42 protein-coding genes and 1 pseudogene (2 of these 43 cut by a window edge) are annotated in these 57,671 nt (G+C 37.5%); 22 read left to right on the top strand and 21 right to left on the bottom strand.

All coding sequences use genetic code 11. The annotated features are described in order from the left end of the window. Both RMB06_RS13275 and RMB06_RS13270 read right to left on the bottom strand, forming a co-directional pair. Nucleotides 1-1,822, bottom strand: partial view of an efflux RND transporter permease subunit gene (locus tag RMB06_RS13275; RefSeq protein ID WP_311079861.1) — the 5' portion only. It extends 1,274 nt beyond the left edge of the window; only the first 1,822 of its 3,096 coding nucleotides appear in the window; its start codon is at nucleotides 1,820-1,822; its stop codon lies beyond the left edge, outside the window. Beyond that, complete coding sequence (locus RMB06_RS13270) at nucleotides 1,819-2,985, bottom strand: efflux RND transporter periplasmic adaptor subunit (RefSeq protein ID WP_311079860.1); 1,167 nt, start codon at nucleotides 2,983-2,985, stop codon at nucleotides 1,819-1,821. The genes RMB06_RS13275 and RMB06_RS13270 overlap by 4 nt, the downstream gene beginning before the upstream one ends. A gap of 143 nt (nucleotides 2,986-3,128) precedes the next feature. On the opposite strand from RMB06_RS13270, the gene adeR reads away from it, so the two are divergent. The 3 genes from adeR (at nucleotide 3,129) to RMB06_RS13255 (ending at nucleotide 5,621) form a co-directional block, all read left to right on the top strand. Further along, nucleotides 3,129-3,860, top strand: coding sequence for an efflux system response regulator transcription factor AdeR (adeR, locus tag RMB06_RS13265; RefSeq protein ID WP_311079858.1), 732 nt, complete (start codon nucleotides 3,129-3,131; stop codon nucleotides 3,858-3,860). Further along, nucleotides 3,850-4,914, top strand: a complete 1,065-nt coding sequence (gene adeS, locus RMB06_RS13260) for a two-component sensor histidine kinase AdeS (RefSeq protein WP_311079856.1) — start codon at nucleotides 3,850-3,852, stop codon at nucleotides 4,912-4,914. Before adeR ends, adeS begins: the two co-directional genes overlap by 11 nt. A gap of 119 nt (nucleotides 4,915-5,033) precedes the next feature. After that, on the top strand, nucleotides 5,034-5,621 hold the full coding sequence (locus RMB06_RS13255) for a uracil-DNA glycosylase family protein (RefSeq protein ID WP_311079855.1): 588 nt from the start codon (nucleotides 5,034-5,036) through the stop codon (nucleotides 5,619-5,621). A gap of 17 nt (nucleotides 5,622-5,638) precedes the next feature. Here the strand turns inward: RMB06_RS13255 and RMB06_RS13250 are convergent, their stop codons facing one another. Continuing rightward, nucleotides 5,639-7,228: a phospholipase D family protein gene (locus RMB06_RS13250; protein ID WP_311079853.1), complete on the bottom strand. Its 1,590-nt coding sequence runs from the start codon at nucleotides 7,226-7,228 to the stop codon at nucleotides 5,639-5,641. 200 nt (nucleotides 7,229-7,428) lie between these two features. Here RMB06_RS13250 and RMB06_RS13245 point away from each other — a divergent pair, with 200 nt between their 5' ends. The 3 genes from RMB06_RS13245 to RMB06_RS13235 all read left to right on the top strand — a co-directional run bounded on the left by RMB06_RS13245 (nucleotide 7,429) and on the right by RMB06_RS13235 (nucleotide 9,642). Further along, nucleotides 7,429-7,863, top strand: a complete 435-nt coding sequence (locus RMB06_RS13245) for a GFA family protein (protein WP_311079851.1) — start codon at nucleotides 7,429-7,431, stop codon at nucleotides 7,861-7,863. 186 nt (nucleotides 7,864-8,049) lie between these two features. Continuing rightward, nucleotides 8,050-8,505 (top strand): hypothetical protein, encoded by a 456-nt coding sequence (locus tag RMB06_RS13240; RefSeq protein WP_002113876.1) that lies wholly within the window; start codon nucleotides 8,050-8,052, stop codon nucleotides 8,503-8,505. Nucleotides 8,506-9,336: 831 nt separating this feature from the next. Further along, nucleotides 9,337-9,642, top strand: a complete 306-nt coding sequence (locus tag RMB06_RS13235; protein WP_311079848.1) for a hypothetical protein — start codon at nucleotides 9,337-9,339, stop codon at nucleotides 9,640-9,642. A 70-nt stretch (nucleotides 9,643-9,712) separates the two neighbouring features. On the opposite strand, the gene RMB06_RS13230 is transcribed toward RMB06_RS13235, so the two are convergent. Next, nucleotides 9,713-10,870, bottom strand: coding sequence for a catalase family protein (locus RMB06_RS13230; RefSeq protein WP_311079845.1), 1,158 nt, complete (start codon nucleotides 10,868-10,870; stop codon nucleotides 9,713-9,715). 183 nt (nucleotides 10,871-11,053) lie between these two features. On the opposite strand from RMB06_RS13230, the gene RMB06_RS13225 reads away from it, so the two are divergent. Both RMB06_RS13225 and RMB06_RS13220 read left to right on the top strand, forming a co-directional pair. After that, on the top strand, nucleotides 11,054-12,925 hold the full coding sequence (locus tag RMB06_RS13225; RefSeq protein ID WP_311079843.1) for a phage capsid protein: 1,872 nt from the start codon (nucleotides 11,054-11,056) through the stop codon (nucleotides 12,923-12,925). 228 nt (nucleotides 12,926-13,153) lie between these two features. Beyond that, complete coding sequence (locus tag RMB06_RS13220) at nucleotides 13,154-14,263, top strand: S-(hydroxymethyl)glutathione dehydrogenase/class III alcohol dehydrogenase (protein ID WP_014206736.1); 1,110 nt, start codon at nucleotides 13,154-13,156, stop codon at nucleotides 14,261-14,263. Between the two features lie 56 nt (nucleotides 14,264-14,319). On the opposite strand, the gene RMB06_RS13215 is transcribed toward RMB06_RS13220, so the two are convergent. The 7 genes from RMB06_RS13215 to RMB06_RS13185 all read right to left on the bottom strand — a co-directional run bounded on the left by RMB06_RS13215 (nucleotide 14,320) and on the right by RMB06_RS13185 (nucleotide 22,587). Beyond that, nucleotides 14,320-15,291, bottom strand: a complete 972-nt coding sequence (locus tag RMB06_RS13215; protein ID WP_213033934.1) for a DUF4882 family protein — start codon at nucleotides 15,289-15,291, stop codon at nucleotides 14,320-14,322. A gap of 112 nt (nucleotides 15,292-15,403) precedes the next feature. Further along, nucleotides 15,404-16,420, bottom strand: a complete 1,017-nt coding sequence (locus tag RMB06_RS13210; protein WP_078220823.1) for a fimbrial protein — start codon at nucleotides 16,418-16,420, stop codon at nucleotides 15,404-15,406. Next, a complete protein-coding gene (locus RMB06_RS13205) occupies nucleotides 16,417-18,978 on the bottom strand; it encodes a fimbria/pilus outer membrane usher protein (protein WP_311079840.1) in 2,562 nt (853 codons plus the stop codon). The genes RMB06_RS13210 and RMB06_RS13205 overlap by 4 nt, the downstream gene beginning before the upstream one ends. A 55-nt stretch (nucleotides 18,979-19,033) precedes the next feature. Next, nucleotides 19,034-19,768 carry a molecular chaperone gene (locus RMB06_RS13200; RefSeq protein ID WP_017398844.1) on the bottom strand — a complete coding sequence of 245 codons (735 nt, stop codon included), beginning with the start codon at nucleotides 19,766-19,768 and terminating at the stop codon, nucleotides 19,034-19,036. A gap of 87 nt (nucleotides 19,769-19,855) precedes the next feature. Further along, nucleotides 19,856-20,389 carry a fimbrial protein gene (locus tag RMB06_RS13195; protein ID WP_002113678.1) on the bottom strand — a complete coding sequence of 178 codons (534 nt, stop codon included), beginning with the start codon at nucleotides 20,387-20,389 and terminating at the stop codon, nucleotides 19,856-19,858. Between the two features lie 479 nt (nucleotides 20,390-20,868). Beyond that, the gene (locus tag RMB06_RS13190; RefSeq protein WP_005069200.1) at nucleotides 20,869-21,159 is read right to left on the bottom strand and encodes a hypothetical protein; all 291 of its coding nucleotides are present in this window, start codon (nucleotides 21,157-21,159) and stop codon (nucleotides 20,869-20,871) included. A gap of 1,140 nt (nucleotides 21,160-22,299) precedes the next feature. Further along, entirely contained in the window at nucleotides 22,300-22,587 is a 288-nt protein-coding gene (locus RMB06_RS13185; RefSeq protein WP_114212736.1) for a hypothetical protein, read from the bottom strand. Nucleotides 22,588-22,673: 86 nt separating this feature from the next. Between RMB06_RS13185 and RMB06_RS13180 the strand changes: the two genes are divergently transcribed. The 7 genes from RMB06_RS13180 (at nucleotide 22,674) to RMB06_RS13150 (ending at nucleotide 27,883) form a co-directional block, all read left to right on the top strand. Further along, on the top strand, nucleotides 22,674-23,897 hold the full coding sequence (locus RMB06_RS13180; protein ID WP_017403087.1) for a phage/plasmid replication protein, II/X family: 1,224 nt from the start codon (nucleotides 22,674-22,676) through the stop codon (nucleotides 23,895-23,897). Between the two features lie 13 nt (nucleotides 23,898-23,910). Further along, a complete protein-coding gene (locus RMB06_RS13175; protein ID WP_017403086.1) occupies nucleotides 23,911-24,192 on the top strand; it encodes a hypothetical protein in 282 nt (93 codons plus the stop codon). Nucleotides 24,193-24,427: 235 nt separating this feature from the next. After that, on the top strand, nucleotides 24,428-24,607 hold the full coding sequence (locus tag RMB06_RS13170; RefSeq protein ID WP_170248589.1) for a hypothetical protein: 180 nt from the start codon (nucleotides 24,428-24,430) through the stop codon (nucleotides 24,605-24,607). Between the two features lie 9 nt (nucleotides 24,608-24,616). Next, a complete protein-coding gene (locus RMB06_RS13165; RefSeq protein WP_170248590.1) occupies nucleotides 24,617-24,844 on the top strand; it encodes a major capsid protein in 228 nt (75 codons plus the stop codon). 104 nt (nucleotides 24,845-24,948) lie between these two features. Next, nucleotides 24,949-26,316, top strand: a complete 1,368-nt coding sequence (locus RMB06_RS13160; protein ID WP_311079839.1) for a virulence factor TspB C-terminal domain-related protein — start codon at nucleotides 24,949-24,951, stop codon at nucleotides 26,314-26,316. A gap of 2 nt (nucleotides 26,317-26,318) precedes the next feature. Then, nucleotides 26,319-26,603, top strand: a complete 285-nt coding sequence (locus RMB06_RS13155) for a DUF2523 family protein (RefSeq protein ID WP_311079838.1) — start codon at nucleotides 26,319-26,321, stop codon at nucleotides 26,601-26,603. Further along, complete coding sequence (locus tag RMB06_RS13150) at nucleotides 26,600-27,883, top strand: zonular occludens toxin domain-containing protein (protein WP_311079836.1); 1,284 nt, start codon at nucleotides 26,600-26,602, stop codon at nucleotides 27,881-27,883. Before RMB06_RS13155 ends, RMB06_RS13150 begins: the two co-directional genes overlap by 4 nt. A gap of 946 nt (nucleotides 27,884-28,829) precedes the next feature. Here the strand turns inward: RMB06_RS13150 and RMB06_RS13145 are convergent. Beyond that, on the bottom strand, nucleotides 28,830-29,117 hold the full coding sequence (locus RMB06_RS13145; protein WP_114212736.1) for a hypothetical protein: 288 nt from the start codon (nucleotides 29,115-29,117) through the stop codon (nucleotides 28,830-28,832). A gap of 86 nt (nucleotides 29,118-29,203) precedes the next feature. Between RMB06_RS13145 and RMB06_RS13140 the strand changes: the two genes are divergently transcribed. Both RMB06_RS13140 and RMB06_RS13135 read left to right on the top strand, forming a co-directional pair. Next, entirely contained in the window at nucleotides 29,204-30,427 is a 1,224-nt protein-coding gene (locus RMB06_RS13140) for a phage/plasmid replication protein, II/X family (RefSeq protein ID WP_017403087.1), read from the top strand. Between the two features lie 13 nt (nucleotides 30,428-30,440). Further along, the gene (locus RMB06_RS13135) at nucleotides 30,441-30,722 is read left to right on the top strand and encodes a hypothetical protein (RefSeq protein WP_017403086.1); all 282 of its coding nucleotides are present in this window, start codon (nucleotides 30,441-30,443) and stop codon (nucleotides 30,720-30,722) included. Between the two features lie 234 nt (nucleotides 30,723-30,956). On the opposite strand, the pseudogene RMB06_RS18275 reads toward RMB06_RS13135, so the two are convergent. The 5 genes and pseudogenes from RMB06_RS18275 to RMB06_RS13110 form a co-directional block, all read right to left on the bottom strand. After that, nucleotides 30,957-31,254: pseudogene (locus RMB06_RS18275) on the bottom strand (hypothetical protein); the annotation flags it as partial. Between the two features lie 217 nt (nucleotides 31,255-31,471). Beyond that, nucleotides 31,472-31,831, bottom strand: coding sequence for an SMI1/KNR4 family protein (locus RMB06_RS13125; RefSeq protein ID WP_151302531.1), 360 nt, complete (start codon nucleotides 31,829-31,831; stop codon nucleotides 31,472-31,474). Nucleotides 31,832-32,266: 435 nt separating this feature from the next. After that, nucleotides 32,267-32,773: a hypothetical protein gene (locus RMB06_RS13120; protein ID WP_311079829.1), complete on the bottom strand. Its 507-nt coding sequence runs from the start codon at nucleotides 32,771-32,773 to the stop codon at nucleotides 32,267-32,269. Between the two features lie 11 nt (nucleotides 32,774-32,784). Continuing rightward, a complete protein-coding gene (locus RMB06_RS13115; protein ID WP_311079827.1) occupies nucleotides 32,785-45,930 on the bottom strand; it encodes a hemagglutinin repeat-containing protein in 13,146 nt (4,381 codons plus the stop codon). Between the two features lie 63 nt (nucleotides 45,931-45,993). Next, a complete protein-coding gene (locus tag RMB06_RS13110; protein ID WP_311079824.1) occupies nucleotides 45,994-47,751 on the bottom strand; it encodes a ShlB/FhaC/HecB family hemolysin secretion/activation protein in 1,758 nt (585 codons plus the stop codon). Between the two features lie 379 nt (nucleotides 47,752-48,130). Here RMB06_RS13110 and adeT1 point away from each other — a divergent pair, with 379 nt between their 5' ends. Beyond that, the gene (gene adeT1, locus RMB06_RS13105; RefSeq protein WP_311079823.1) at nucleotides 48,131-49,126 is read left to right on the top strand and encodes a putative multidrug efflux protein AdeT1; all 996 of its coding nucleotides are present in this window, start codon (nucleotides 48,131-48,133) and stop codon (nucleotides 49,124-49,126) included. Between the two features lie 43 nt (nucleotides 49,127-49,169). On the opposite strand, the gene RMB06_RS13100 is transcribed toward adeT1, so the two are convergent. Next, nucleotides 49,170-50,189 carry an AraC family transcriptional regulator ligand-binding domain-containing protein gene (locus RMB06_RS13100; protein WP_311079821.1) on the bottom strand — a complete coding sequence of 340 codons (1,020 nt, stop codon included), beginning with the start codon at nucleotides 50,187-50,189 and terminating at the stop codon, nucleotides 49,170-49,172. Between the two features lie 191 nt (nucleotides 50,190-50,380). Between RMB06_RS13100 and RMB06_RS13095 the strand changes: the two genes are divergently transcribed. Genes RMB06_RS13095 through RMB06_RS13085 form a run of 3 tightly spaced genes read left to right on the top strand, consistent with a single transcriptional unit; the run spans nucleotide 50,381 to nucleotide 53,074 of the window. Continuing rightward, nucleotides 50,381-51,295 carry an alpha/beta fold hydrolase gene (locus RMB06_RS13095; protein WP_311080712.1) on the top strand — a complete coding sequence of 305 codons (915 nt, stop codon included), beginning with the start codon at nucleotides 50,381-50,383 and terminating at the stop codon, nucleotides 51,293-51,295. A gap of 30 nt (nucleotides 51,296-51,325) precedes the next feature. Further along, nucleotides 51,326-52,186 (top strand): SDR family NAD(P)-dependent oxidoreductase, encoded by an 861-nt coding sequence (locus RMB06_RS13090; RefSeq protein ID WP_311079819.1) that lies wholly within the window; start codon nucleotides 51,326-51,328, stop codon nucleotides 52,184-52,186. Nucleotides 52,187-52,231: 45 nt separating this feature from the next. Next, nucleotides 52,232-53,074, top strand: a complete 843-nt coding sequence (locus RMB06_RS13085) for an SDR family NAD(P)-dependent oxidoreductase (RefSeq protein ID WP_311079817.1) — start codon at nucleotides 52,232-52,234, stop codon at nucleotides 53,072-53,074. A 112-nt stretch (nucleotides 53,075-53,186) separates the two neighbouring features. Here the strand turns inward: RMB06_RS13085 and RMB06_RS13080 are convergent, their stop codons facing one another. The 3 genes from RMB06_RS13080 to RMB06_RS13070 are packed head-to-tail and all read right to left on the bottom strand — an operon-like array spanning nucleotide 53,187 to nucleotide 56,679. Further along, on the bottom strand, nucleotides 53,187-54,494 hold the full coding sequence (locus RMB06_RS13080; protein ID WP_311079815.1) for an MFS transporter: 1,308 nt from the start codon (nucleotides 54,492-54,494) through the stop codon (nucleotides 53,187-53,189). Nucleotides 54,495-54,545: 51 nt separating this feature from the next. Beyond that, a complete protein-coding gene (locus RMB06_RS13075; protein WP_171073760.1) occupies nucleotides 54,546-55,739 on the bottom strand; it encodes a CaiB/BaiF CoA-transferase family protein in 1,194 nt (397 codons plus the stop codon). Between the two features lies 1 nt (nucleotide 55,740). After that, nucleotides 55,741-56,679 carry a hydroxymethylglutaryl-CoA lyase gene (locus RMB06_RS13070; RefSeq protein WP_311079812.1) on the bottom strand — a complete coding sequence of 313 codons (939 nt, stop codon included), beginning with the start codon at nucleotides 56,677-56,679 and terminating at the stop codon, nucleotides 55,741-55,743. Nucleotides 56,680-56,898: 219 nt separating this feature from the next. Between RMB06_RS13070 and RMB06_RS13065 the strand changes: the two genes are divergently transcribed. Further along, nucleotides 56,899-57,671 carry the 5' portion of an SMP-30/gluconolactonase/LRE family protein gene (locus RMB06_RS13065; protein ID WP_032052115.1) on the top strand. It continues 151 nt past the right edge of the window, so only the first 773 of its 924 coding nucleotides appear in the window; the start codon lies at nucleotides 56,899-56,901; its stop codon lies off the right edge, out of view.

The following is a 57,671-nucleotide window of genomic DNA, read 5'->3' as shown; positions in this document are numbered from 1 at the left end:
TTGAAATATTGCTTTTAACATCCGACTGCTCATTTAAATGGTTTTCAAAATCTTTCACAATTTTTGTCGTACGTTCAGCAGTCGCATCTGAAGGTAATTGGAACGACGTTAAAAACCAGCCTTGATCTTCCTCGGGCATAAAAGCAGTTGGCCAATATTTCATACCTGCAAAAGTTAAACCTGTAATCACCACAAAAATAATTAAAGTCGGAATAGTATGTTTAATGACTTTAAGTAAAATCGCTTCATATTTTTTTGTGACTTTATCAAAGCTACGATCAAACCATGCATAAAAACCTTTCTTTTGATGATTTGCAACAACTGGTTTTAATAAGGTTGCACAAAGTGCAGGGGTGAGCGTTAAAGCTAAAAATGCCGAGAATAAAATTGAGACTGACATCGTAATGGTAAATTGGCGGTAAATAATACCGACTGAACCACTTGCTAAGGCCATTGGTAAAAATACGGCTGCTAGTACCAAAGTAATACCAATAATCGGGCTGGTAATCTCTGTCATGGCTTTGGAAGTCGCTTCTTTAGGCGATAGACCTTCGGTTGCCATAATTCGTTCTACATTCTCAACAACTACAATCGCGTCATCGACAATAATCCCGATCGCAAGCACCATGCCGAACATGGTTAACACATTAATTGAGTAACCTGTTAAAAGCATGATGGTAAACGTACCAAGCAGAGCAATTGGAGCAACAATCGCAGGAATTAAGGTATAGCGAACATTATGAAGAAATAAATACATCACAATGAAGACCAAAACCATGGCTTCAATTAATGTATGAACTACCTTTTCTATCGAAATTTTAACAAAAGGAGCAGTATCGTAAGGAATGCTAAATTGCATGCCTTCAGGTAAATTTACTTTTAGCTCTTCGAGTTTCTGTTTTACCGCATCTGCTGTTTTTACTGCATTTGCACCAGGGCTCAACTGAATAGCTGCAGCTGTTGCAGGTTTACCATTTTCTAAAATCGCAAAATTATATGACTGAGCACCCATTTCTACATCGGCTACATCCGACAACTTAATAGTGGCACCACTAATATTGCTCTTTAGACTAATATTTTTGAACTGCTCTACATTTTCAAGCTGTCCTTGAGCGGATAAAGGTATAGTAATTAATTGACCATTAACTAGAGGGCGATCACCAAGTCGTCCTGGTGCAATATCGATATTATTGTTACGAATCGCATTATTTACATCACTAATCGATAGACCATAAGAAACTAATTTATTTGGATCTACCCAAATTCGCATCGCTTTTTCAGCACCGAATGACTGAATTTTTCCGACACCTTCAACACGTTTAAGCTCTTCGACCACATTACGAACCAGATAATCACTCAAATCGACTTCTGAATAACGATGGTTAGGTGAGTTTAAACCAACAAGCATTAAAAAGCCTGAGGAAGATGCCTCTACAGCTAAGCCTTGTTGGCGGACGACTTGGGGTAAGCGTGCTTCAACCGCTTTAATTTTATTTTGTACGTCGACTTGTGCCATATCCACATCGGTACCGGGTTTAAATGTCGCGGTAATTTCAGCGGTTCCTGAAGAATCCGTTGTAGCACTATAGTAGAGTAAGTTTTTTACTCCTGACATTTCCCGTTCAATGAGGGTAATCACACTATCATTAATCGTTTTGGGAGTAGCGCCAGGATAACTTGCTGTAATGTTCACTTCGGGTGGAGCGACACTCGGAAAGCGTGCAATGGGTAGCTTTGGAATACTCAGCACACCAAATAGAATAATAAAAATTGCAATTACCCATGCAAAAACAGGACGGCGAATAAAGAATTGAGACATCATTTAGCATCTCCTTGCTTCACCGTATTTTCTGTTGAAGCCGCTTTCCATGCTGAAATTTCCAGTTTTTGGTTGGGCTGAATACGCTCTATACCTTCAACAACAACTTTGTCGCCTGCTTTCAGCCCTTTATTGATGAGATAAAACTGCTCATATTGTTGCCCTAATTCTATTGAGCGAATATCTGCGCCACCTTTGGCATTCACTACATAAACTTGAGGATCGCCATTCATATTGCGCTGAATAGCTTGTTCTGGCACGAGTAAGGCCTGAGGAACCGAAGCACGCTCAATATTAACGCGGACATACATACCTGGCAGTAATTTTCTTTCAGGATTGGCCACTTCAATACGGATGGTGACATCTCCAGTTTCAGGGTCCACATTAATATCTTCAAACAGCATTTTTGCTGTAACGTTATAAGGCTGTCCCAAACTATTCAAAATCTGTACAGCTTTTTGATTGTTGGCAGATAACTCACCACTTTGTAGAGCTGCTTGTAAGCGCTCATATTCTCCAATAGATTGCTTTACATCGACATAAACGCGGTCAATTTGTTGAATAGTCGCCATAGTATTGCTATCAGCCTGACTAACCAAAGCGCCTTCTGTTACGAATGATTTACCAATACGTCCGGAAATCGGTGCTCGCACTGTCGCATACTGTAAATTAAGATTTTGTCGAGCTAATAATGCTTTCATTTGAGCAACATCTGCAATCGCTTGTCGATATTGCGCTTCGACATTACTTACTTCTTGCTTACTAATCGCATTACTTGGTAAAAGTTGCTGGTAGCGCTCAAGTTGTATTTTTAAGCGGTTTACTTCTGCTTCAGCTTTATTTAAACCCGCTCGATTACTATTTACATCAGCCTCAAATGTTTCTGAGTTTATTTTGTATAGAGGTTGTCCAGCTTTAACTTCACTACCCTGAGCGAATAAAACTTTTTCGATAATACCGCCAACTTGAGGACGAATTTCGGCAGTTCTGAAAGCTTGAACGCGCGCCGGTAGATTTTCACTAAAGTTAATAGACTGCGGTTGAATTGAAATAACGGTAACCTTAGCCGTAGATACTTGTGTTTGATCACTTACTTGTTCATTGCCACAGCCATGTAATACAAGACCGAAAGATAAAACGAATGGAACTAAAAAATGCTTTTGCACTTTTATAACACCTAATGGACTTCTAGATACTGGCATTATTTTTGATGTGTGTGTAACCAAAATCACGAATATGTGGAAAAAGTGTGGAGATCTATCAAAAAATACGCGTATGATAAATCAAATTTTTCCCGCGTCTTATTGCTATGTTCGAGTCAACCTTTACGTTTAATTGTCAGGATAAGCTTATTCTTGTGGTAGAAGATGAGTATGATATTGGCGATATTATTGAACATTATCTTAAGCGTGAAGGTATGCGTGTTGTACGGGCCATGAATGGTAAGCAGGCAATTGAAATACACGCAGCGCAACCTATTGATCTGGTGATTCTCGATATAAAAATGCCGGAACTGAGCGGGTGGGAAGTACTGAATAAAATTCGGCAAAAAGCAGCAACACCAGTCATTATGCTTACGGCTTTAGATCAAGAAATTGATAAAGTCATGGCTTTAAGAATTGGAGCAGACGACTTTGTCGTAAAACCCTTTAACCCAAATGAAGTGGTCGCACGTGTACAAGCAGTACTAAGACGTACTCAACAAAACCAGCAAACTCCCAACCGAAATCTGATTTATAAAAATATTGAGGTGAATACCGAAATTCATACTGCTTACATCCATTCGGGCGATCAAAAACAAACACTCAATTTAACTCTAACTGAGTACAAAATTTTATTACTGATGTTACCGCAACCTCATAAAGTCTTTACTCGTTCAGAGCTCATGAATCAGTGTCTACCAGATCGAGATGCATTAGAACGTACGGTCGATAGCCACGTCAGTAAGCTGCGAAAGAAAATAGAAGATCTGGGTTTACGAAATATGCTCATCAATGTTCGTGGTGTAGGCTACAGGTTGGATCATCCACATGAAAAATAAAACGGGCATTAGTAAACAACTGATTATTGCACTGAGCTTTACCAGCCTAAGTGTTACACTGAGTTCGCTAATTTTAGGTTATGGCACCTACTATGTTGCAATTGAAGTAGGGCTTATATCTCTCGAAAAGCTGAAAGAAAGTGATGAGTTTTTCCACTATCTAGATGGTATATGGTTATTCGCCGTGCTTTTGTTTGGCACAGCATTATCAATTATTTTAGGCATCAAGCTTGCTCAACGCTTTATCGTGCCTATTAATCTATTAGCAGATGCAGCCAAGAAAATTAGTCATGGAGATTTAAGCGCACGAGTTGAAAAACCGGCGCATCATTCTTCTGAAATTGGTGAGCTTATGGATAATTTTAATGATATGGCACAAAAACTAGAGACTTCAGTTGAAAATGCTCATGTCTGGAATGCCGCAATTGCACATGAGTTAAGAACGCCAGTCACCATTTTGCAAGGTAGGTTGCAGGGGATTATTGATGGTGTTTTTGAAGCTGACCCTATTTTATTTAAAAACTTACTGAATCAAGTAGAAGGTCTTTCAAACCTAGTCGAAGATTTACGTACATTGAGTCTTTTTGAAAACCAACAGCTTAGACTTAACCTCGAAATGATTTGTTTTAATGAAACTGCTCATAAAGTCGTGCACATGTTTGAAGAAAAATTAGAAAAAGCTCAGCTTAAAGTCATTTTCGACATTAAAGCGCCAAAAGTTGAGTGTGATCAACGGCGATTTGAACAGATTTTAATTGCTTTACTGGATAACGCTACACGTTATGCAAATCCGGGAAAGTTAATTGTTTCAACGAGACAAGAACAAACTAACTGGATTCTTGAAATAGAAGATGAAGGACCTGGCATTTCAGCTGAGCATCGCAAAGATTTATTTAACCCTTTTTTCAGGTTAGAACAATCAAGAAATAAAGAGTTAGGCGGCACTGGGTTAGGTCTTTCGGTTGTACAAGCTCTTGTCATTGCCCATAAAGGTCAAGTCGATTATTTAAATCAATATTCACATAGTATTTTTAGAATAAGCATTCCCCAATAATGATCGCTTTTGTACAACCTTTAACGCTTTAATTAAGAGAAATTGCATTTCATGACTCGTGATTAACTAAAAAATAGGTTAATTTGTTTATAAAATTTTTAAGTAAATACTGATTTTTTATGATAATTGAGATAGAAACCCATCCACTTGAGCCATTTTTACCTGAAAATGCCCGTTTATTAATGTTAGGCAGTTTTCCACCGCCACGTAATAAATGGAAGATGGATTTTTACTATCCTAATTTCCAAAATGATATGTGGCGTATTTTCGGTTTAATCTTTTTCCAAGACAAAACTTACTTTTTAAGTGAAAGCCAAAAAAATTTTAATGAAGAACGTATTCGAAACTTCTTGATTGAAACTGGTATTGCAATCTTTGATACCGCTTATCAAATTAAGCGGTTGAAAGGGAATGCCGCAGATAAATTTCTTGAAATAGTAACGCCAACAGATCTTGCAGTTTTACTTCAGCAGATTCCTCTATGTCAAACCATTATGACCACAGGCGATAAAGCGACTGATATTTTAATTTCAGTTTTACCAGAACACACCGAAAAACCGCTTATAGGAATGTCTACCTCGACTTACTTTGCAGGACGAAATATTAATTTATACCGTCTACCATCTTCTTCTAGAGCATATCCATTAGCGCTAGAGAAGAAAGCAGAGGCTTATCAAAAATTCTTTAACGAGATTGGCATTTTATAAATAAACTTGAAATGCTGTTACATCATCCATTCAACTGGTAGATATGAAACAGCTTTAATCATGGTACGTTGGAAAAGGCTCGTATCTGGGTCTTTTTCATATTCAACAATCTTTCCATCCGACTGATAATCTAACCAAACAATTTTGCCTTCACTATTTAACTTAAGCTGGTAAGCAACTTGAGGTAAGTGCTGATCGAGCATGACTGAAATTTGCGCTTGTAATTGACTCGACTCAATAACCAGACCGACCTCAGTATTTAAGTAAGTCGAACGCGGATCAAAGTTAAAAGAACCAATAAATACTTTACCGTCTACATCAAAAAACTTGGCATGTAAGCTTGATTTATTTTTACCTTTTGCAGGGATCACACTTCCAGTTACCACTTCATACCAAGTTCTGCGTCTGCGTTCTAAAAAGGGCTTAAACTCAAATAGTTCTACACCACTTTTGAGCATTTCAACTCGATATTGACTATAAAAGGCATGCACAATTGCTACGTCATTTGCAGCAAAAGAGTTGGTTAAAACCCTGACTTTAACACCTTGTACCTTGAGTTGTTTTAAATAGTAAGTGCCTTGTTGGGTAGGAACAAAATAAGCAGAAGCTAATTCAATATGCTGCTTTGGTTCACCCATAATGGCCATAACTTGCCCATAAAGCATCTCTTCTTTAGAAGCTAGTCCTAAGATCTTTTTTGGTGAATCAGCAACAAAATATGCTTTTGACCACTGGATTGGATAGTGCTCTAAAAGTTCTTTTAAATAGCTTTGAGCATCGTAAAGCTTATCTTCAGTTTGAGTATGATTTTCACTTTCATGAATTAAATCATGGTAGTGCTGCCTTAGTGTTTGCAAATGGTGGACAGCACATGTTCCCACCAGCTCAGTAGCATTTTGACTTAAATCACTTTGCCAAAAATCATTAAAGACAGACTGTGCATGTTGTACGGTATGTCCATAAAATAAAATATCTAGATCTGTAAACTGAAACTTACTACTTGCGTCAAAATATTCACTACTAATATTTCGACCGCCTGTTACCGCAATCACACCATCTGCAATAATTAACTTATTATGCATGCGATGGTTTACTTTTTTGAACCGAAAAATATAGTCTAAAATTCTTAAATATCTAAACTTGTATGGATTAAACAATCGAATTTCAAAATTGGGGTGGTGGAGAAGGCTTCTAAGAACTCCATCCAGCTTTACTCCATTTTGATCATCAATAAGTAAGCGGATTTTTACGCCACGATCTGCCGCCGTTAGTAACTCGTGCAGCATTAAGTTTCCAACAAAATCATTGGTCCAAATATAATATTGTAAATCGATTTTTTCTTTTGCATTTCTAATCAGATACATACGAGAAGCAATACTGATAAAGGCATCATCTAATGCCACAAAAGCAGTCAGTCCTTGTTCTGTTTTTTTTGTAGCTTGCTCATCATTCAACCAATTAAAGCTATTCGTCACTATATCATTCTCATCAGGGTCGTATGTACCGTTATACGAAGGTGTATGTGTAAAGCCCCAAGCATTTAATGCCATACTACTATACTGCTGATAAATTTGATTAATCATGTAAGCTTTTAAAGTCGCATCCAAGATAAACACATCTCAGCATTTTTATATTCAATTTATATGTCAAAATTCATATTAAACGTTATAAATACATTCTGCCAAGCCTCAACGCTAGCAATTCCTTATATTTATTGGCACTTCTTAGAAAACATATCAATTAAAAAATATAAAGTTAAATTTAACCCTTTTATGCCTAATGCTATATTCAATATTATTTTTTAAGGATGCTTGAGATGAGTTACTTGGGTTCTTGTCTATGCAATGAAGTCAAATTTTCAGTTACTAAGAAAATAAACACGGTCTATCACTGCCACTGTAGTCTCTGCCGTAAACAAACTGGAACGGGGGCAAATGCAGCAACATTAGTAAATAAGGATAAATTTGAATGGTTATCAGGTTTAGAACTTGTCCGTACCTATAAAAAAGAAACAGGCTTTACATCTTCATTTTGCAGTCAATGTGGCTCACCAGTACCTAACTTGGTAGGCACTACTGATTTTATGTGGATTCCATTAGGCCTGTTAGACCAAGATATTGTTGTGCTAAAAAAGCTTAATTTTTGTATCGTTTCAAAGTCAAATTGGGTAAACACAGTAGATGCAGATGAATCTTACGATGAACTTCCAACTTTAAATAAACTAAACATATTGTTCGATTAGAGAAATTTTAAAATGAGACTTAGTTTGCATTAAATTTAGTTTTTTCGGATGGTTATGCTTGCAGGTTTCACAAAAACACACTAATTACAATTGGCAGTATAACAATTACATTAGAAAACATGATATCTATCATACTTCCTTAAAGGGCTGAGTGAGTAGCTTAATAATAAAAGGGAGAAAATAGAGATGCCACAATATTTAATCATCGCTGAGAATGTATATAAAAAGATTGAGGACAAAAATTTATTTTCAGAAAGCTCGGCAGAAAACTTAAATCAATTAGTTGGTGTAATTCGTAATGAAATTAAAGGCACCAAATTTAAACTTAAATACAATTTTATAGATTTTGAGGAATGCCTAACCAAGCCCTTAGAGGAGTGTGCCATTAAGTTAGACATGAGCCTTATGCCTAAATATAAAAATAAAGACGAATATATACTTTGGCTCGCAGGTTTTATCGAAAGAATTACGACAGGAGGTGAGGCGAAGCTTCCTCCGATCTCAAAATTTATTCCTCCAGACTTTAAGTTTAATTATGAGGAACCACCCAAAGTATCATCTTCTACACAAGATGATGGAGAGATGATCATTAATTATTTCAAATCAGATGCCTTTAATAAAATTATAAGCCAAGAAAAATAAGTACATAAAAAATATAGAAGTGCTCGTCCACTACACTTCTATATCTCGCTGTAAATTCAGCAACCGCCTACTGGGGCGGTTTTTTAATTTTACCCACCTTATTCATAAAAAATATATTGTTATAACTTTTCACAAAAGTTTGCATAAGGCACAGAATCAGTCTCATTGGCCTAAAAACAGATACAACCTTCAATGTTAATTTTAAATTTACTTAACTATCGTTTGGAGATAAGTATGTTCAAAGCTATGTTTTTCTTTGGTGCTGGGGCTGTTTTCGGTTACTGCTGTAAACACAAGGAGGATAAAGCTAAAGAGGAAAACTCATCAAAATAAGCGAACTGCATTCATAAAGAACTTACTAATGAGTTGGTTTTTTATAAGGAGGTGTCTATGCTCCACAACCTTAGACAGCTTTTCTGTATTCATGTTTGGGAATATGACTTTGATATTACTCATGACGAAGTTAAAGAATGCAGAAAATGTGGGAAAATTCATAAAATCAAGAGTTTCCCAAAATTGACTTAAGATGTAAATTTTTAATTTTAGTCTTAAGTGAATATTAAAAATTAAATAGGCTCAAAATTTAAATATTGAGCCTATTTAATATAAAACTTAATTAATTACCGTTAAATGAGATTAAAGAACACCTACCAATTTAATCAGAATAAAATCCCAAATAAATCACATTTTAAATCAATAAAACAGTTATATTGCACATAACTTATCAATTAAAATTAAAAATACAGAAACAATTTAATAAAAATTAAAAACTTATTTTTATAGCTTTCAAATTATACTTATATTTTACAAATAATTAATAAGGAGATAGAAATGCCAAAATACTTACTATTAGCAGAAAGAATTAATAAAAATATTAAGAGTTCTTATTCAAATAATCATTTTAGAAATTTAAATAATCTTATTGTAGAAATAAAAAAAGCTATTGCAGGCACTGAACTAAAGTTTTTATATAACTTTGTGAACTTCGAAGGTGTTGTTATTAGTGTAAAAAATGAACTTCCTATTAAGCTAGATATGAGTTTGATTCCAAAGCATAAAAACGAAGATGACTTTATTTTATGGTTGGCAGATTTCATTGATCGAATCACTATAGATACAAGCAAGGGTGTTCATTAAAGATCGTTATCTCTCTGGCAAGAGAAGACTATTTGTAATCAATTATCTATAACTTTAATGGATAAGGTATTTAAGGTTCTTGTCTAGGAGCTGAATTCATATCATGTCGAACTCTGCTGATGTTTTCATAAATGACTTTACGCATTCGGTTTACTGCGCCTAATGGTTTATGCTCAGGTAGGGCATGCCACGGTGTAAAAGACAGATTCTCACAAAACTTATTTTGTTCTGGTGTGTCAAAGTTCTGCTTGGGAATATGAATAGTTGCTACTTGATAGAAAGGAGCTGCTTTTTCATCCCATTCTGTCATTGAGTCTTCTACCAACATTTGATTTGAAGTTCGTGGTTGAATAAGGAACTCCATACACGCATCATTATTGTGTAAAGTATTCTTTAAAGCTTCTCTTAAAAAATCATGACTAGGATTCTTAGGTAGATTGTTTGGCTGCATTGAACAAGCACGTACTGAATATTTAACTGCTTTTCGATCATTGCCTACTCCTAACTGATAGGGAACCATAGACCAATAACGTGCGTATAATGGATTTGCAATTTGTGAATTACGTGCTCCAAGAGCATTCATTGTTCCCTTAAAACCTAAAGTAAATGGAATGTGAAGTTTTCTGACCATATTATGGCTATTCACGTCATTCATAAAAGAAAGGTATCGTTTAGCATCATTCGCAAAAAAGACTGGATGATTAATCATAATAAAATCTTGAGTTGTTGCTTGCTTTTCACTTTCTAAAATTTTCTGTCCAGACACACCTAAAATTTTTATTGCTATGCCACGTGCATCTTTTTTAATGTCCGCATTAGAGGCATCATTTGAAGCATTAGAAAATCGAATCCATGCTTGATAACTTCGATCTGGAATAAACATCCCTTTAGCAAACTGGACAGGTATATTTTTTGAGACATGAAAATCGGCACGAACACAACCATGCGCCTTAGGGTGTGCATCACGTAAAGCATTTCCAGCCGTATACTGTTCCCGAATTGACTTTTCAATGACTTGAGCTATGTTTTGAGCGAGCAACTCTTCGTTAGGCTGTAACTTTTCTCCTAATACTGGGTCAATCTCTGGATAAGCGTTACTTTCCGAAGAGATCTTTGTGGTCGACGTTGTGTTGGAATATAAAGTTTCTGTACAACCTGATAATACAAATACAAGAGGAGTAAATAAAAACAAACCTTTAAAATTTATAGGCTGTATAAAAGTTGCCATTTATTAACTCCTCAGTGTAAAAATATTTTAGGATAATATTAAGATTTCATGTTTAATTTTATTTTGAACTTTATGAAAAATATAAACTGTAAATAATTTAAACGTCATTGTTACTTATCTGAACAATAAAATAGGAATTATTATTTAATATAAAACCTCTTAATACATTAAGAGAATGTAGACATGATAACTAACTCACAAAATGTACAAAATAATACTAATACATCACCTCGCCCAGTCACTCAGAATACACTTATTGATCGGTTTAGCCCTATTTATTGGAGAATAGACGGCCCGCAAACGATGTCTTTTGCCATTACAAACTATGGAAATGGTTTTGAAGCATCTTTTAGATCACGTATGACAAATGATTTGGTAGGAATTACTTGGGATTCTTATGACACTAAAGATCATAAATTTTTAGCGTATCAAACCAAATATAGCTATGCAGGGGTGGTTTGGGACTTCGATATTGAGTTATCTGCCACGATGCCAGTGCTGAACAATCCAAGTTTAACGCCCACTTTAACGGTGTACTATAATGAAAATGGCGTAAATAAAATTGCATATATTGTCCTATTTAATTACGCAAATAATCCTTCCTCGCGAACGGCGCATATTCGTATTAATTGGGATACAGTAAAAGCAGGCTTCTCTGCTACAGATAGCTTTCCGGTAACCAATATTCAGCGAATTTCATTTTCTGGCTTTACCAGTGACTATAATGGTCAAACCGCTATACCTTTAAGTCAACCAAAAGATGGCTACATTCGCCTCACTAACTCCGTTGTAACTGGAACAAATGCAAAGTTAAATTTGAGCCGCGTAGTTGTGCCACAGCACAATTATGGCATCTGCACCAGCTATGATGACCACTATGACTTAAACCCGCAGCGCCTAGTCAACAATATGGTCGCTTTGGGATACCAAGGTTTCGTTAACCACTATTGTGGAATGTCGCATTATCCAGAAATGACATGGAAAAGCGATATTAATAAATGGCAAATACCTGATACGTTGGTGACAGGCGAGGCGGTCGTTAATTCATGCACTCGTAAATGGCATGAGAAATATGCCCAGGCTTTACATAACGCCAGTTTGCAACCCATTTTTGGGGTCAGCTTTGAAATGTATTCCTTGGGCGCCAATGAATATTGGGCACAGCGTGACTGGAACAGTAATTTAGGTAAAACAGGCTACCAACCACCGAGCTATTTTTTTAGTTTAAGTCATCAGAATGCTTTGGCATATCTACATAAAGTCTTTATTGAGTTCGCAGATACAATGGTAGTGGGTGGATGCGATGTAAATATGCAGATTGGTGAACCTTGGTGGTGGTATAACACTGACACCAATCTACCTTGTGTGTATGACTACCCAACAAAATTGGCTTTTAATGCAGATACAGGATTATATGCACCAGATTTGGGTACAATTTATGAGGCAATGAATAAAACAGGAACGCCTTATGATGAGTTTAAAACATGGCTTAGAAATAAATTAGGACAAACCTGTCAAAATATTCGTACCGTGATCAAAGCAAAATATTCCAGTGCCAAAGTTAGTCCGCTCATTTTCTTTCCTTCCATTCAGTCCCCAATTCAGACTTTAGCCACTTATATTAACTATCCAAGCCAACATTATTCATATCCTAATTTTGATTACATGATGACAGAAGCTTATGATTGGCTATTAGAAGCTCGCTTAGACTTGGCACATCAGGCAGTTTCCCAAATACCTATACAAGGGTTAGGCTATCCTGCCAATAAAGTCATTTATTTATCTGGTTTTGTTCCCGATGCATCTATTGCCTATATTTATGGATTTGATAAAATCAAACCTTATCGAACACCTATTTGGCAACGAATTTTTGGTGACATGAAAAACAATGTTTCTTTAGGTTTAATGAAGCAATTTATCTGGGCATATCCACAAGTTATGTTTGATTCAATTACGATTGATACCACTCAAGCCCCAAATGGCTTCTTTGTTGAAAATACGCTTTATTCTCCAATTAGTGATAACACACCATATCCACCAGATATTTACCTCTAAGTAAAAATAAGCTGCTTATAAGCTAATGATTTGATAAGAAACCTCTTCAAGCAAGAGGTTTTCTTCTTTTTTAAATGTAGGCTTGCTTAGATGTATCTGACTGGCTATGCTGTGATGGATTGTCATGAAAGCCAATTTTAATTTAAGCAAAATTAAGCTCTTGTATTATCAATATATAATCTATTTTGCTCGACTATAAATACCGAATGATTTAAAGGAAACCCAAAGATGAAATCTCGTGCAGCTGTCGCCTTTGCCCCAGGAAAACCTTTAGAAATTGTTGAAGTTGATGTTGCACCACCTCAAGCGGGTGAAGTTTTAATAAAAATTACCCATACAGGGGTATGTCATACCGATGCTTTTACATTATCTGGCGATGACCCAGAAGGTGTTTTTCCTGCTATCTTAGGTCATGAAGGCGCAGGTGTTGTGGTTGAAGTAGGTGAGGGCGTAACAAGCGTTCAACCAGGTGATCACGTGATTCCACTTTACACGGCTGAATGTAAAGAATGCTTATTCTGTAAATCTGGAAAAACCAACTTGTGTGTTGCGGTACGTGCTACTCAAGGTAAAGGTGTAATGCCAGATGGCACCACACGTTTTTCATATAACGGCGAACCAATTTACCACTACATGGGCTGTTCAACCTTTAGTGAATATACCGTAGTTGCAGAAGTCTCTTTGGCTAAAATCAATCCTGAAGCGAATCACGAACAAGTTTGTTTACTTGGATGTGGTGTGACAACTGGTATTGGCGCCGTGCATAACACAGCAAAAGTACAAGAAGGTGATTCTGTTGCTGTATTTGGTCTAGGCGGTATTGGTTTAGCTGTTGTACAAGGCGCACGTCAAGCAAAAGCAGGACGCATTATTGTCGTAGATACCAACCCAGATAAATTTGAACTTGCTAAACAGTTTGGCGCTACAGATTTCTTAAATCCAAAAGATTATGACCAACCTATTCAGCAAGTGATTGTAGAAATGACAGGTTGGGGTGTAGATCATTCATTTGAATGTATTGGTAACGTTAATGTTATGCGCTCGGCTCTAGAGTGTGCACATCGTGGTTGGGGGCAATCTGTTATTATTGGTGTAGCTGGTGCAGGCCAAGAAATCTCGACACGCCCATTCCAGCTAGTGACGGGCCGTAAATGGTTAGGCACCGCGTTTGGTGGAGTAAAAGGTCGTACACAACTTCCTAAAATGGTCGAAGATGCTATGAAAGGTGAGATTCAACTTGAGCCTTTTGTAACACATACCATGCCTTTACAAGATATTAATACTGCTTTTGATTTAATGCATGAAGGTAAATCAATTCGTACTGTCATTCATTTCTAAATGGAATAAAGAAGGGCTGTAATTCAGCCCTTCTTTATGACTTATAGTTTTATATCTTAAATGGCATTACCACACATATCTGTTGTGCCTTGAGGGTAGCTAAACTGTAGCGCATTACGGTCAGTAATCAGTTCATTAGATAATTCTTGTCCAAATAATTGATTAGAGTATATTCCTATACTGCTTGAGACAGAAAAACGTATATTCTCTAGTGGAGCAGGTAAAGTAGATTGATACCCCTGATCAACACCATTTACTATCAAGCCAACCTGCTTAGTATTCTGATTAATATACATCCCTAATCTTTGGTATTCATTTGAATTATTTGTCATGTTTTGACCTTTATAATATGGATTGTTAGGCCCACTATTATCACTAAGTCGATAAGCTACATAATAGTTTAATCTAGCAGGATTCTCACCAAAATCTGGATCATACCCCCCCATATCAAACCAATAGTTGGATCTAATTGTATAACCATTATTTGTTACCCCACTAAATCCAATGCTAGAGGAGTAATAAGTAGAATTTCCAAGTGATGAACTCCCAAGAGTGGATGTTGGAATTTTAAGTTCCATTTCAAATGCAATAATACCTGTGTGAGGTATCGTTAAATCACCAATTTCATTAACCGAATTCAGACTATCTACTTTACTTGTAGCTACATAATCTACGTAGCCATACTGACTTTCTGGCGTAGGTTCTACTTTAAAACCAAATTTTTGACCAGTTATCAATGGGAATATTTTCATAGGAAAATCAGGATGTTCATTATTCCATAGATCGAGATCTTCCTGAGTCACATCAAAATTGTATTGGCACACTGGGGCAGAATTAAGGGAATTTGTTTTTGCCAAAAGTGTTTGAGACGTTAATTTTTCATCCTTTGCAGTTGATGAAAATTTTTTAGATGCTACTTTTTGGCTTGACTCGCTATGCGTTACTGTATTGGTATTATCAGAAGATACTTCATACATGGCCCAGCATAATGTAATTGCACTAACAGCAAATATACCTATTTTTTTCATAAACATTCCTATCTAGTTAAGTATGAAATTCTTAGAAAGTAGTGTTAAAGTAAAATTTATTATTAATATTTAAATATTTGAAATTATTAGGTTTAAAAACTATTGAATATGATTAATCATATTCAATAGTTACAGTAGCCATGGCGCGAACTTTACCAGGTGTAACATTTGCTGCAGTTTGATAGTAACGCGCTGTTAAAGGAACATCATATTGAATGGTTTGATTTGATTTCACAGTTCCCAATTCTAGTTTATTACCTAAGCCAATAACTTGATTTTTATTTTGATAATTCCATATAAGTTGAACCCCAACACCATTTGCTTTAGTTGCATTTGGTTCAAGATTTTTTAAAACTTGGGTATTAGTACCGTCTTGTTGATAATCAAAACTCAAGCTAATGAGGTTTTTCTCTTCATAACCCGTTGGGTTGATACCACCATTACACAGAATATTGAGTTCAAAGGATTGATCTCCTTGAGTTGAACCAACACCTTTAAACCCAGCTTTTGTAACTGTTGGTAGCTGTACCTGCTTATTAATAGCACCACGCCATTCACAAGATGAAGAGGCAATAGTAATCGCATTAGCATTAACCGTACTGGTTAAAAAAGGTCGATCACTTCGGTTTCCGGCATAATAACTACTATAAACACCTGGGACTAAAGTTCCAGATCCAGTATTTTCAGCTGTTTTTACAATTTCTACAACAAAATAGCCTTCCGCAAGACGAAAGTTGTTTGATGGAACACGACGAGTATAAGGGTAATAACCAGAGAAATTTCCAGCATTAAACGCTTCTCGGTAGAGTCGGATACCTATCCCTGGAATATTAGTTGAATAGATGCTATCACCAAGTACGCTAAGTGGATAACTTTGTAATAACTTTGCCGTCAACATATCAGAAAGACTACAGGTATATGTAGTATAAGGATCTGGTCTGATCTCAAAAAGTGATTTAACCAAAACTTTACCTACAGGGTCACTCGGTCGAACTACAACTCGTCCAACTTGCATCGCAACATCAATTGTTCTGAAACCGGGACTAGTCGTACAGGCCGCTTGAGCACCTGTATTAATACAAAAACCTAATACAACTAAAGCACCACTATTTAAGAGTAATTTTTTCATTTGCAGACAGCCTCAGTCATTACCATGCTTTGTTGCTTATTTTGCAACTGATTACTGATGTTGTACTCAACCGAACAACGCTCATTGCTTTCGTCGCCCCATTTCACATATAGACGATCTTGAGCAAGTGGGGTACGTAAGTAAATCATACTACCTTGCGCAACAATACCTACAGCTTCATCTTTTTGATTAAAGACTTGAGCGCCAAACGGTAAACTGTTGCCATCAGCAGTTTTACTATTAATGTAGACTGCATAACCTGTCTTAGTCGCAAAATCCACTTTCGCAATTGCGCCAGCAAAAGGTGCGATACGTTGACTTGTTTCTTCAAGCTCTACTTGGCTCGACATTTCTTGTGGGTCAAGCGTAATATCGTTTAGGCGATAAGGTGTAACATACGGGATAACCGCATAACCAGCTTTATTTACGCTTAAACCAACGGTATTATTAACTTTTGCTCCAGCTGCATCAGGTGCATGTACAAGTACCATTGTTTGGCCTTGCTCAGGTCCAAATAAAATACCATCTGAATGTGCAACCACACTACCACTTAAGCTAACCATTGCTTGTTGGTAAGAGTCAGCAATACTATAAGAGCCGCCAACAGTTGCATAGTTAGTACGGTAACGACCATTAGCATTAAACGTTGGGTTTGCATAGTCTTGATGCGAAACAGAGGCACCATAACTAAAGCGATCACCAACCATCCCACTTGCACCAACAGTACGGCTGTCTTCAGAAGCAGTAACGTTAACGTTGACTGAATTCTTCTTAAAGTTAATTGGGAATGAAAGCGTCATTAAATATTCAGTATCATGCGTCGCATCATTTGAACCGTACTCAACCTTACGGTTAATTGCAGATAAACCATAAGTTAAACCATGGTAGTTATTGCTATAACCAATTTGGTACTGCTTAGTACTTTCGCTACGGTTCCAATAGTCAACCCACGAACCCACTACATAGAAGTTACCCCAACCTTCAGGGAGTCCTTGGTTTAAAGTAATTTGGAATTCACTACGCTGGTGGCCAGCAGCCGCATAAGTGTTTACGCCTTTTTCTTCTAAATCGCGAATAAGTAGAGCATCACGTAATTTATAGAAGTTTTCTGTCGAGTAACGATATGCAGCAAGGGTTAAGTTTGTGTTAGTCGGAGAAATTAACTTACTATAGCTTAAACGGAAACTTTGCCCAGATTGTGATGACTGTTTTTCAAAGTCGGCTTCAGAGTGTGTAACATCTAACGCAACAGCACCAATTGGTGTAGCAAAAGCAGCACCTAACAATACAGCAGCATAATTTTCTGTAGCTTGTATGCCTGTATAACCTGTTAGGTAGTTGTTAATACCTTGTTGGTATTTACCCTGAACTACCCAAGGATTAAGGTCAATATCTTGATCTCGGAACTGACCTACAGTTAAAGAATAACGGTTTACACCTGGACGCAACATTTGTACAACTGAAGCATATGGAACCGAAAATTTTTGTACTTGACCATTTGCTTCAATAATAGAAACTTCAATTTCCCCACCAAAACCAGTAGGGTAAAGGTCATTAATCTCAAAATTACCTGGTGCAACAGTTGTTTGATAGATAAGTTGGCCTTGTTGACGAACTTCAACTTTTGCATTGGTTTTTGCGTTACCACGAATACGCGGGGCGTAACCTAACATACTATTTGGTAGCATTCGGTCATCACTTGAGAAATCGATACCACGATAACCAATAGAGTCAAATACTTCGCCGTTTGTAAAACTATCACCTAGCGTTAAAACACCACGGTATTTAGGGAAGGCTCTTTGTAAGTATGTACTTGTTTCTTGATAATCTGATTTAGATTGATTTTCAGCAGGTGTATCTTGCCATTGCCACTGGCCATTATGACGTAATTGCCAACCAGCAATATTTAAACCAGCTGTAACGCCCATAAATGCGTTTGTTGTTTCGTTTTGATCATTCGACTGATTAAATGTTTTATAAGCACTACCACTATAAGACAGAAAACCAGCATTAATACCGCGATCCCATACGCTTGGGTCGACATAGCCTTGAGCATTTTTTTGCAAAGCAACTTGCGGAATAGAAATATCTACACGTAAACGAGAGGTATCAAATTCATAGAATGCATTTTCAACCCACTCTTCAATTTTATAACAACTATTATTTTCTTTTCGAAGGGCAGTGTGTTTAGACAAAACATCTTGTTTAACGCCATACTCAATCAGGTTTGTTCCTGTGAAACACGTTACTGCATTTTTATTAGGGTCTAATGCTTTAAAGACCATACGACGTTTACCAAACCATTGACCATTTACATATACGTCAACGTTATATTCGCCTGGTAAAACAGGGTTTCCATATTTAAAACGAGAAATATCAACTTTTTGAGCATCCCCAATTAAAAAAGCAGAATCAAATTCAGCCTCTACTGGAGCACTCGTAGTTGTTTCTTCAGCATGCACGAATACAGGCATTGTCATTGTGACAACACCAGAAGCCAAGTAGTAACAAATATGGCGTTTTAATAATTTATAAGATTCTTGCCTTTTTTTTGGCATAGCTAAGTCCGCCTACACATATAGGTGCTTAAATTTATTAAAAAGATAAATCTGATTACTGAAGTTTTATCGGGTGCTCAACGCGACCACCGTAGTCATTGACGTTAATAAAACTCATATCTTGAAGGTTGCCATTCTTAAGCTGAACTGACGCTTCAGAGAAAGGCTTAATCATTAGCCCCTGAGGTAATAAATCAACCTTTTTATCACCTGCCTTTTGGTAAACAGAAGTCATTGTGATATGAAAAGGGGTAGGATTTTTTACCGTTAAATTTTGACCAGATTTAATCCATTGAAGCTTATCTGATGCTAAATTCGCATCTTCTTTAATCGATGAAGGACGATAGAAGAATTTAATACGTGAACGAATTGCAAGTTGTAAGAAATTATCAGGCGTCGTATCTTCACTTTTTGAAGTAGGTCTTGGTGGAATATCTAAAATATTCAACCACAGAACTGTTTCTTGCTTCTGATTTAACTGAGAAGCATTTGGTAAAGCTGTAATACGAAGAGTCTGACTTTTCGTTGCTTCAACACGAGAAATAGGAGGAGCAATCATAAAAGGAACTTTTGATTGGTCCGGTGTACTTTTTGGGTCACCTTCGTCAATCCAAGCTTGGACAAGTGCTGGCTTTGAACCGTTATTGCTAACTTGTAGCGTAACTTCTCTAGCATCTGACGGGTAAATTACACGAGTGCCATGAATTACAATTTCTGCTTGAGTAGCAGGTGCAATAACTGCTGAAGCAAATGCTAAACCTAACAAAAAATTATAACTGTTCAATTTCATTTTCGAGTTCTCAACCAAGAAAGATTCAGGAAAGCGTTACACAAAACAGGGTTTCCATGCGGACATAGAAACCCCGCTATCAATTAATTATTGATAGATAATTGTGTATTGAACAGAAGTAGTTACTTTACCAGCAGTAGAAGCGCCAGTTGCATAGTATTCAGCGTAGTAGTTAAGGTCAGCACCTGCGCCATCAGCTACGTCAACCCATTGAGAGTTAGCTTGAGCACCGTTTGCACCCGCAGCAAGTACTGGGATGAAGTTGTTGTTGCTACCTAAAAGTTGAACGTTAACGTTTTTAGCACCAGTAGCGTCTTGGTTAAGTAAGCGACCAGTATTAAAGTCAACAGTTGCACCTGGTTCGAAGTAAGTAGCTACTTTACCTTGTGAACAGTTAGCTAAGTTGATTTGGAAAGGAGTACGACCAGCAACATCCCCAGCAACAGCTAAAGTTTGTTTAGAAACAGTTGGAAGAGTAACTGTGAAGTCTTTACCAGCAGGGGTAACGATGTCACAAGTTTTGTCTGTAACTAAACCATTAATTGTAATTGTACCATCAGCAGCTTGAGCATTAGCAATCCCTACAACCGAAAGAGCAGCGATCAAAGCAAGTTTTTTCATAGTGTTTTCTCAAAAGTCTGGATAAAAGTTTATTTCCTTACTTTTCCAGTGTTTGACATCTTGAAAAGTAATGCGGCGATCTTAACACTTCTTAAACAAAATGCAAACTAGATCACATTATTTTTTCATAATTTTAATTAAATCACGTTTAGTATTTGAAGTTCAGGCCGACCATCAATAGCCTATATTATTGTTTATGAAAGTTTTTTTATTTTATAAAAAAGAAAAGCTATGAAGAGAAGAAAATTACATAAGAACACGATGTAAATAAAAAAGAATTAAACAAATTATGTGAAAAATAAGCTTAAATTCATAGAATATAATTATATAGAATAAATTATGCATATGTATACAGAAAAAATATACAAATAGTCATTTTTTATGAAAAAAGAGTGACTCATCAATTAATTGATCAAAAAATGCGGTCAATTCGACAAATCACTCTTTCATCAAACTTACTGCAGAAATAAGTTGGGATATTAATGGTAATTAATAAGCACGACTTTGTGGTTAGAACTTATGCTCTCAATGCTTGTGTCCATTTTCTCAGTATGTTGAGCTAATTTAAAAAGACTATCTTTATTTAAATATTCACTATCAAGTTTAATATTTAAATTATTTACCTCAACACATTCTATCTCGCTATGTTCTCTTGAACATGTATCTTCAACAATATTTCCTCTTATCATTATTGTGTTACTCGCATAACAAAATAGTGGGGAAGAGGAAAGCACCATCAAAACAAGAAGTTTAAATATATTATTTTTCATTTTATATACCTATTTATAAAATAGTTTATATATATGTGATACCTTATTTTTAATTTAAAAACAATCATTAAGCTTTAAATAATAAAAAATCATTAATTTATACGTGATATAAATCACATTAAATACTTTAAATAATGTAATAGTTATAATTTCTAAAAATTTATTAATAATAAAACCACTAAAACAATATTAAGTTATTGTTATTTATAAAAATTTATAAAATAATGATTAATAAAAAAACAGACTGCAAATTAAAACAGCATGATATGCATTAAAATATTTAATAAAAATATAATTCATTTTTTAATTTATAATTTATATTTCAAAATTATTACTGAGAAATAAAATATAGATTTCAATAAAAATGTGACTAAATATACATTATTCAACCAATCTGTAATTAAATTTGCTTTATATTGCGGATTGGAGCATATCAGAGTTAATAAATTAGAATTTAGCATAGACTTTAAAGATTTTAGGAAAATGGTCTAGCGAAATATAGTTTTAATTTCTAGGAGCGCTAGGTAGAGAAAAAGCTCAATAAAAATCAAACAAGCGATTATTAGCCAAACCTAATCATAATTTCTATTTAATTAGATTTTATAAATCCTATTTATTATCTATCAATAGCAACGTCAGAAGATGCTAGTGCTGAATTTAATTAGAATAAAAATTCATTCCACATAGCTAAAAGTGCCGCAATAGCTAGAAAGAAATAAGCACTACAAACAAATGAAAGATAGCTACCAAGCTATGGGGCAATATTGAATTATACAACTGTTCGTATAATAGCCGCATTATGTTACTTGCCATGTTCGTTGACTAAAACCCCGCGTTAGCGGGGTTTTTTGTCAATGATGCGACCATATACAACGCACTCGCATGGCATTTAACATCAATGCTCATTATGCGAATTCGATCTTGCAGCGTCGGGGCGCGACCGTCGGCGAGGGCTCGCAGCCGATCGGCGTTGACACGATGATGCAAGGTTGGGAGAGAAGGGCACACTACTATCTAATAGTGTGCCTGACTGCGGAAAGTTTTTTGAAATATGATTTATTCCTGAAATAATTCATATACTTACAAGTTGTTGAGAAAGTTTCGCAACAAGTCGATATTTTGATCATATTTTATTCATTTTTACTTCTTTTCATATTCTTTTTGCCACTCGATTACATCTTCTGGTTTTAGTTCTTTTAAATATTTGGCAATAAGGGCGTTTACGATGTCTGCTTCATCTATTGGGAGTCTAGTTTTTACAATGAAATCAATGTGTGTTTTCTGTATCAATGACACATATTCAGTTTTGACTCTATAAGTCTTTGACATTTCCAGCATCTCTAAGCTCGTTAATTTCTCTATTTTATCATTGTGACAGTGTTGCATTGTCACACGCAACTGTGATACAAATGTGCCATAAAGTTGCATGTGACACTGTCACAATATTTTATCTTGGGGAAGATAATGAATAAAGAACAAGCAATATTAAATAATAAATTTCAGGCTGATTAACTATGCTTGATTTTCTGCGGTTAGCGATTCCAATCATACCTACGCATGTACGTAGCCTTGAGAATAACCACTGGTTTACTGGTGATATTCGTGATTTTGGTATTCCTGCTGCTACTCGTCATGTCGGTAAGTTGGACGATGGTACAACAACGACAGGGGAGCTTTACCATCCTTTTGAAGCTCTTCCTAGTGATTACACCGACATGGCTATGAAGTTTTACACTCATACAATCAATAGAACGCCTTACGTCGAAATTAAAGCGTCTCCTTTGAAGTTGTTACAAGGTCACAATGTGTATGGCTTTGAGTCTATCGAATTAGGCTCTGACCATATGCTTGGCATGTTACTCGAAGCCTTTCCCCAGTTAGCCCCAATTTTGGACTTGGAAAATACTGAGGTCTTACATCTAGATACGACATATTTATTTAGATTGCCTCATCAGAATATGGTTCAACCAACTTTGGATTACATGGCTAACTTGGCTTCGGGTCACCGTAAAGCTAGACAGATTAAATACGAGAATTACATTACTTGGGGTAATGACGGTGCAACCGTTCGTCCTAAGGCTTATGGCAAATTTGAAGAAGTAAAAAGCCAATTACATAAGTTACAGAAGCAAGCAGACAAGGGCTGTATGCGCTCTAAATCGCTTGTTATTGCTATGAACAATGCATTGCCATTTGCTAATGCTGTTTTACGTTTAGAAGCTCGTATTTGTAAAACCTATTTAACCAAGAATGGTTATCCATCTAATTTATTTCAGCTTATTAAGCTGCAACATGAACAGCCAGAATTATTGCTACGCCTCTGGCACGTAGCTTTTGACCCGATCTTAAATACATTGAAGGGTAAACACATGAATTTTTCGAATGATGGAGAAATCCTAGATTTATTTAAGTCCAAATTAGTGACTTATACAAAGACAGGTAAACCTAGTTATACCAAAGCGAATAACGCAATGAAGTTTTATTCATTGATTCGCCAGATCGGCTTGAAAGCTACTAAAGAGCTTTATAACGAACGTACATTTTATGACGCTCTTAAAGCATTGGAATTATGTGAGATTTCTAAAGGTCATTTACAGAATCTTGCTAAGAATCCTAACGGGAAAGTTATTCCATTTGTTCGTTTGTTTGAACTCAAGATGTCTGAGCAAGCTCCACAAGATTACGTTCAACCAGTTTCACAATACACACCCAAACATGGGTTACATCTAGTTGCCTGAGGAGGCTTTGACCATGCAAGTTTCATTTAATAAACGCACAATTTTTCCAACAGTTTACCGTTCTGAGAAAGACGGTAAAGAACGCGCATTTTTATCTACGACAGTTTTGTCTCCAGTTAAATACAACTTAACTGCAATGCCTGGGATGATGCCAGTTGAACAGATTCAGGCAATCCTTGAGGAATGTGCTGACAACGCACAGGAAGTAGAAATCGAATTTACAGAGCAACAAACTAAGTTTGGTGCACAGATGCAGGTGTTTAGCGTGAAGCCTGTACCTAAGAAAACGCAATAGAATCAAAGGCTTATTAGTGAATTATACGATTGTTCGTATAATGTATAATATGTTAAAAATCAATAACTTACGTGTATTTTAACTATGACAGAATATGTTTATACATGCAAGAAGTGCGGTAAAAAGTTTACAAAACACTCTAGTTACTGCATCCACTTTTATAAGTGTAAATAACAGATTTGCTGGCTTTTGGGGGCGGGAACGCAAGCCAGCAATTTATTGGGGAATATAAGAAATGTCGTCATACGTCTGCACCGAATTAGTAAACAACGTATGCCAACAATGGGCGGAGAATCCTAGCATTTTACCGCCTTTAACAATGGGTCAGGGCTTGGCAATTGGCGGTGCAATTTTCACGGTTCTGGCTTTTACACATGGAATCAAAATATTGATTCAATTCGTCAAAAAACAATAGGTGAAAACTATGGAAACTCAAGTTCAACAAACTAACAAACCTTCTACTTTAAAACGCGGTTTAGTTGTAGCTGCCGCAGTTGGGGCAACAGTACCGGCTTTTGCAGAGGGTTTTGATCCTTCAACCATCGTTACGATCATTTCAGGCTTTGTGGCTGGTGTATCTGCTATTGGTCTTGCTGTGTTATCACTTGTGGTAACTGGTAAAGTCTTTAAGTGGGTACGTACAGCAATGTAAAACCATTCTGGTGATCGAGTAGTGAATGATCTCTTATTCATTACTCATCACCATTTTTTTATCTAGAGGTTTTATATGACTTTAGAAACGTTTGGGGCTTACTTATGTATTTTCGTACTTACACTAATAGCTATAAAGCTCTTCTAGTTTGCATCATTTCTTTTTTTCTCACTTTTACACCATCTCTTGTATTTGCTACGACCGTTTCTGCTGAAGGTTGGTCTGTCACTAAACGTATAGTTAACGGTGCAACAACCATTTATGACGGTGCAAAGAATGTCGTTATAAACGGTAAAAACTATACTGCGAAAGGTGTTGCCTCTGTTACTCCAGCAGCATCACAAGTTTCTAAAATGATTGTAAGAACTGGAGCTATATTAGCTGTTGATTTAGCAATTAAATCTTTGATTGGCGCTGTTGATTACGTGATGGATCCTGCGAATAACAGAGTTAGATATTTTGTAACTGGTGATCCAGCGAACCCGCAAGATCCATCCGTCAAATATTATTACTCAGTAAATTCTTTTGGAGTTATTAAGAATTTTTCATCAAATCTTGCTGCTGCAACTGACATTTGTACTAGAAATGCGAAGGGTTATGGTTGGATTTTAGTTTCAACTACACCCGCGACTTTTGCACCTGACGAAGAAGCCTTAAAATCTGCTATATGTGTTATTAAACGTAGTGCTAGTGAACCAAATGAGGCTTTTCAATGGCCTTACAATAGAATTAAAAACCCTGCATATAATCCAAATGCTACTGACCCGACACGTGAAGAAAAATATTTACCTTATGATGCTGTTGCATCTCAAATAATTAGTGACGCTGTTGCAAATAAAACAGAAGGTAAAGCTTATGTTTCATCTGTTGCTGATACCGCACTTGAAGATGAACAAAGACAAATCGTTCCTGCTACTGATATAACTCAACAGCTTAATAATTCGCAGTCTATTCCTACGAGTGGAGCTGCTACTGGTGCGATTGCACCACCCACTACAGTAGACCCAACAACGGGCGAACCTGTTACACCAAAACCTTCTGATTTAACTTTAAATTTTCCTGAGTTCTGTGGTTGGGCACCTTTAGTATGTCAAGCGGCTCAATCTGCTATTAATTTCCCGTCAACCGTTGCGGAATACTGGAAGTCACTTACTGAATATTTAAAAGGTTTTGATACTTGGTTAAATTCATTCGGTAAAGATGACGTAAATTATCCTGAATTGGATGAATATAAGATTCAAGAACCAAATCTTGATATATCAGTACATCAATACTTCGATTCTTCTGCATTTTGCCCTGAAGATCGTCATATCCCTTTATCAATGGGTGGTCAAAGCCTAGATATTATTATTTCTTACTCTGCTTTATGTACTGTCGCACAGCAGTTTAGACCAGCCGTTATTTTGATGTCTTTCTTAGCTGGTGCATTCATCATTACTAATACTGGCCGTCGCGCTGAAACTGGAGATTAATAATGTCTTTAATCTCTCTTTTACAGAAAGTATCAGATATCACTCTTAGTAAAGGTGGGCGTACAGTCTTATCCAGTTTAGGAGTCGGTCTTGTTTTTTCATCCGTTTCTATATCACTTTTTAATTCGTATATCACATACCTCCAGAACTCATATTCAGCTTTAGGGGATGTTGCAGGGATACTTGGTTTAGCAGGTGTTCCTTATGGTTTATCAATCATCATTAGCGCAGTAGTTATAAAAATCACATTAAAAGCTAAAAACGTATCTTTAGGAAAATCATCATGATCTATTTAATTGTGGGTCAACCACGTTCGGGGAAATCTCAATATGCTGTTAAATTGGCTTTTGATATTGATGAAGCTAATAAGAAAATTCAGAAAAAAGTTGATGACGGCAAAGAGCTAACAGAAAAAGAATTAATGGCTTTGCAGGATGGAACTATTGTTCCTGCAATTCGTCCTGTTTATTCAGATATTGAAGAACATGCCAAGCGAAATGATTTCATTCAATTAGCACCAGCCGACTGGCGTGATGTACCTGATGGCTCAATTATTTTTTATGATGAGGTTCATTTTAGAGATGAGTATTTAGATCAAAGTAAATACATGTCTCAAAACCCTATGATTAAAGAGTTATCGACTCATGGTCATAGAAACATTGATATTTACTTAATGACTCAGGATCCACGGAGACTAGAGAAATCTATACGTGCTCTTGTGTTTAAAATGTTCTTAGTTAAACGTCCAGCTAACTTACCACCGTTTGCAAATGTTTATACTTTTGACCGTTGGCTTGGCGATCCGTGGGCAGCATCAAAGAATAAAGATAATGTTCATGATGAACAGTTATTTCATTATAAAAAGAAATATCAAGATGCTTATAAATCCGCATCGGCTCATACATCAATGGTTTTCAAGTTGCAGCGTAAATTTATTGTGGCCATTGTTTCAATTCTTGTCATGATTGGTTTGTCTATTTTCTTATTCAAAATCAGTGGAATGGGTAAGATTGTTAAAGATGCTACTAACGTATCCGGAATGACTGAAAAAACTAAAGTAGATGATAAAAAAATCATGGCTTCCGCAACTGGAAATAGCACTCCAGCTAAGCCTGGAGAGATAACACAAACACAGTTAGATTGCCGTAAAGCTGTCAATGTAGAAAAGCCCGAATGTGTAGAATGGTTTAATAATTTAGATAAAAATAAAGGTTCATTTACTACGGCAGATAATGGCCAAATTAATGTTTCATATAACCCTAATCAACCCTATGAAACTGCTGAAATACAGAAAGCAGCTAGCTATCAAGTTACTGCGCGACCAGTATTTAGCGGTTGTACTAAGGTAGGTAATAAATATCAGGGTTATACCCAGCAGGGAACTAAGCTTAATGTCTCTAAATCGGATTGTGAACGTTTAATTAAGAATAATGACAGGCCGTTTAATTATTTTGTTGAGCAACGACCAGAGCAACCGCAACCACAGCAACCTATACAGAACCCTCAACAATTCGATGATGAGTTTGTTGCAAAGTATCAAGCAGCTAAAGCTGAGGGGTTAATTTGAAATCTTTTTCTCTGATTACCAAAAACCGTCTATATGTTTTACCGTAGAAGTAACCAGAAAAACTCGTTCAGGGGAATTGCGAGTCCCCGAAGCTGTGCGCAGGGGTCGCAAGGCGTAGTCTACGGGTTTTTACGTGACCAAACCTCGAGTTACACACAATGCTCATACTGTGGCCGTACACTCCAGTTTGGCCAGTTGATGAGACATCTAAAAGTGTGGCATGGTTACGGAACAAAAGACTTTACAATAGATTTTTGATTGGCATTTTATTACAAGTGCTCGCTCTACTCGAGTTTAAACCGGGAGTGAAAAAAATGAATAAAATCAACACTTGTGATTTTTTAAGGATTGGCAAAATATGACATTTAAAACTTATGATATTTACAACCCGACAGCTGGTCTAATTGATTTTACATTGGGTGAATTAACGGATATTTATACTTCTATTCTGTTCTCAGGTTGTTCTAACGACAATCAGATATTGAAGAAAATAGAAACCAAATACACCTTTTGCTCTACCTGTAGCAACTTAATTTTAAAAGAAGAATTTGATGAACATTTGGACCAGTGTTTAGAGGACTGAGAGTTCGCATAATAGCCGCATTATGTTACTTGCCATGTTCGTTGACTAAAACCCCGCGTTAGCGGGGTTTTTTGTCAATGATGCGACCATATACAACGCACTCGCATGGCATTTAACATCAATGCTCATTATGCGAATTCGATCTTGCAGCGTCGGGGCGCGACCGTCGGCGAGGGCTCGCAGCCGATCGGCGTTGACACGATGATGCAAGGTTGGGAGAGAAGGGCACACTACTATCTAATAGTGTGCCTGACTGCGGAAAGTTTTTTGAAATATGATTTATTCCTGAAATAATTCATATACTTACAAGTTGTTGAGAAAGTTTCGCAACAAGTCGATATTTTGATCATATTTTATTCATTTTTACTTCTTTTCATATTCTTTTTGCCACTCGATTACATCTTCTGGTTTTAGTTCTTTTAAATATTTGGCAATAAGGGCGTTTACGATGTCTGCTTCATCTATTGGGAGTCTAGTTTTTACAATGAAATCAATGTGTGTTTTCTGTATCAATGACACATATTCAGTTTTGACTCTATAAGTCTTTGACATTTCCAGCATCTCTAAGCTCGTTAATTTCTCTATTTTATCATTGTGACAGTGTTGCATTGTCACACGCAACTGTGATACAAATGTGCCATAAAGTTGCATGTGACACTGTCACAATATTTTATCTTGGGGAAGATAATGAATAAAGAACAAGCAATATTAAATAATAAATTTCAGGCTGATTAACTATGCTTGATTTTCTGCGGTTAGCGATTCCAATCATACCTACGCATGTACGTAGCCTTGAGAATAACCACTGGTTTACTGGTGATATTCGTGATTTTGGTATTCCTGCTGCTACTCGTCATGTCGGTAAGTTGGACGATGGTACAACAACGACAGGGGAGCTTTACCATCCTTTTGAAGCTCTTCCTAGTGATTACACCGACATGGCTATGAAGTTTTACACTCATACAATCAATAGAACGCCTTACGTCGAAATTAAAGCGTCTCCTTTGAAGTTGTTACAAGGTCACAATGTGTATGGCTTTGAGTCTATCGAATTAGGCTCTGACCATATGCTTGGCATGTTACTCGAAGCCTTTCCCCAGTTAGCCCCAATTTTGGACTTGGAAAATACTGAGGTCTTACATCTAGATACGACATATTTATTTAGATTGCCTCATCAGAATATGGTTCAACCAACTTTGGATTACATGGCTAACTTGGCTTCGGGTCACCGTAAAGCTAGACAGATTAAATACGAGAATTACATTACTTGGGGTAATGACGGTGCAACCGTTCGTCCTAAGGCTTATGGCAAATTTGAAGAAGTAAAAAGCCAATTACATAAGTTACAGAAGCAAGCAGACAAGGGCTGTATGCGCTCTAAATCGCTTGTTATTGCTATGAACAATGCATTGCCATTTGCTAATGCTGTTTTACGTTTAGAAGCTCGTATTTGTAAAACCTATTTAACCAAGAATGGTTATCCATCTAATTTATTTCAGCTTATTAAGCTGCAACATGAACAGCCAGAATTATTGCTACGCCTCTGGCACGTAGCTTTTGACCCGATCTTAAATACATTGAAGGGTAAACACATGAATTTTTCGAATGATGGAGAAATCCTAGATTTATTTAAGTCCAAATTAGTGACTTATACAAAGACAGGTAAACCTAGTTATACCAAAGCGAATAACGCAATGAAGTTTTATTCATTGATTCGCCAGATCGGCTTGAAAGCTACTAAAGAGCTTTATAACGAACGTACATTTTATGACGCTCTTAAAGCATTGGAATTATGTGAGATTTCTAAAGGTCATTTACAGAATCTTGCTAAGAATCCTAACGGGAAAGTTATTCCATTTGTTCGTTTGTTTGAACTCAAGATGTCTGAGCAAGCTCCACAAGATTACGTTCAACCAGTTTCACAATACACACCCAAACATGGGTTACATCTAGTTGCCTGAGGAGGCTTTGACCATGCAAGTTTCATTTAATAAACGCACAATTTTTCCAACAGTTTACCGTTCTGAGAAAGACGGTAAAGAACGCGCATTTTTATCTACGACAGTTTTGTCTCCAGTTAAATACAACTTAACTGCAATGCCTGGGATGATGCCAGTTGAACAGATTCAGGCAATCCTTGAGGAATGTGCTGACAACGCACAGGAAGTAGAAATCGAATTTACAGAGCAACAAACTAAGTTTGGTGCACAGATGCAGGTGTTTAGCGTGAAGCCTGTACCTAAGAAAACGCAATAGAATCAAAGGCTTATTAGTGAATTATACGATTGTTCGTATAATGTATATTATGTTAAATAAAAGATTTGGAAACCTGCCATATATAAAGCTCTGCCTCTCTGTGGTGTTGCTATAGCAAGCTTTGACCTTTACTGTAATCCACCACAGTTTGATTAGACTTATGTTCAGTCTTAAGTGTGCATCAGATCTTTATTTTTTGCTTCATAAGAAGTTTAAGCAATTCTCTATGGCTTGTGCTGTTAAATCTCGAATATCTGATTTGATGTTCTCTGCTAATAAATTTGCATCAAACTCACTAGTATCAGGATTAATTGCTGTCTTACTATCGTTGTTAAGCTAGCGTTGCACCCAGAATTGCATGACTTGCTAATTGTGCTGCCTTGTTCTTGTCTTCTTCATGTCCAAACTTCTCGCCAATTACATTGGCTGCAACCTGAATATCAGTTTGTCCACCAAGTGCGCTAGTAATTGCCGTAGTTACTGCATTTAAAGCGCGGCTCTGATCTCCTTGCTTGGTCACCGCTTTTTTATTGGTATTTAAAGATTCATTCTTTAAAACTATATAAGAGTGGATTTGAGTTTTTCCAAGCTGAAAATGGATTGTGGTTAGTTAAACATGTACCGATAGAATTTATTGTTTTTCAGTAGAATGAAAATTATGCTTCCACTCAAAGGTAGAAGCATTTTTCAACAATTAAAAAAATTAAAATCCAATAAGATAAGTTATCTCAATCATATTAATACTATAATTAGATTTCACTAATGACGAACTTTAACCATTCATCAAAATTCTTTTTCTCATAATGATTTTCCCTATTTCCAAGGTCGTACACTAGAACTTTAGGATCACCACTATAATCTGTTGCATCAAAACAAGCTGCCCAGTCACCATCTCTAGCAAATACAATTAAATTTTTACACCCTGTAAGACTAAAATAAATCTCCATAGTTTCATCCAAGGGTTCCACAGCATCATAAAACCACCAAGAGAAGTATGGTATTGAATGTAAAGGTTTTAAATTTTTAGATAATTCCAAATATTTTACAGGATAGTTAAAACCCTGTGGCAGTTCATCTTCACTAAATGGTTTAAAAGTATTTTGAAACATAACAATCTACCTATTTATTTACTCTTTATTACTTTAGGATCAAAAATACTTCCATAAGGAAATTGTATAGACCAATTATCAGGAGATCCCTTCTGGCTAACTTGCTTTTCTACTCTTAACTTAATTGCCTCTCCACAAGCTTTAGGTACAACATTACCTAATTTAAAACGATCTTTTTCTAAGGAAATTAAAGGCGTATTAAAATCCCTAACTTTAGTTTTAACATTTTAATTGTTTTCCAAACCATACTTAAGAATAAATGCAAACTCTTAGAATTAAGAGTTTGCATAAGTAAATATCCGAATCTCACATATTTTCAATATATAAGGCTGACTCAATAAATAATGAAAAGGTATCATTATTTCCCAAAATCATCATTTATAATTTTATTGCAGTTATTTATGTAAAAAAAGGTTAGAAATTCTTGAGTAACAATTAAGCTTCCACCTTATATTTTGGTTTTCCCCATAATTCAGGCATATGAGGAAATTCAACAAATTCCCTATCTATTCTTTCACGGTATTGAGATAAATTGGCGGGAATAAAAGGCTCATGAAACCACTCATCCCATAAAATTAATAAAAAATTAAAAAAATTCTTGTCCCAATTATCCCAACCATCCCAACTGTCCCAATATTCATTGCTAATATTGGGCTTCTGCACATGAGTTGCATCTCCATCCAAATTGTTTAAATCAATATTACCAAGTGGATATTTTTTCTTAGTAATACAATATCTTAAATCTTCCTTATGTTGCAGCATAGATTCTATAGAATGCCATTTATCTATGCTTAGCCATTTATTGATTGCATAGCGAGCATCTTCTACTTTTGAAAAATCCAAACGATAAAATTCATTCTCAAAATTATAAAATTCCACGGTATCAGGATGCCATGCTCCTTCAATTATGCGCTCTATATGTTCTGGGCTAACATCTATCATACCTATTTTCCTTAACGACGTTTTAATGGGTTAGGTTTAGATTGACCTAATTTTAAATTTGGATAGGCTGTAAAAGCTTTCCCTGTTTTAGGGTCGATATTAATGGTTGCAGTATTACTCCAACGATATTCACCTACAGGAATATTATTTCTAACATTTGTTTTAGTATTTCCTGTGAACCCTTCACCAATTGGACGATTAAACTCAATATTTACGCTAATTTGTCCCCGATCATTAGTATATTTACTTGGATTTTGCTTATATAAAGCTTCTGCTTTTCCAATTGCAGTTTGCATATCTGTTGAGTTAAAGAATTTTGAGGCATCAGCAGGTCTACCTTTTCCTCCTGTTTGTGGATTAGTTCCATTCATTGCCCGATCATATTGTTGCTCTAAAGTTGTATAAGCTCCATGTTTACTATCATAATGAGGATTATCAAGTCCACCACTAATATCTGTAGCCTTTTTCTTTCCTATAGCAAAATCAGCTGGAGCATTTGGATTACCATTCAGTACATTATCCAAGTCACCATCACGATAAATATTATTTTCTTTAACTGCTACTGTATCTATCGATACTTTCTTAGGTAATACAGAACCACCGATAAGTAAAGTATTTCCTACTACTTCTAAACCAGCAAATGCTCGATCCAAAGCTGTTATTTCTTGATTCGTAAATAATGTTCTATCTGCAAATACATCATGACCACTTTTTAAAGTATTGGCTACTATAGAAGTTAATGCACCACCTTGTACTAATGCCCTAGAACTGTTCAATTGGTTAACTGAGTACACAACTTGATAGTCCGCAGGTAGCAATTTAGCTTTCATTAACCCTTTGTCATTAACAACTAAATAACGTAATCCAGTAATATCATTTGGATTAGTTATAATTTCTCCTTCTTTGTATTTTGATTTACTAACATTCAAAATTTTCGGCACATTTTGCATTGCAGCTAATGCATTTTGTGTAATTACATTTTTCTCACATTGCGCATTCTTACATGCTTGTAATGCTTGGAAATAAGAATTATTTTTTTGTTTATCTATTTGCTTATCTGGTGTTAATACACCAAATAAATTATTCTCAACAACATTCTGTCCAACTACACCAGCAATCTGCGCACTAAATGCAGAGTCTCCGACAGTACCTCCAACAGCTACACCTATTGCTGAGGTTAGATCACGAATACTTGATTTGACATCTTCCGGCAAAAGATTTGCATCAAATTCACCTCTAGCATTTTGGTAAGCAGGATTATCTTTATACTGTTTAGTTAGGTAGTCTGCGGCTGTTTCGCTAGCAACTGCTGCACTGCCACCTGCGGCTGGATTTCCATTATTTACATAAGCTAATACCGCCCCAAGTATTGCATGTGAAGCCATTTGAGCAGCTTTATTCTTATCTTCCCCATGCCCTAAATTTTCGCCTATTAGCTTTGAAGCATACGGAGCTAAGGTATTAGTCACGACTTGTAAATCGGTTTGTCCACCAAGAGCACCCGTAATTGCTGTAGTTACCGCATTTAAAGCACGACTCTTATCACCACCCATTCCCCATGATTGAGCATCATTAAATGCTTCTGCATAGCCCATATCCTTTTTAACTAGGAAATCTTGCTTAGCTGCCTCAGTCGAAAGACTTTGATATGTTTCCCAATCTACTCCGCCTTCAGCTTGCAAGTCTTTAATTGCTTGAGCTTTCAATTGATCTCGTTCTTTTATAGCAGCTTGTGCCTGATTCTGGCTATAAGTTCTCGTGGCTGCAGCAATTGTTGACGTCGCATCTGCTACTGTCTTTTGCTTGTCTAAAATAGTTTGTAAATTCGGTAAAGTCTCAACCGCTCTATTTGCTGTCGAGGCGTCGCTATGAATACCCAATTGCTCAACCGTAGTTGATTTGCCACCAACCTTAATATTACCTGCACTTAAAGTAGCATAAGTCGTACTGCTGTCTTTGTCAGACTCATGTTGCGGTAAGCTTGGGCTAAAGCTGGTTGCATTGCGCCAATTGTCATTATTGGTTGGTGTTGCTGCTTTACTATCTCCATTTTTACCTTTGCCTAAACTTGTACCACCAGATAGGCTAACTGTAGTCGCATCGTACTGGCTTTGGTTTTCGATATTGCTAAAGGTCAAACGGTTGGTAGACAGATCATTTTTATCTTTAGTTGCAGTCGAAACAATTGCACCGCCTTTTAAATCAACACTATCTGCTTTTACATGGTAACCACCGTCTCCTGCAAATAAGCCAGATTGTTGATTAACACTATTGGAATCACCCGAAGCCTTGCTACTACTAAAATTACCAGATGCCTGCCAAGCTGTACCAAATGAAGCTTGCAAGCGACCTCCTGCTCCAGTTTGTTTCGTATTTTGCTCAACAGTGTCTTGTAAACTTTCAACTTTAAGCTGACCACCTACATTTGCATCAATACGGTCTGCTTTTGCCTGTGCTCCACGTAGAGTGGTGTCACCTTTACTGGTTAAGCTGATATTTTTTGCATCCAAAGTCGTTTGGCTATGCGTATTACTGTCTAAATGATTGCTGCCTTTACCAAAACCAGCCTCACCATAAATGTAAGCACCTGTTTGCGCACCTACAGAGACACCAACACCCACACTTAAGCCCGCATTACTGTTTTTACCGTCGGCTTTATTTTGGCTTCGACCAGACTCCAGAATAATATTTTTTGAAGAATCTAGATTGATTTTATCTTCTGCTTTTACCTGTGTATTTTGAAGATGAATATCGCCATTAGTACTGGTTAGGTTGACATTGCCACCAGCTTTTAAGTTGTTTTGTTGCGAAGTGGCATAGCTGCTATTTTGCTGATTTTTGCTGGTGCTAAAGCCGATGCCAGATTCAGCTTTAAATAGTGCGCCACCTTTTATATCACTATAGGTTTGGTAACCCTGAGCACCTGCTGCAACAGCTTGTAATGCTTGTGTACGGTCATCAGCTTTACTGTTTTTTGCTTTATCTGCAGCATTTAATAAATCAATCAGTGGTGAACTCACACGACTAAATTGTCCAATTTTTAAGTCTTTTGTATTTTCAGACGAACTACCCGTGTCATGGCCTTCTAAAACCTGAATATCTTGCGCCTTAATATTTAAATCTTTCGCAGCAACAACGTCAGCAACTTGTTGGGTATATTGACGGCCTGCCTGAATATTGACATTGCCCTCTAAACTGCCCACTTGACTGCGTTGCTGTTCAACACCTTTACTATTGCTTTGGCTCTGACCATTCATATAGCCATAGAACTGCTCCGTATCCGAAATCTGCGCACTACCAATACCTTTGTTTGAACTCTGCTCACTTTGGCTTTGGCTGTTCTGGCTCGACTTGATATTGATATCACGAGCAGCATTAATGTTCACATCACCTTTTGAAGCAACCGAACTACCGATAATATTAATATCGCCTTGCCCAGTTTGTAACGTTGTTTTTCCACCAACCGAAAGCTGAGTTCCTGTCGTTTGAGTACTACGCCCATCACCATGATTTTTGTTTTTAAATGTTCCAGCAGGTGCAGCCCAATCACGGTTATCAATACTAAAACCACTTTGTTTACGGTCAGCAGTTTGCTCTGAATGACTCTCGGCAATACCCAGATTAATATTTTCCTTAGCATGCAATAATGCATCGCCTTCGGCAGAAAGCTGCGCACCTTGGCTATTAATATTTCCTTCTGTTGCAATAATATTTAAATTGCCTTTAGCGGTAGCTTGAGTGACTACAGCTTGAGTGCTGGATGTATTACTTACCTGATTTGTTTTATTGCTACCAGCTTGGATAGTAACTGGTGTCATTGCTGCCATAGACGCTTTTCGTACAGCTTCACCTTGAGCCATCACCTGACCAACGGCGCTATCAGAGAATTGACCATTGTTCATACTGTTTTTGTAAGCAGATGCGGCAGCCATCGCTGGAGAATAGGTCACACCAACCGAAATACCAGACTGTTTACTATGAACTTCTGAATGTTGCTCATCGGTTGCATATGCTGAATTTAAATTAACATTTGCACCTTTTAGATTGAGGTCTTTTCCTGCATCTAAAATAGCTGCTTCGGTAGTCAAATCTTTACCAGCAATAATCGTTGTATCACCCGACTGACTTCGAATCACACTTTGGGTAAGTGTTGTAGATTTTCCGTCCTCTTTTGTATTCAAGCTAGATTTTGCATAACCTACACTTGCCACTCCATCAGAAAGGCTCGCTTTAAATCCTGATTTCTTAACAGTCTGCTCTTGTTGGTTGGAATATTGATTTTGTGCAGCGGTAATGTTCACATTTTCTTTGGCCTGAATCTGTGTTAACTCATTCGACACCACCTGACTACCACGAATATTGACATTATTTGCATCGAGTAGAACTTTTTTACCGCTGATCGTACTTGCTATCGCTTCACTAGATTGATCATGAGTAAATCCAGTATCTGTCTTACTGCCTAAAGTTCCTTTATGTTTCTCATACCACTGTCGATCAAACTGGCTAGTCTTACGGCCTTCTTCAATATCTAATTGATTAACAGCGGAGAGTTGAGTCGTACCTTGTACGCTATTTAAACCCGAACCTTGTACTTTAATATTTTGCCCATTTAACAATAATGAGCCGTTGCTATTCAGCTGACTACCGACATCTTGGGTTTTCTGGCTAGTCGCATGATTTTGTGCATCACGGTAAGTTGTAAGTTTATAACCCGTTTGTACAGTTCCAATGTCAACATTACCTACTGTATTGATCACCGCTGCGCCGTTGCTATTATTGAGTTCTGCAGCTTTCAGAACCGTATTTCCAGCAACATCAACGACTAGAGTTGCCTTATTTGGTTGAATTTTATTGCCACTACCTACATAAAGCCCAGCAACACGATCCACTCCTGTTGTACTTGAACCAAAGCCACCTACCTGGGTTGTCGATGTTCTTGTCGTAGTCTCAATTTTGAGATTGCCACCGACTTTTATAGCCATTGCATCTTTGGCACTGATTTGACCACCAATATTATTAAGGTCTTTTTTCGTGGTGATATCAACAGTATTGCCCTGAATACGGCCCATCAGGTTATTAATATTATTTGCAGTAATCTGAACAGCTTCTCGACCTGCAATCGTTGAACCATTCAGTAAGTCGCCGTTTAACTTAAAGTTAACACTATTACCCGTAAGTAAAGAACCGTCTCCTTTTAAGTCTCCTACACGAGCTTTTACATACACTTGCGGAACAAGCGCTCTGGTTTTCGTTCCATCTTGTAGAGTCACGTCTTTTTCAACTAACCAAACAATATCACTAGTCAATTGCGCAATTTGTGCAGCACTTAAAGCAATACCCGGACGCAAGCCATATTGTTTGGCAAAAGTCACCCCGTTATTCATTAAGGCTTTATATTGTTCCTCATCGGATGCATAACCTTCCAAGAAACGATAACCAGTTAAGTTAGCTATCTGATCTTGCACCATACGTTGCTCATAAAAGCCATCTCCTAGACGTTTTTGTTGCAATGCAGGGTCAAGGCCTAAAGCATTCAACATATAGTCCGAAGACAACCATTGGTTGTAATTAGTAAAGTTCGGGTCAGTCTCAATGAGATAACCTGCTTTACTATCAGCTCCTGTTCTATACAAGGCGTTATTGGCAACTTTAATATTGTTGTTATTAATGGTACGAATTTCGAGTTGCTCCCCAGTACCCGCTTGATCTGGTGCAGTGGCCTGATCTGAAGTGGAGACACCTGAAACTTGAGAAGCTTTTTGACCTTGTAATTGGTCCAAAACAGAGATTTGAGTGGTATTGTCTTTTTGTTGAACGTTAGATGAGTTTCCATTCAGCCCTGAAGTTTGAACATCAGTTTTTACAGAAGTTTGACCTGCTGCTTGTAAATTTTTATTTTGTGCCACATCTGCTTGCTCAACAAAAGTTGTATTAGATGTAGCTGTTAAATCATTAACATGAGTTGTTTTGATCTGTGCATTCGTGATTGGGCCACCAGCACTCTTAGAAACAGCCGTAATATCTTGATTCGTTTGGTTCAGCTCATAATGATCGGCGACCTGACCTATTGGCACATCAATTGTTGTTTCACTTGAAACTTCAAAAGGTCCCTCCCAATCACCTTCATATTCCCAATGTTTATACACTGTCCCCTGATCTACAACCTTTCTAGTCCCTTTTATGCCATTATCTGAAACAATAGCGCCTCCCAAATTAATAAGCTCTCCTCCAGCTAAAATTTGGCTCTTATCATTAAATACCTGTGCACCACTTAGATCCAGATTTCCGCCTGCTTTAATTTGACCCGGAGCGGATTCAATGGCTTTGGTTTCATAAGTAATTTCACTATAGGTGTATCTCATCCAGTCTTCAAACCAGTTACCACCATCATATTGACCGTCAAAGGTACACCAAGCATTACAGAATTTTTCTAAGCCATCTATACGTGATACTTCAACATTATCATCGGCTATGAAATGCTTATTAATATTATTAATCTGTGCGGCAGATAAGCGCATGTTACCTAAAGATTCAATGGTCGCGCTCTCATTGTTAACCACACTGGCTTGACCAGTCGCTTTACGGTTCTCATCTAAAGCACCGCCTAAATATAAATTTGCAGCACTGAATATAAGTGCCTGACTCGCATAATCTTGTGTATTTGCCAGATTATTTAACACTCCCACACCAAGGTTCATATCACCTCGTGAAGCAATAACTGGAGCCTTACCTTGAATATCTGGCAAGTTATTTAAAGTGTTAGCGCTAATCGCAAGATCTGTACCATAGATACGACCTGTACCTTGGTTATTTACAGTATTTGCTTTTAGTATGGTGTAATCACCATTGATCAGCCCAGTGTTATTAATCTGGCTTTGTGCTTCAATTTGGGTATCGTGACTTTCAATTTGAGCATTGCTATTGTTGGTTATATTGGCTGCATTTAGTTTTAAAATATTGCCTGCATTGATTTTGCCATCATTGGTAATATCCGCAGCAGTACTTAAACTAAGATTGTTATTTGCCTGTAATTGACCTTCTTGAGTCTGCTTAAAGCTTCCTTTTAGAGTAATATTCGCATCGCCCAAACTTGCAATCTGACCATCACCTGTAAGCGATTGAGCTGTAATATTTAAATTTTCACCTGATAGCAACTTGCCTTTTTGGTTATTAATAACAAGCTGATCGCCTTGTAAATTAAGCTCTTTAACGGTGCTGATTTCACCAGATTGGTTACTCAACTGCCCACTAACATTAAGTACAGCATTTTGGTTACTACGGATTGTACCAGACTTGTTATTCAAAGTTTGGGCGCTCAAGTTTAGATTACCAGCATCAATACCTTGAACAGACGTACTATCAGTAAATGTATTTTGGTTATCTAACTGCTGAGTTACAAGATCTAGCTGCCCTGTGGCCATGATATGGCTATCTGGGTCTGTTGCAACTAATTTACCTTGGTTATTGATCTGCTCAATGGTCAACTGCATATCACCCATCGACAAAATCTGGCCAGATTGGTTATTTAGCAGTTGTTTTTGACCCGTCCCTTGTAATTTCAGGTTTTGGGTTGCAAGCAATGTTCCTTTATTATTAATAACCTGATTCGCACTTAAATCTAAATTTTGCCCACTTGCAATGTAACCTTGCGTATTGTCGAGAGCACTAAGATTTTTTAAAGTGAGATTACCTTGGCTAAGTAATCCACCTTGTGTACCGCTATTGGTATTCACCAGATTCTGCCCATTGGTATCAAGCACAAGTGATGTTTTTGCCTGCACAAGACCCTGATCATTATTAAATAGACCAGATGAAATCGAAATCAGATCTGAGCTAATCGTACCTTGTTGGTTAGTGAATGCCTGTTGTTGACTATCTATATTTATCGCTTTTAATGATGTAATTTTGCCTAATTTGTTATTTACACCACCCGCTTTAAGATCAATTACGCCAGACGACTGCAATGATCCGGATTCATTATTTAAAAGTGAAGAACCTGCATTAATATTTAATGCACCGCTCACACTTCCAATTTTACCTTTGGTGTTATTTAAACCATAGCTGTTAAGCGTAAGATTCTGTCCAGCCGCTAAAACACCTGTTTCATTATTCAAAAGACCTGTGCTTTGGAGAGTAGCGCTACCTTGCGCATTAATCTGTCCTGATAATGAGTTATCAATTGAGGCAGCTATCACGGACATATCTTGTCCAGATTGAATAATACCGGCTTGGTTTTTTAATGCTTGTGTACCCGCTTGAACAGTTAAATTACCTTGGGTTGCCAGCTTCCCTTGATTATTAATCAAACCTTGACTATGGATATTGAGGTTTTGATCTGCAACAATTGAACCTTGAGTATTATTAATAGTTTTCTGGCTATTTAAATCGATTGTACCCTGAGCACTGAAGTGTCCAGCTGTATTATCTACAGATAAGGCTTTTGCCGTTAAATCAGTTTTTGCCTGTAATACGCCAGACTGATTGGTGAGAGCCTGATCCCCAGCATCAATAACTAATCCGCCTTGGATACTGCCAATCTGGCCCTGATTATTATTTAAACCTTTACTGCTCAAATTTACATTTTGGTTTGCAACCAAAGAACCAGCTTGGTTATTGATGAGTCCTGTACTAATAATATTTAGTGCATCTTGCGCACTGATTTGCCCTTGCTGGCTATTATCTAAAGTATTCACTTTCAGATTCAAACCAGCACCACTCAGTAATTGGCCTGCTTGACTATTATCTAATGCTCCATTAATTACCAGATCTAAAGCTGAACCACTACCTGACTGAATCGTTCCAGCCTGATTAGTTAAATTCTGACTTGTAATTGTGGTATGAGCATTCGATGCAATTTTCCCTGCTTTATTGCTGATGTCACCCATGCTTGTAATTGTATTATCGGTAAGCGCAAGAATAGTGCCCGAATCGTTATTCAAACCACCACTCGTGATTTTCAGACTCGTTCCTGCTTGAAGTGAACCCGAAGTATTTAATAATTTTTCTTTTTGAGCATCAATGGTTAATGAACCCTGAACACTACCAATTTGCCCCGATGTATTATCCAAGCCCTGACTTTGAATAGAAACGTTCTGATTCGCGGCCATCACCCCAGTTTGGTTATTAATTCCTTGTTGCGATAAAACAGTTAGAGCATCTGTAGCATTAATTTGGCCTTTATTACTGTTATTTATTGAGCCTGCTGTAATTTTTGTAGTGTTGCCCGTCAATTTACCTGACTGACTGTTATCTAATGCACCACTGATATTTAAAGTAAGATCAGCATTTGTCTCAATTGAACCACCTTGGTTATTCAGACTTTGTCCCGTAATTTCTATGGCATCACCACTTTGAATTTGCCCTTTAAGGTTATTTAATTTCTGAACTTTTAAGGCCAAATGTTTTTGAGCAGAGATAAGACCAGACTGATTATCTAAATTTTGAGCGCTTAAAGTCAGATCTTGAGCAGCAAGTATTTTGCCTGCTTGATTATTTAAATCGCCTAAAACTGCATCTAATGAAACATTGCCCTGAACGCTACCAATTTGTCCTGAATTATTGGTCAAACCTTGACTGTGTGTAGTCACATCTTGTTTAGCAATGATTTGTCCAGATGTATTATTAACATCTTTACGACTACTTAAACTAAGTGAGCTTTGGCTATTCATAAGACCAGATTGGTTATTAATCTGATCAGCAGTTACAGTTAAATCTTTTTCAGCTTGTAGAGTTCCAGAAGTATTATTAACTACACCAGATCCTGCATTAATCGCTACAATGCCTTGGCTACTACCAATTTGACCACTGCTATTGTCTAGGCCATTAGAAGTAAGATTCACATCTTGATTCGCCACAATTTTACCAGACTGGTTATTAATGATTCCTAAGCTGGTCAGAGTTAATGCATTTTGTGCAGAAATAAGTCCACTTAAACTATTATCAATAGAACCAGCTTGAATAACGCCATTCTGACCTGCGTAAATTTTGCCTGATTGACTATTATCGAGTAAGGCTGTCACATCAAGTTGTACATCATAATTAAGAGCAGAACTTAACTGACCACCCTGATTATTAAGCGTAGTTGTTTTTAGCTGTAAACCCGATTGGCTCTGAATAAAACCTAATTGGTTATTCAATTGATCTTTAATCGCTAAGGTAAGCGGTTTTAATGTACCGCGCTGAACCATTTGACCTTTTTGATGACTCAAACTATCCGCAGAGATATTGATCTGATTCGCCGAAGTAGTTGCACCATCTAATACAACTTGTCCACCCTTCAATAATAGCTGTCCATTACTGAGAATCTGGCCTTGTGCTCCTTGCAATTGATCGGCAGTGATATTCAGTTGCTGACTCCCTGCATGGATAATCTTTCCAGCTTCATTATTCAGAGCAGACGTGTTCAGGTTAATTGAAGATGCATTACTACTAATTTCACCTGATTTATTATTTAAACCGTTTACAAAATCCAGGGTAAATTCATTGTTCCCAATATGCTGAATTTTACCTTGACTGTTATCAAGTTGTTTGGCGTTCAGCACTATATTTTGAGCACTTAATTGCCCTTGTTGATTATTAATGAGGTTCTGGCTAACTAGGTTGAGTTGATCTTTGGCAACTATGCTTCCAGCTTGTATGGAAATGTTGCCAGTTACACTCCCTAGTTCAATATTTTGTGCCTGCAATTGCCCTTTTGCCGCATCAATATTGCTTTGTGCTTGTACTTTTAAATTACCGCCAGCTAAGGTTTGTCCATGTAAACCGACTTGATCTGAACTAATTGAAACATCACCAGCATTAGCTAATTTGCCTTCACGATCTAGGCCCGCTGCAATCAATCCACCTACACTATGTTCTAAAGTTGAACTGGTAATCTGGACATTTTCCCCAGCCGCCAAAGTACCAGCATTCTGAGTATTTTGTCCTGTAATCGTTAAATCTTGATCTGCATAAACACTACCAGTGTTTTTAAGTTGATCATGCTGTAACTTTATTGATTTAGCTTGAATCTGACCTTGAGTATTATCAAACTGCTGAGCAATACTGTTTAAATTTTGCTGAGCTGCGATAGATCCCTGATTGTTATTAACCGTCACATGTTTCTGATTAATTTGATCTGCAACAATTTGTCCTGATGTATTATTAAGTGATTGGCTATCTAAATTTAAATTGGTTTTAGCCTGAATGAGCCCCTCAGTATTATCAATCGCTTTATTCGCTTTAATATTTACAGCTTGGTTTTCTGAATACACAACACCTGACTGGTTCTTCAAATCACTTGCATTAACGTTGACAATTGCTCCACTAGCAATTTGTCCATCAACATTATTCAACTCACCACTTACAGCTAAATCAAGCTGTCCAATTGACTGGATTTTTCCGCCTTTATTGTTGGCAGACTGAGTTTGAATATTAAGAGTACTATTAGAAGCAAGCTGGCCTTGTTGGTTAGTAAAACTTGAGGTTTGGATATTGGCACTTTTAACAGTAAGCTGACCTTGGTTATTATTAAAGCTATTTCCTTTAATATTGATAGCACCTAAATTAAGTTGGCCGCCTTGGTTATCTAAACCATTTTGGCTGTCCAAATCTACACCACCATTAGCAACAATTGCACCTTGATCATTATTCAGCACATCTGACACATGGATAAAACCAGTATCGTAAGTTTTTGGAGTTGTATCTATTGGAGTTACAACACCTAAACTTCCACCATCTTTAGATGGATCTGTTGGGACCGTCGGAACACTTCCACCTGTAGATCCCCCCGTACCGCCACCAGTATTACTCTTAGCAATTCCAATTTTACCACCAAGATTTGTCATGGAGCCTGATTTTAAATCAAGCCCTTGTATGCCTGTTTGTTCGATAGAACCACTATTTTTTAGATTTTTAGAATTAATCGCTATTCGAGCAGCATTTAACGTACCACTATTGGTAACAATATTCTGGTTTTGGAGATGTAACTCATCTGCACTACTGATTAGACCAGAGTTATTTAAATTTTGGCTCTCAACTGAAATTTGTGAAGTTGCGCTACTGATATTACCTGTATTCTGAATGTTTTGAGCTTTAAGTTGCACCTGATCTTTATTTGCAATCAAATTACCACTATTGACCAGATCACCATTTGTATTCAGGGTAAGGCTGCTTTGGGTACTGTTAATAGAACCAGCATTACGAACACCTAATCCTTGCTCTGTTCCTACTAGAAAGATTTTACCAGCATACATTCCACCAAGTTGGCCCACATCTAAGGCAAAGTTCGGCTGAGGTGTAGATGTTGACCCTGTAGTTGCTTTAATTTGAGGAGTAACTTGGTCTTTGACTTGAATGTCATTTTGTCCAAGTACCGTGCCCAGTTCATTGGCATACAAGCCAGCATTGACTTTTAAGGCACGCGCATAAATATCTGTATAAGGTGTTAAGCTTCCATTTAAGCCTTTACCTTCAATCGTAACTTGCCCTTCACGGACACGGAATGATTCAAGATAACCTTGATTCATTACCGCTTGGCCGGTGGTTAAAGTAAAACGGTCAGCGTTAATCACACCACAGCCATCACAAATTAGACCTGAAGGGTTTGCGATCACGACTTGAGCCTGTTTTCCGGCAACTTCGATATAACCTTTAAGTTGACTTGGGTTACTGCTATTTACCTCGTTCAAAATAACTTTGGCTTCCCCTGTTGCAAGCCATGGGTTGCCTTGTACCCATCCACCAATCTGGGTTTGAGTGTTATTACGCGAGTTATTTAAAATGGCTCCTTCTTGACCAACATCAAACTGCGTATAGGTATTCCGCGAAACACCACCTGCACTTGGAGTCTGAATATTGACTTGAGTTGTTCCATTGGCACTATTTAAAATAGTTGGCTGCTGTGATGTCGGAGCACCTTTGTCTGCAATGATCTGCGTTCCAGCAACACTACTCATTGGTAAGCTGATCACCAATGCCCCTAAACAACCAATAACGGCAAAGTTAAGCGGATTTAGTTTTTTATAATGAATAGGTGAAACAGAAGACGTTATTGAGCCTGTTTCCATTGTTCCCTGACTTTGTCCTGCTTGCTTAGTTTTACTTTTTACAATCTCGGCAACAGCAATAAACATACCGCGAGCATGGCTAAAGATAATACGATAACGGTTCTTATTCATTTTAAAATCTCACTAAATCTTTTTTTAATACAATTAATTGCGTTCTAGACCTTTGAACTTAAATTAATAGGTCCAGTTCACGCTAAATCCAGTCGTGTAATCATCCGTTTCGAAGTGATCTGGCTTTTTCAACGGTGCTCCGACAAAAGCGTCATAATTCAAATGTAGAGGGACAATTTGTCCACGCAATCCAACAACTGCACCTAATAAACTGGTACCTGGTAAAGGGTTTGGATAATGCGCGGTTTTTCCACCCACCTCTCCATAATCAATACCGGCATACCATGAATGTGGTTTATTCATGATTGAGCCACTCAGTTCATTGCGAACTAAAAAGCCATTATCTGCCAACAACGTTTGCTCACCGTCAAAACCTCTTACGGTATAACGGTTTCCAATCGAGAAGCGGTCTTGCGGTGTTAAAGGTTTATTACTGTGCTGGGTACGCCATTCTGCAAGATATTGCAGGTTCTGTTGCCCTACTTTAAAAGGAACTTGTAAACTGGCATTGGCCTGTAAAATCCCTACATGTGTATAAGCCTCACCAAAATCTTCTTCTGGTGCTCTCATTGCATTAAGCCAGCCTGTACCACGCTTATAAGTCACATTACCGCTTAAAGTGGCATTAGAAAAATATTCGGTATGATCGAGACTTGCTTTCCATCCCGCCGTTTTTCGGCGTTGTACTTCTACTTCAACATCATTGATATAGTTTTGTGATTCACGATACCAGCCACCAAAACCTACGGCAGTTTTACGGTGTGCATCGCGATAAATAATTCGGGACAAATCTGCATTAATAAGTTTGCTTTTACCGCTATATTGATAGGTCTCACTGCTTCCGGCGACTGTTTGTAAATAGTTAGAACGGCTATAACTGGTTGAAAATAACCAATAATCAAATGGAATAGTATAACTTGCATAAAAGCCATCTGTACCATGCTTACCAGAACCACTCCCCCCTAAGTCATGGTTATAACTAACATAAAACAAATCATTTAAAGTCAACACATGATCAAGTGACAAGGTCGCTGTACCTTGGTATTTTCCAGTAGCATCAGAACCTGAATCATCAATTCCCACATGTAAGCGATAAGGTTTAGCCTGTTGCCATGCAAGAATCACATCACTATAGCCAGGTTCATTTTTTTGTTCTGCTGGCTGAATTTTAAAATCAGCCTCAACCGTAGGTACTCTTTTAAAATTTTCTAAGCCTTGCTCCATATCACGAATATTTAAAAGCTCACCCGATTGCATCGGTAAAGCGTTCCATAAATGAGCACGTCTAGAAGTACCTTCAGCAAACTTAATCTGATCAACTCGGCCAGGAATAATACGAACGCGAACCGTGCCAGATGCGATATTTTGCTGAGGAAGCAAAACTCGTGTTGTGACATAACCATCTGCAATAATTTTGTTTTGAACAAGATCAAGTGCCTGATTGAGACCATTTACACCCAAGCAACGTCCAATAATATTGTTTTTGCCAGTCGTAATCACATTAAAATCTGATATGAATTGATGAGCTAAATCACCTTCTAAAAGTATTTTTTTAATTTCAAAACAAGGAGTTTCACTATTAGAGTGTAAATATTGTAATTGTTGAGCTAAATTTTTATTTTGTTCTTGCCCCAGATTGACATTCACATTAGGCTGGATTTGTTTTTCTAGCGCTGTATCACGTTGTTGTTGACGAGTAGACTGATCAGCCTGAATTCGCTGTCGAATCGGGTCATCAGGATCTGCAGCGTAACTTAATCCTCCCATAATCGATAAACAGATAAATAAGGCACTTTTATTAAATTTGTTATAGTTCACCATAAACTAGGCAATCCGTGATAAATATCAACTTAATTTTATTTTAACAAAACCTTAACAAAGTGGAAGCATTTTTTATACAGATTTGTCTGTATATGAAGCACTATTTGACGAACGGATTAATTTTTCTAAGATTACTCAACAAGAATGTATTTCCATTCCCACAACGTTAGAACTTGTTCAAGAAACCAAGTATTAGTATTTATAATAAATAGCTATTCCGTCATATTTTTCGTTTTCTCTTGCACAATTTTCTACTTCATTAAGTAGTAACAAAGCCATCTTTTGACCTTTTCTCTTTAAATTCTTATTTAAATGTCATATCTAATCTAACCTAGATTTATAAAATAATTTTTATAATTTAAATAATGGATAATTAAATATGGATCGTTTTAAAACTATTTTACTTGTTGCAAGCACATGTTTAACAACAACTCTTTATGCCAAGCAACAAGTCGTGTGTGTGTTTGACCCCATTGGTAAATCGGGAGATGCTTTCGCTTTAGCCAAAGACTATGCACTTGAAGCCAAAAACTGGGGAGCTGATCTATCTTTAAAAGCATATGTTGATGAACGCGTTGCGGCTGAAGATTTGAAAGTTGGAAAATGTGATGGCGCTATTATTAGTGGCTTACGTGGCCGTCAGTTTAATAAATACACAGGATCTTTAGATGCTGTTGGCGCATTAACAAATATGAAAACGGCAATTAATGCCTATAAGCTGTTGTCTTCACCAATGGCCGCAAAAAACATGGTGGTAGGCCCTTACGAAATTGCAGGTTTAGGCACAATTGGTCCTGCATATTTATTTGTAAATGATAGAAGTATAAATACTCTCGCGAAGGCTGCCGGTAAAAAAATTGGGGTATTTAAATATGATGAAGCCCAACCAAAGCTTGTTCAACATGTCGGTGGTCAGGCTGTATCGGTAGACGTCACCAATGCTGGTGCGAAGTTTAATAACCATGAAATTGATATTGTGCCCGCTCCTATTGTTGCGTTTAAACCTTTTGAACTACACAAAGGTTTAGGTGAGAAAGGAGCAATCATTCGTTTTCCTTTAACTCAAATTTCGGCAAACTTCATTATTCGTAAAGATCAGTTTCCAGCAGGTTTTGGGCAAAAGTCGCGGACTTGGGTAGCCAGCCAACTCAATAGAACGTTTGGCATTATTGCTAAATATGAAAGTGATATTCCTTCAAAATATTGGATGGATATTCCTAAAAATGAACAATTGAATTATATGAAAATGATGCGTGAAGCACGCATACAGCTAACCAAGGCCGATATCTACGACCCTAAAATGATGAATTTTTTGAAAAAAGTAAGATGTAAAGAAAACCCAACTAATTTTGAATGTGCATTAAACGATGAATAAGCACTCAAAACATACGCACCTCTCATTTTAAGAGGTTCTACCCTCAGTTATTCATTTCCTCTCGGGCTTGTTGTGGCGTTTTACCCGACCACTCTTTATAAGCCCGTGTAAATGGACTGTGCTCGGCATAACCTAACAGTAAGGCTATTTCTACAATTTGTAGCCTTAGATCTTTTAAATACGATTTTGCTAATTCATAACGGACAGTATTTAATTCTTTCCGAAAATTCGTACCTGCATCGGTTAAACGGCGTTGCAAGGTTCTACGTGAATAATTTAATCTCTCTGCAAGTTGTTCAATAGTTGGTTCGCCTTGATGAAGTAAGTAAGCAATCTGTTTGCGGACTTGGTCTGTAATTTCATCAATATGTGGCAGGCTTGCCAGTAACTTGTCGGCATGCTTTTCTAGTATGGCAACTAAAGCCGCGTCGGAGTTTTTAAGCGGTAGATTTAAGATTTCCTTATCGAAACGCATCAGTGCCACGGGTTGCTCAAAAAGCACAGGACAGCCGAAATATTCTTCATAAGGCTGAACATTTTCAGGCTGTTCATGAATAAAATGTATTTCTTTAAGTCTTTCTTTTCCTCTAATGAGGCTACGGCAAAATTGAACTATAACGGTACGGCCAGTTTCATCCGATAAAGGACCTACTTGCTCACCTTTTGTATCCCATGAAAGCTCTACATATTCAGTATGAATGTGAACAGTGGCAGGATAAACATCATAGACAAGCCGCTGATATCGTTCAAATCTATCTAAAACTGCCCCCAGATTTTCACAGGCAAGGAATACAGATCCTAAAACACCTAAATGCTGAGCTGTAATGGTTTGACCCACATGCAAACCAATAAAAGGGTCATTTAAATAATCTTTAGCAATAATAAGAAGATTTTCCCAATGGTCGATATCTACGCCTTCTAAATGATTTGAATCTGCTTTAGGCCACGGTTCACCCAGCACCTTTTCTGGGTCATGACCTAGTTTTTCGAGATATTCAAATAATAACTGAACATAGATTTCAGAAATCCTTCTTCTATATAACGGCTTATTCAATCCATTCATTCCGTATAGTTCTAATTTGGCGCCAATTATCAATTAGTGTACTTAAAGCTTTTAAACAAAAGCAAATGACTAAAAATACCTGCTCAATCCAAATTTTGGCGCAAAGTATCAAGCAATATGGCAGCTTTCATCAAGCCCAATCTCATTATTTTTCAGAAGATAGCGTTATAGCCAATATTGAGAAAAATACGATGGGTAAAAGTCTAAATAATGTGCCCCAAGCGCCACTTGATGTTCAGTTTAATTCAAATGGCTTGAAATGCAGTGCCTATTTATATCGTCCAGCAACTGAGGCCACTACACCAATTATTGTGATGGCGCACGGTCTGGGTGGTACTCGTAGAATGCGTTTAACTGCTTTTGCAGAACGCTTTGTGGCAGAAGGTTATGCTTGTTTAGTGTTTGATTATCGCTATTTTGGTGATAGCGAAGGACAACCTCGACAATTACTAGACATAAAAAGTCAGCTTGAAGACTGGAAAGCCGCTATTGCCTATGCACGTAGCCTAGACAAAATTGACCCAAACCGCGTGATTATATGGGGGACTTCTTTCGGTGGAGGCCATGTATTGGCAACAGCTGCTAATGATAATCGGCTTGCTGCTGTTATATCACAATGCCCCTTCACTGATGGTTTCTCATCTAGCATGGCAATGAACCCAATAACGACCCTTAAGCTCACGGGACTCGCATTAAAAGACAAGATTGGATCAATGCTCGGCGCCAAGCCAGTCATGGTGCCTCTTGCAGCTCCAACAGGACATACAGCATTAATGAATGCACCTGATGCTTATTCAGGCTATCTCGCACTCATGCCTTCAGGATCAAATATTCCAAACTATGTCGCTGCACGTTTTGTACTCGACATCATACGCTATTACCCGGGCCGTAAGACATCACGTATTCAAGCCCCCGTGTTGTTTTGTGTCTGCGATACCGACTCTGTTGCACCCTCAAAAACAACATTGCGTCATGCGAGCCATACACCCAATCATGAAATTAAGCACTACGCCGATGGTCATTTTGAAATTTACGTTGGAGAGGCTTTTGAGCGTGTTGTTCGTGATCAGATCGACTTTCTTAAACGCATCGTTCCAGTCAAGTAACAGTAAATTTAAAACATTTGGAGAAAAACCATGAAATATGACCTTAACAAAAAAGTTGTTTTAATTACAGGCGCCGCTGGAGGAATTGGTGCAGCAACAGCCCGTGAATTTTATACATTAGGTGCAAACTTGGTACTCACCGATATGCAACAGGAAGCTGTAGATAAACTTGCATCTGAATTTGAGGCATCTCGGGTTTTACCATTAGCGCTAGACGTTACTGATGCAGTAGCCACAAAAGAGGTAGTCCAGAAAACAATAAAACACTTTGGACATCTTGATATAGCTTTTGCTAATGCAGGTATCTCATGGCGTGATGGTGCTTCGACAATTGCTAGCTGTGATGAAGCTGAGTTCGATAAGATTGTTGAGGTTGATTTACTTGGTGTCTGGCGCACAGTCCGTGCTGCATTACCTGAGGTGACTCGCAATAAAGGACAAATCCTCATAACCTCTTCTGTTTATTGCTTCGTCAATGGAATGGCAAACGCTCCATATGCGGCTTCAAAGGCGGCAGTAGAAATGCTCGGACGCTGTCTTCGTACAGAGATTGCATATACTGATGCAACCGCTAGTGTTGTCTATCCAGGCTGGACAGCAACACCAATCGCCAAGGTTGCCTTTGGGGGTAACGCAACTGTAACGAAGATGATTGAAGCAGCATTTCCGGCATGGTTACGCAAGCCTATTTCTCCGGAATATATGGCGCAAGCAATTGTAAAAGGTGTGCAGCGTCGCCAGCCACGCATTTTTGCTCCAGTGCGCTGGGTTCCGTTCTCGATATTACGCGGAATGTTTAGTGCAGCTAGTGATGCAATGGTTATCCGCCATAAGAAATTGCAGGGATTACTTCAACAACTTGAAAATGAATCTAAACCTGTTCAGAAATAATCCATTTCCTTAAAACTCATTTATAAAAATGTCTGGAAATCTGATATGTCTAAATACAAATTAAAAGATAAAGTTGTGGTAATTACAGGCTCAACAGGTGGTCTTGGTCTTGCGATTGCTCATGCATTACAGGCCAAAGGTGCAAAACTCGCATTATTAGACTTAGACCTTAACAAAGTTGAAAGTCAGGCAAAACAGCTAGGTGGAAAAAGCATTGCCGCAGGTTGGGTAGCCGATGTATGCTCTTTGGAAAGCCTAGAAACTGCTATGGCAAATGCAGCTCAACACTTCGGTAAAATTGATGTGGTGATTGCAAATGCAGGTATAGCTACAACCGAAGCATTAGAACATATGGCTCCTGAAACCTTTGAGCGAACCATTGATATTAACCTTACAGGGGTATTTCGTACTTTCCGCGCAGCTATACCGTATGTAAAACAAACTCAGGGATACTTACTGGCTGTGTCCTCAATGGCAGCTTTCGTCCACTCCCCGTTAAACACTCACTATACTTCGAGTAAAGCTGGTGTTTGGGCTTTATGTGATAGCCTTCGTCTAGAATTAAAGTATTCAAATATAGCTGTTGGTAGCCTTCATCCGACCTTCTTTAAGACCCCAATGATGGACAGTATTCAAAATGACCCAGCAGGTAACGCGGTGTGGAAAGGTAACTCGGGTATTTGGAAATATATCTCTATTGAAGAAGTTGTCTCAGGTGTAGTTGAGAGCATAGAACGGCGTAAAGATATGACGATTGTACCTAAAATAAATACTCCGATTGCCAAAGCACCAGCACTGTTTAGAAATGTGATTGAGCTTCTAGGCTTCAACCGTAAGCAGCTTAAACAGACCATGCTATTGGCAGAGAAAAAGCATAATTCATTTTAGGTCTTTTAAGACACGGATGTTGTGGAGATATCCGTGTTTATTTAATTAAGAAAGCCTTATATCTTTATAAGGCTTTTTAAGTCGACTCTAGTTTAGCAAAACAATAAAGCACTTACTGAGGTAATTCCCTCTTTTTCATAGCAATATGAAGAAGAGCTGTCATAAAGGCTGCTAAGAAAAGGATACACCCCATAATCATAAACCCACTAGTGAATGAACCCGTTGCTGTTTTTAAATAACCCATTAAATATGGGCCAACAAATCCACCAAACGCACCAATCGAGTTGATTAAAGCTATACCGCCTGCCGCTGCCTCTCCTGATAAAAATTTGCCGGGTAAAGTGTAGAAAATGGTTTTTGCGGAAATCGTACCAACCAAAGCAATACTAATCCCGATTAACGCTGGTACTAAGCCTGATAGGTTCAAGGCAATAATTAGTGCCACTCCTGCAAGCACGAGCGCAATAACTAAATTGCGAATAGGCTTACCTGTTCGGTCTACATGTTTTGCCCAAATTAACAAACCAACTGTTGAGAAGAAATAAGGAATTGCGGCAACCCAACCAATTAAACTTAATTCAACGCCTTGGGCCTTTAACATCTGTGGTAGCCAAATCCCAATTCCATAAGTTCCTAACGTGAAGCTAAAAGTAATTGATCCTAATATCCAAACTCTAACGTCTTTCAATGCATCTTTGAAATGATGGTTACCTGCTGCTTTTTTCTTTTCATTTGCTAATGCATCAGTTAAAGCATTACGCTCTTCATTAGTTAGCCAATGCGCATCTTTAGGATTATTTTTCAATACTTTATACGTGATAATACCCAAAATACACGCAGGTAATCCTTCAATTAAGAACATCCATTGCCACCCCTCTAAACCCATATGACCATGTAAACCTAGGAGCCATATTGATAGAGGGCCACCCACTAAAAATGAAATGGGAGTAGCAATAGTAAATAAAGCCAGAATATGGGTTCTATATTGTGTTGGAAACCAGATAGTTAAAAAGAAAATAACACCAGGGAAAAAACCAGCTTCCGCTATACCTAATAAGAAACGAATAAAGTAAAAACTATATGGGCCGATCACAAATGCTGTGGCAGCGGCAGCAATTCCCCATGTAATCATGATTCGGGCCATCCAGACTCGGGCACCAAACTTATACATTGCTAGGTTACTTGGAACTTCATATAAACAGTAACCTACAAACATGATTCCCGCTCCTAACCCAAATTGGGCTGCGGTTAAACCAAGCGAGTCTGTCATTTGTAATGCAGCATATCCAACACTCGTGCGATCTAAATAATTAAAAAAATATGCCAAAGCGAGTAATGGAATGAAACGCCAAGTTGCCTTTTTGATTGCACTATCACATGCTGCTTGTTGCAGATTGAAAGCATTATTTGAAGAGTTCATATATGCAGTCCTTGCATAAAACACGAATAAAAAAACTAATGCTTAAAAGCATTAGTTAGATTTAATAATTTGCGAATCAGTAAGCTCTTTAATTTTTGCTTGGTCATAACCTAAAGAAGTAAGAACCTCTATAGTATCTTCACCAACTTCCGGCACGTTTTCACGTACACCAAAGCGTTGACCATCCATCGTAAATGGTAATAAAGGAACCTTTACTTGCTTACCATTTTCTAGAACTACTTTCCCCATACCTCCTGACTCATTTAAGTGAATATCTTCAAATAAATCTTCTGGTCGTTGGATCGGAGAAAAAGGTAAACCAGCTTGTTCACATAGCTCCATTACTTTTGTTTTGTCTAATTGGCTAAGCGTCTCACGAATAATGGGATGGATTTGCTCACGTGCTTTTACACGTTGGTTATTTTGAGCGAAATCTGGATTATTTTTTAGGGCTTCTAAGCCGAAAGCATCACAGAAAGCGAGCCACTGCGAGTCCGTAACTACACCAATAAAGACTTGTTCATTATTTTTAGTGTTGAAAACATCATATACTGCCCAAGCTGAAACACGATTTGGCATTGGAGCTACAGGCTTATCTGTAACTGCTCTTTGCATCATGTGCTGTGCAACCAAAAATGCAGAGTTTTCGAATAAACCAGTTTCGACAAGTTGACCTTGGCCAGTTAATTGACGTTGGTATAAAGCTGCAACAATTGAGTAAGCGCAGAACATTCCGCCCATCACATCATTAACAGATGCTCCAGCACGTAATGGACGTCCCACAGGACCAGTCATATACGCAAGCCCAGTCATCATTTGTACGACTTCATCTAAGGCTGTCCGATGTTCATAAGGACCCGGTAAAAAACCTTTCATTGAACCATAGATAATATCGGGTTTAATTGATTTAACCCCTTCATAATCGAGTCCTAGTTTTTTCATCGCGCCGGGTCTAAAGTTTTCAATCACAACATCCGCAGTTTTAATTAGATCCTTAACAAGTGACATTCCTTTTTCACTTTTAATATCAACTGACAAACTTTTTTTATTACGGTTATAAGTCATCCAGTAGCCAGCACCCGACCCCATAAGCCTGCGTGTGTTATCACCTTGAGGTAATGGTTCAATCTTGATGACTTCAGCCCCTAAATCTGCGAGAAGTAAACCACATGCAGGACCCATAACCATATGTACGAATTCTAAAACTCGGATTCCAGCCAGTGGAAGTTTCTTTTCATCTTTCATGTTATTGGTCCTTTGCATATTTGAAGTTTTTACCTACGCCTGCATCTGGAATAAATCCATAGAGTGGCTCTCCCGGTATTCCTTGCTTTAACCACTCTCGCGCTTCAACAAGTCGATCGATATCAATACCAGTGCGTAGTCCCATGCTTTCTAACAGGTAAACTAAATCTTCAGTAACAATATTGCCTGATGCACCTGGGGCATATGGACAACCGCCAATACCGCCTTGCGATGCGTCAAAAGTCGTAACACCCACTTCAACCGCGGCTAAAACATTAGCTAGACCTTGCCCACGCGTATTATGGAAATGGGCGCTGCCTGCTAGATTCCCGACTTCCAGTTTTAATTTTTTAAATAGACTGCGGACTTGGACAGGATTTGCATATCCAACCGTATCTGCTAGGCCAATCTCATCTACGCCTAATTGGGCCATTCGTTGGGCCATCGTTAGGACTTCATTTTCTGTAACTACACCTTGAATGGTGCAGCCAAAAACTGTGGATAGACCTGCTTCTATTAATATTTCGGGATATTTTTCATTTCTAAGCTGAACAATTGAATTTACTTCTTCATAAACCTCAGCATGCGTTTTACGGATATTTGATAGTGAATGAGGTTCACTCACTGAAACAGGAATCGTAATTTTTTGAACTCCTGCTTGAAATGCATTTTCGGCACCTTTTAGGTTTGGGACTAAAGCGGTCACGAATACGTCTTTTAAAGTCAAAGTATGTTTAACCAGCTCTCCACAATCCGCCATTTGTGGCAGCAATTTTGGAGATACAAAAGATCCAACTTCTATTTCAGTTAATCCCGCTTGAGCTAAAGCTGAAATCCATTTTTTCTTCATATCGGTTGGCATGGTTTGTTTAATACTTTGCAAACCATCGCGAGGTCCAACCTCACTCACCAATATATCGATGTCCTTTGAATGGCTCATAAGCTGACATTTCCTATTGCACAAGAATATTTTTCACGTATAACGCCAGTAGCGTTCTATCTAATAGAACACAGTTCTATTTTTAATGCAAATTAAAATTTTTATAGCTCAACCACAAAATTCGAAAAATTTAAAAATACTTGACAGGACTAAAAATAAGCTAAAAAATAAATATAAATAGAACATTGTTCTGTAGAATAGAACAGTAAGGATGCTTGTATGAGTCTTTTCGTACCACCGAAAGAGTTACAAACTCAGGTTTTTAGTCAAATTCCTGAAGTTTTTTTAAAGCATGATGAATCAGACTGGGTTCGTGCTAATAAACCGGGTCAAAAAGTAACGAGCTTTTTAGAAGGACCCTCTTTCGATAAAAATGGAAATTTATTTGTTACCGACATTCCGTTTGGACGAATTTTTAAAATATCTCCAGAAGGTCAATGGGACCTTTTAGCGGAATATGACGGCTGGCCAAATGGTCTAAAAATACATAATGATGGTCGAATTTTTATTGCTGATTATAAAAATGGAATCATGCAATTAGACCCCAATACAGGTGTGGTTAGCCCGTTTTTAACGCATCGCAAAAGTGAAAGTTTTAAAGGGGTAAATGATTTATTTTTTTCTCAAGATGGAAAACTTTATTTTACAGATCAAGGCCAGACAGGAATGCATGACCCTACAGGACGTGTATTCAGCTATGACATGAATACAGAACATCTTGAATGTCTTATTAATAATGCTCCAAGTCCAAATGGTTTGGTCATGGACTATGAAGAAAAAGCTTTATTTGTCGCAATGACCCGTGGAAATTCTGTATGGCGTTTACCAATCCAAAAAGATGGCTCTACTACAAAAGTGGGCATTTTTACTACACTCGCTGGAGGTTTAAGCGGTGCTGACGGACTTGCTTTAGATGCTGATAAAAATCTATATGTTTGTGATGCTGGCCAAGCATGTGTATGGGTATTTAACCAATATGCAGAACCCCTTTA

This window comes from Acinetobacter sp. V104_13, assembly GCF_031798995.1.
Lineage (GTDB): Bacteria > Pseudomonadota > Gammaproteobacteria > Pseudomonadales > Moraxellaceae > Acinetobacter > Acinetobacter pittii.
This window is presented reverse-complemented; position numbering and strand designations above follow the sequence as displayed.

Bases quoted from the DNA above. Each gene is read 5' to 3' on its own strand.
- adeR (WP_311079858.1), top strand. From the start codon at position 3,129: ATGTTCGAGTCAACCTTTACGTTTAATTGTCAGGATAAGCTTATTCTT.
- adeS (WP_311079856.1), top strand. From the start codon at position 3,850: ATGAAAAATAAAACGGGCATTAGTAAACAACTGATTATTGCACTGAGC.
- RMB06_RS13255 (WP_311079855.1), top strand. From the start codon at position 5,034: ATGATAATTGAGATAGAAACCCATCCACTTGAGCCATTTTTACCTGAA.
- RMB06_RS13245 (WP_311079851.1), top strand. From the start codon at position 7,429: ATGCTTGAGATGAGTTACTTGGGTTCTTGTCTATGCAATGAAGTCAAA.
- RMB06_RS13240 (WP_002113876.1), top strand. From the start codon at position 8,050: ATGCCACAATATTTAATCATCGCTGAGAATGTATATAAAAAGATTGAG.
- RMB06_RS13235 (WP_311079848.1), top strand. From the start codon at position 9,337: ATGCCAAAATACTTACTATTAGCAGAAAGAATTAATAAAAATATTAAG.
- RMB06_RS13230 (WP_311079845.1), bottom strand. From the start codon at position 10,870: ATGGCAACTTTTATACAGCCTATAAATTTTAAAGGTTTGTTTTTATTT.
- RMB06_RS13225 (WP_311079843.1), top strand. From the start codon at position 11,054: ATGATAACTAACTCACAAAATGTACAAAATAATACTAATACATCACCT.
- RMB06_RS13220 (WP_014206736.1), top strand. From the start codon at position 13,154: ATGAAATCTCGTGCAGCTGTCGCCTTTGCCCCAGGAAAACCTTTAGAA.
- RMB06_RS13215 (WP_213033934.1), bottom strand. From the start codon at position 15,291: ATGAAAAAAATAGGTATATTTGCTGTTAGTGCAATTACATTATGCTGG.
- RMB06_RS13210 (WP_078220823.1), bottom strand. From the start codon at position 16,420: ATGAAAAAATTACTCTTAAATAGTGGTGCTTTAGTTGTATTAGGTTTT.
- RMB06_RS13205 (WP_311079840.1), bottom strand. From the start codon at position 18,978: ATGCCAAAAAAAAGGCAAGAATCTTATAAATTATTAAAACGCCATATT.
- RMB06_RS13200 (WP_017398844.1), bottom strand. From the start codon at position 19,768: ATGAAATTGAACAGTTATAATTTTTTGTTAGGTTTAGCATTTGCTTCA.
- RMB06_RS13195 (WP_002113678.1), bottom strand. From the start codon at position 20,389: ATGAAAAAACTTGCTTTGATCGCTGCTCTTTCGGTTGTAGGGATTGCT.
- RMB06_RS13190 (WP_005069200.1), bottom strand. From the start codon at position 21,159: ATGAAAAATAATATATTTAAACTTCTTGTTTTGATGGTGCTTTCCTCT.
- RMB06_RS13185 (WP_114212736.1), bottom strand. From the start codon at position 22,587: ATGCAACTTTATGGCACATTTGTATCACAGTTGCGTGTGACAATGCAA.
- RMB06_RS13180 (WP_017403087.1), top strand. From the start codon at position 22,674: ATGCTTGATTTTCTGCGGTTAGCGATTCCAATCATACCTACGCATGTA.
- RMB06_RS13175 (WP_017403086.1), top strand. From the start codon at position 23,911: ATGCAAGTTTCATTTAATAAACGCACAATTTTTCCAACAGTTTACCGT.
- RMB06_RS13170 (WP_170248589.1), top strand. From the start codon at position 24,428: ATGTCGTCATACGTCTGCACCGAATTAGTAAACAACGTATGCCAACAA.
- RMB06_RS13165 (WP_170248590.1), top strand. From the start codon at position 24,617: ATGGAAACTCAAGTTCAACAAACTAACAAACCTTCTACTTTAAAACGC.
- RMB06_RS13160 (WP_311079839.1), top strand. From the start codon at position 24,949: ATGTATTTTCGTACTTACACTAATAGCTATAAAGCTCTTCTAGTTTGC.
- RMB06_RS13155 (WP_311079838.1), top strand. From the start codon at position 26,319: ATGTCTTTAATCTCTCTTTTACAGAAAGTATCAGATATCACTCTTAGT.
- RMB06_RS13150 (WP_311079836.1), top strand. From the start codon at position 26,600: ATGATCTATTTAATTGTGGGTCAACCACGTTCGGGGAAATCTCAATAT.
- RMB06_RS13145 (WP_114212736.1), bottom strand. From the start codon at position 29,117: ATGCAACTTTATGGCACATTTGTATCACAGTTGCGTGTGACAATGCAA.
- RMB06_RS13140 (WP_017403087.1), top strand. From the start codon at position 29,204: ATGCTTGATTTTCTGCGGTTAGCGATTCCAATCATACCTACGCATGTA.
- RMB06_RS13135 (WP_017403086.1), top strand. From the start codon at position 30,441: ATGCAAGTTTCATTTAATAAACGCACAATTTTTCCAACAGTTTACCGT.
- RMB06_RS13125 (WP_151302531.1), bottom strand. From the start codon at position 31,831: ATGTTTCAAAATACTTTTAAACCATTTAGTGAAGATGAACTGCCACAG.
- RMB06_RS13120 (WP_311079829.1), bottom strand. From the start codon at position 32,773: ATGATAGATGTTAGCCCAGAACATATAGAGCGCATAATTGAAGGAGCA.
- RMB06_RS13115 (WP_311079827.1), bottom strand. From the start codon at position 45,930: ATGAATAAGAACCGTTATCGTATTATCTTTAGCCATGCTCGCGGTATG.
- RMB06_RS13110 (WP_311079824.1), bottom strand. From the start codon at position 47,751: ATGGTGAACTATAACAAATTTAATAAAAGTGCCTTATTTATCTGTTTA.
- adeT1 (WP_311079823.1), top strand. From the start codon at position 48,131: ATGGATCGTTTTAAAACTATTTTACTTGTTGCAAGCACATGTTTAACA.
- RMB06_RS13100 (WP_311079821.1), bottom strand. From the start codon at position 50,189: ATGAATGGATTGAATAAGCCGTTATATAGAAGAAGGATTTCTGAAATC.
- RMB06_RS13095 (WP_311080712.1), top strand. From the start codon at position 50,381: ATGGGTAAAAGTCTAAATAATGTGCCCCAAGCGCCACTTGATGTTCAG.
- RMB06_RS13090 (WP_311079819.1), top strand. From the start codon at position 51,326: ATGAAATATGACCTTAACAAAAAAGTTGTTTTAATTACAGGCGCCGCT.
- RMB06_RS13085 (WP_311079817.1), top strand. From the start codon at position 52,232: ATGTCTAAATACAAATTAAAAGATAAAGTTGTGGTAATTACAGGCTCA.
- RMB06_RS13080 (WP_311079815.1), bottom strand. From the start codon at position 54,494: ATGAACTCTTCAAATAATGCTTTCAATCTGCAACAAGCAGCATGTGAT.
- RMB06_RS13075 (WP_171073760.1), bottom strand. From the start codon at position 55,739: ATGAAAGATGAAAAGAAACTTCCACTGGCTGGAATCCGAGTTTTAGAA.
- RMB06_RS13070 (WP_311079812.1), bottom strand. From the start codon at position 56,679: ATGAGCCATTCAAAGGACATCGATATATTGGTGAGTGAGGTTGGACCT.